51 protein-coding genes, 1 pseudogene and 1 riboswitch (2 of these 53 cut by a window edge) are annotated in these 57,671 nt (G+C 49.0%); of the genes and pseudogenes, 28 read left to right on the top strand and 24 right to left on the bottom strand.

Annotation, left to right across the window (positions count from 1 at the left end):
• Positions 1-1,711: the 5' portion of a S9 family peptidase gene (locus B157_RS0131160; RefSeq protein WP_020607220.1), read on the bottom strand. It extends 422 nt beyond the left edge of the window; the window shows 1,711 of its 2,133 coding nt (coding positions 1-1,711); it begins with the start codon at positions 1,709-1,711; its stop codon lies off the left edge, out of view.
• Between the two features lie 132 nt (positions 1,712-1,843).
• Between B157_RS0131160 and B157_RS0131155 the strand changes: the two genes are divergently transcribed.
• The 6 genes from B157_RS0131155 (at position 1,844) to mraY (ending at position 9,812) form a co-directional block, all read left to right on the top strand.
• Positions 1,844-2,542, top strand: a complete 699-nt coding sequence (locus tag B157_RS0131155) for a DUF3431 domain-containing protein (RefSeq protein WP_020607219.1) — start codon at positions 1,844-1,846, stop codon at positions 2,540-2,542.
• A gap of 265 nt (positions 2,543-2,807) precedes the next feature.
• Positions 2,808-4,316, top strand: coding sequence for a M20/M25/M40 family metallo-hydrolase (locus B157_RS0131150; RefSeq protein WP_026309086.1), 1,509 nt, complete (start codon positions 2,808-2,810; stop codon positions 4,314-4,316).
• An 87-nt stretch (positions 4,317-4,403) separates the two neighbouring features.
• Complete coding sequence (locus tag B157_RS0131145) at positions 4,404-4,820, top strand: FtsL-like putative cell division protein (RefSeq protein ID WP_020607217.1); 417 nt, start codon at positions 4,404-4,406, stop codon at positions 4,818-4,820.
• Positions 4,807-6,942: a penicillin-binding protein gene (locus B157_RS0131140; RefSeq protein ID WP_020607216.1), complete on the top strand. Its 2,136-nt coding sequence runs from the start codon at positions 4,807-4,809 to the stop codon at positions 6,940-6,942. The genes B157_RS0131145 and B157_RS0131140 overlap by 14 nt, the downstream gene beginning before the upstream one ends.
• Positions 6,943-7,025: 83 nt before the next feature.
• Positions 7,026-8,504, top strand: a complete 1,479-nt coding sequence (locus tag B157_RS0131135) for a UDP-N-acetylmuramoyl-L-alanyl-D-glutamate--2,6-diaminopimelate ligase (RefSeq protein ID WP_020607215.1) — start codon at positions 7,026-7,028, stop codon at positions 8,502-8,504.
• Positions 8,505-8,603: 99 nt separating this feature from the next.
• Complete coding sequence (gene mraY / locus B157_RS0131130; protein ID WP_020607214.1) at positions 8,604-9,812, top strand: phospho-N-acetylmuramoyl-pentapeptide-transferase; 1,209 nt, start codon at positions 8,604-8,606, stop codon at positions 9,810-9,812.
• Positions 9,813-9,867: 55 nt separating this feature from the next.
• On the opposite strand, the gene B157_RS36380 is transcribed toward mraY, so the two are convergent.
• The 8 genes and pseudogenes from B157_RS36380 to B157_RS38690 form a co-directional block, all read right to left on the bottom strand.
• On the bottom strand, positions 9,868-10,593 hold the full coding sequence (locus B157_RS36380; protein ID WP_020607213.1) for an SDR family NAD(P)-dependent oxidoreductase: 726 nt from the start codon (positions 10,591-10,593) through the stop codon (positions 9,868-9,870).
• A 75-nt stretch (positions 10,594-10,668) separates the two neighbouring features.
• A pseudogene (locus B157_RS36375) lies at positions 10,669-11,826 on the bottom strand (zinc-dependent alcohol dehydrogenase).
• Positions 11,827-12,084: 258 nt separating this feature from the next.
• Positions 12,085-12,321, bottom strand: coding sequence for a carboxypeptidase regulatory-like domain-containing protein (locus tag B157_RS0131115; protein WP_020607211.1), 237 nt, complete (start codon positions 12,319-12,321; stop codon positions 12,085-12,087).
• 11 nt (positions 12,322-12,332) lie between these two features.
• Positions 12,333-15,260, bottom strand: a complete 2,928-nt coding sequence (locus tag B157_RS0131110; protein WP_020607210.1) for a CHAT domain-containing protein — start codon at positions 15,258-15,260, stop codon at positions 12,333-12,335.
• A gap of 18 nt (positions 15,261-15,278) precedes the next feature.
• Entirely contained in the window at positions 15,279-17,132 is a 1,854-nt protein-coding gene (locus B157_RS0131105; RefSeq protein WP_020607209.1) for a caspase family protein, read from the bottom strand.
• Complete coding sequence (locus B157_RS0131100; RefSeq protein WP_020607208.1) at positions 17,122-17,886, bottom strand: tetratricopeptide repeat protein; 765 nt, start codon at positions 17,884-17,886, stop codon at positions 17,122-17,124. Before B157_RS0131100 ends, B157_RS0131105 begins: the two co-directional genes overlap by 11 nt.
• A 13-nt stretch (positions 17,887-17,899) precedes the next feature.
• Positions 17,900-18,484, bottom strand: a complete 585-nt coding sequence (locus B157_RS0131095; RefSeq protein WP_020607207.1) for an RNA polymerase sigma factor — start codon at positions 18,482-18,484, stop codon at positions 17,900-17,902.
• A gap of 174 nt (positions 18,485-18,658) precedes the next feature.
• Positions 18,659-18,850, bottom strand: a complete 192-nt coding sequence (locus B157_RS38690; RefSeq protein ID WP_157618654.1) for a hypothetical protein — start codon at positions 18,848-18,850, stop codon at positions 18,659-18,661.
• Positions 18,851-19,061: 211 nt separating this feature from the next.
• On the opposite strand from B157_RS38690, the gene B157_RS0131085 reads away from it, so the two are divergent.
• From B157_RS0131085 to tsf, 8 genes are all read left to right on the top strand, one after another.
• Positions 19,062-19,505, top strand: a complete 444-nt coding sequence (locus B157_RS0131085; RefSeq protein ID WP_157618653.1) for a hypothetical protein — start codon at positions 19,062-19,064, stop codon at positions 19,503-19,505.
• Between the two features lie 89 nt (positions 19,506-19,594).
• Positions 19,595-20,533: an outer membrane beta-barrel protein gene (locus B157_RS0131080; RefSeq protein ID WP_020607204.1), complete on the top strand. Its 939-nt coding sequence runs from the start codon at positions 19,595-19,597 to the stop codon at positions 20,531-20,533.
• 188 nt (positions 20,534-20,721) lie between these two features.
• Positions 20,722-21,765, top strand: coding sequence for a M48 family metalloprotease (locus tag B157_RS36370; protein WP_020607203.1), 1,044 nt, complete (start codon positions 20,722-20,724; stop codon positions 21,763-21,765).
• A 223-nt stretch (positions 21,766-21,988) separates the two neighbouring features.
• Positions 21,989-23,704: a PKD domain-containing protein gene (locus B157_RS0131070; protein WP_157618652.1), complete on the top strand. Its 1,716-nt coding sequence runs from the start codon at positions 21,989-21,991 to the stop codon at positions 23,702-23,704.
• Between the two features lie 415 nt (positions 23,705-24,119).
• A complete protein-coding gene (gene rplM, locus B157_RS0131065; protein WP_020607201.1) occupies positions 24,120-24,569 on the top strand; it encodes a 50S ribosomal protein L13 in 450 nt (149 codons plus the stop codon).
• Positions 24,569-24,955 carry a 30S ribosomal protein S9 gene (gene rpsI, locus B157_RS0131060; RefSeq protein WP_018617940.1) on the top strand — a complete coding sequence of 129 codons (387 nt, stop codon included), beginning with the start codon at positions 24,569-24,571 and terminating at the stop codon, positions 24,953-24,955. The genes rplM and rpsI overlap by 1 nt, the downstream gene beginning before the upstream one ends.
• 152 nt (positions 24,956-25,107) lie before the next feature.
• On the top strand, positions 25,108-25,941 hold the full coding sequence (gene rpsB / locus B157_RS0131055) for a 30S ribosomal protein S2 (RefSeq protein WP_020607200.1): 834 nt from the start codon (positions 25,108-25,110) through the stop codon (positions 25,939-25,941).
• A 180-nt stretch (positions 25,942-26,121) separates the two neighbouring features.
• On the top strand, positions 26,122-26,955 hold the full coding sequence (tsf, locus tag B157_RS0131050; RefSeq protein ID WP_020607199.1) for a translation elongation factor Ts: 834 nt from the start codon (positions 26,122-26,124) through the stop codon (positions 26,953-26,955).
• 118 nt (positions 26,956-27,073) lie between these two features.
• On the opposite strand, the gene B157_RS38685 is transcribed toward tsf, so the two are convergent.
• Both B157_RS38685 and metH read right to left on the bottom strand, forming a co-directional pair.
• Complete coding sequence (locus tag B157_RS38685) at positions 27,074-27,241, bottom strand: lmo0937 family membrane protein (protein WP_020607198.1); 168 nt, start codon at positions 27,239-27,241, stop codon at positions 27,074-27,076.
• 160 nt (positions 27,242-27,401) lie between these two features.
• On the bottom strand, positions 27,402-31,193 hold the full coding sequence (gene metH, locus B157_RS0131040; RefSeq protein WP_020607197.1) for a methionine synthase: 3,792 nt from the start codon (positions 31,191-31,193) through the stop codon (positions 27,402-27,404).
• A gap of 107 nt (positions 31,194-31,300) precedes the next feature.
• Positions 31,301-31,408, bottom strand: a riboswitch (SAM riboswitch).
• Between the two features lie 268 nt (positions 31,409-31,676).
• On the opposite strand from metH, the gene B157_RS0131035 reads away from it, so the two are divergent.
• Positions 31,677-32,561 (top strand): Ppx/GppA phosphatase family protein, encoded by an 885-nt coding sequence (locus B157_RS0131035; RefSeq protein WP_020607196.1) that lies wholly within the window; start codon positions 31,677-31,679, stop codon positions 32,559-32,561.
• Positions 32,562-32,594: 33 nt separating this feature from the next.
• Here B157_RS0131035 and B157_RS0131030 read toward each other — a convergent pair whose 3' ends face one another.
• On the bottom strand, positions 32,595-33,374 hold the full coding sequence (locus tag B157_RS0131030) for a hypothetical protein (protein ID WP_020607195.1): 780 nt from the start codon (positions 33,372-33,374) through the stop codon (positions 32,595-32,597).
• 176 nt (positions 33,375-33,550) lie between these two features.
• Between B157_RS0131030 and B157_RS0131025 the strand changes: the two genes are divergently transcribed.
• The 7 genes from B157_RS0131025 (at position 33,551) to pseG (ending at position 40,164) form a co-directional block, all read left to right on the top strand.
• Entirely contained in the window at positions 33,551-34,510 is a 960-nt protein-coding gene (locus B157_RS0131025) for a GNAT family N-acetyltransferase (RefSeq protein ID WP_020607194.1), read from the top strand.
• Positions 34,511-34,582: 72 nt separating this feature from the next.
• Positions 34,583-35,491: a hypothetical protein gene (locus B157_RS0131020; RefSeq protein WP_020607193.1), complete on the top strand. Its 909-nt coding sequence runs from the start codon at positions 34,583-34,585 to the stop codon at positions 35,489-35,491.
• A 60-nt stretch (positions 35,492-35,551) separates the two neighbouring features.
• Positions 35,552-36,568 (top strand): UDP-N-acetylglucosamine 4,6-dehydratase (inverting), encoded by a 1,017-nt coding sequence (pseB, locus tag B157_RS0131015; protein ID WP_026309085.1) that lies wholly within the window; start codon positions 35,552-35,554, stop codon positions 36,566-36,568.
• A 27-nt stretch (positions 36,569-36,595) separates the two neighbouring features.
• Positions 36,596-37,786, top strand: a complete 1,191-nt coding sequence (gene pseC / locus B157_RS0131010) for a UDP-4-amino-4,6-dideoxy-N-acetyl-beta-L-altrosamine transaminase (protein WP_020607191.1) — start codon at positions 36,596-36,598, stop codon at positions 37,784-37,786.
• Positions 37,783-38,469, top strand: coding sequence for a pseudaminic acid cytidylyltransferase (gene pseF, locus B157_RS0131005; protein ID WP_020607190.1), 687 nt, complete (start codon positions 37,783-37,785; stop codon positions 38,467-38,469). Before pseC ends, pseF begins: the two co-directional genes overlap by 4 nt.
• Positions 38,470-38,666: 197 nt before the next feature.
• Positions 38,667-38,948 carry a hypothetical protein gene (locus B157_RS0131000; RefSeq protein WP_157618651.1) on the top strand — a complete coding sequence of 94 codons (282 nt, stop codon included), beginning with the start codon at positions 38,667-38,669 and terminating at the stop codon, positions 38,946-38,948.
• Between the two features lie 184 nt (positions 38,949-39,132).
• Positions 39,133-40,164 (top strand): UDP-2,4-diacetamido-2,4,6-trideoxy-beta-L-altropyranose hydrolase, encoded by a 1,032-nt coding sequence (pseG, locus tag B157_RS0130995; RefSeq protein ID WP_020607188.1) that lies wholly within the window; start codon positions 39,133-39,135, stop codon positions 40,162-40,164.
• A 60-nt stretch (positions 40,165-40,224) separates the two neighbouring features.
• Here the strand turns inward: pseG and B157_RS0130990 are convergent, their stop codons facing one another.
• Genes B157_RS0130990 through bshC form a run of 3 tightly spaced genes read right to left on the bottom strand, consistent with a single transcriptional unit; the run spans position 40,225 to position 43,078 of the window.
• Positions 40,225-40,857: a porin family protein gene (locus tag B157_RS0130990; RefSeq protein ID WP_157618650.1), complete on the bottom strand. Its 633-nt coding sequence runs from the start codon at positions 40,855-40,857 to the stop codon at positions 40,225-40,227.
• A gap of 57 nt (positions 40,858-40,914) precedes the next feature.
• On the bottom strand, positions 40,915-41,511 hold the full coding sequence (locus tag B157_RS0130985; protein ID WP_020607186.1) for a 5-formyltetrahydrofolate cyclo-ligase: 597 nt from the start codon (positions 41,509-41,511) through the stop codon (positions 40,915-40,917).
• A gap of 19 nt (positions 41,512-41,530) precedes the next feature.
• The gene (bshC, locus tag B157_RS0130980; protein WP_020607185.1) at positions 41,531-43,078 is read right to left on the bottom strand and encodes a bacillithiol biosynthesis cysteine-adding enzyme BshC; all 1,548 of its coding nucleotides are present in this window, start codon (positions 43,076-43,078) and stop codon (positions 41,531-41,533) included.
• A 424-nt stretch (positions 43,079-43,502) separates the two neighbouring features.
• Here bshC and B157_RS0130975 point away from each other — a divergent pair, with 424 nt between their 5' ends.
• Positions 43,503-45,158 (top strand): glycosyltransferase family 39 protein, encoded by a 1,656-nt coding sequence (locus tag B157_RS0130975; protein ID WP_041952362.1) that lies wholly within the window; start codon positions 43,503-43,505, stop codon positions 45,156-45,158.
• Between the two features lie 69 nt (positions 45,159-45,227).
• On the opposite strand, the gene rimO is transcribed toward B157_RS0130975, so the two are convergent.
• The 6 genes from rimO to rpmG all read right to left on the bottom strand — a co-directional run bounded on the left by rimO (position 45,228) and on the right by rpmG (position 49,367).
• Positions 45,228-46,535, bottom strand: coding sequence for a 30S ribosomal protein S12 methylthiotransferase RimO (rimO, locus tag B157_RS0130970; RefSeq protein WP_020607183.1), 1,308 nt, complete (start codon positions 46,533-46,535; stop codon positions 45,228-45,230).
• Between the two features lie 75 nt (positions 46,536-46,610).
• Complete coding sequence (locus tag B157_RS0130965) at positions 46,611-47,249, bottom strand: hypothetical protein (RefSeq protein WP_020607182.1); 639 nt, start codon at positions 47,247-47,249, stop codon at positions 46,611-46,613.
• Between the two features lie 4 nt (positions 47,250-47,253).
• A complete protein-coding gene (locus tag B157_RS0130960) occupies positions 47,254-47,715 on the bottom strand; it encodes a hypothetical protein (protein WP_020607181.1) in 462 nt (153 codons plus the stop codon).
• On the bottom strand, positions 47,715-48,680 hold the full coding sequence (ftsY, locus tag B157_RS0130955; protein WP_020607180.1) for a signal recognition particle-docking protein FtsY: 966 nt from the start codon (positions 48,678-48,680) through the stop codon (positions 47,715-47,717). Before ftsY ends, B157_RS0130960 begins: the two co-directional genes overlap by 1 nt.
• Before the next feature lie 254 nt (positions 48,681-48,934).
• Positions 48,935-49,090, bottom strand: a complete 156-nt coding sequence (locus B157_RS37840; RefSeq protein ID WP_012929818.1) for a DUF4295 domain-containing protein — start codon at positions 49,088-49,090, stop codon at positions 48,935-48,937.
• A gap of 91 nt (positions 49,091-49,181) precedes the next feature.
• Complete coding sequence (rpmG, locus tag B157_RS0130945; RefSeq protein ID WP_020607179.1) at positions 49,182-49,367, bottom strand: 50S ribosomal protein L33; 186 nt, start codon at positions 49,365-49,367, stop codon at positions 49,182-49,184.
• 158 nt (positions 49,368-49,525) lie between these two features.
• Here rpmG and B157_RS0130940 point away from each other — a divergent pair, with 158 nt between their 5' ends.
• On the top strand, positions 49,526-50,746 hold the full coding sequence (locus tag B157_RS0130940) for an NADH-quinone oxidoreductase subunit D (protein WP_020607178.1): 1,221 nt from the start codon (positions 49,526-49,528) through the stop codon (positions 50,744-50,746).
• Between the two features lie 34 nt (positions 50,747-50,780).
• Here B157_RS0130940 and hpt read toward each other — a convergent pair whose 3' ends face one another.
• Positions 50,781-51,311 carry a hypoxanthine phosphoribosyltransferase gene (gene hpt, locus B157_RS0130935; protein WP_020607177.1) on the bottom strand — a complete coding sequence of 177 codons (531 nt, stop codon included), beginning with the start codon at positions 51,309-51,311 and terminating at the stop codon, positions 50,781-50,783.
• A 130-nt stretch (positions 51,312-51,441) separates the two neighbouring features.
• Here hpt and B157_RS0130930 point away from each other — a divergent pair, with 130 nt between their 5' ends.
• Positions 51,442-52,656 carry a tetratricopeptide repeat protein gene (locus tag B157_RS0130930; RefSeq protein ID WP_020607176.1) on the top strand — a complete coding sequence of 405 codons (1,215 nt, stop codon included), beginning with the start codon at positions 51,442-51,444 and terminating at the stop codon, positions 52,654-52,656.
• Between the two features lie 56 nt (positions 52,657-52,712).
• Here the strand turns inward: B157_RS0130930 and B157_RS0130925 are convergent, their stop codons facing one another.
• A complete protein-coding gene (locus B157_RS0130925) occupies positions 52,713-53,183 on the bottom strand; it encodes an Lrp/AsnC family transcriptional regulator (protein ID WP_020607175.1) in 471 nt (156 codons plus the stop codon).
• A 695-nt stretch (positions 53,184-53,878) separates the two neighbouring features.
• Here B157_RS0130925 and B157_RS0130920 point away from each other — a divergent pair.
• Positions 53,879-55,582, top strand: a complete 1,704-nt coding sequence (locus B157_RS0130920; RefSeq protein WP_020607174.1) for an AMP-binding protein — start codon at positions 53,879-53,881, stop codon at positions 55,580-55,582.
• A gap of 49 nt (positions 55,583-55,631) precedes the next feature.
• Here the strand turns inward: B157_RS0130920 and B157_RS0130915 are convergent, their stop codons facing one another.
• Positions 55,632-56,087, bottom strand: coding sequence for a LytR/AlgR family response regulator transcription factor (locus B157_RS0130915; protein WP_020607173.1), 456 nt, complete (start codon positions 56,085-56,087; stop codon positions 55,632-55,634).
• Positions 56,088-56,340: 253 nt separating this feature from the next.
• Between B157_RS0130915 and cysM the strand changes: the two genes are divergently transcribed.
• Together cysM and B157_RS0130905 are read left to right on the top strand one after the other, a co-directional pair.
• The gene (gene cysM, locus B157_RS0130910; RefSeq protein WP_020607172.1) at positions 56,341-57,216 is read left to right on the top strand and encodes a cysteine synthase CysM; all 876 of its coding nucleotides are present in this window, start codon (positions 56,341-56,343) and stop codon (positions 57,214-57,216) included.
• A 58-nt stretch (positions 57,217-57,274) separates the two neighbouring features.
• Positions 57,275-57,671: the 5' portion of a quinone-dependent dihydroorotate dehydrogenase gene (locus tag B157_RS0130905; RefSeq protein ID WP_020607171.1), read on the top strand. 653 nt of this gene lie beyond the right edge of the window; only the first 397 of its 1,050 coding nucleotides appear in the window; the start codon lies at positions 57,275-57,277; the stop codon falls past the right edge of the window.

The raw sequence follows: 57,671 nt of genomic DNA, 5'->3' as shown, positions 1-57,671 counted from the left end.
GAGCCTGATTAATAACCGCGCCCATGAGCAGGCCACCCGCACTGCCGCCCATGGCGAACAGTTTGTCGGCACTCGTATACTTGTTTTTAATCAGGTATTCCGATACGTCAACGAAGTCATTGAAGGTGTTTTTCTTCTTTAGCATCTTCCCGTCTTCATACCACCGGCGGCCCATTTCCTGACCACCCCGGATGTGGGCGATGGCGAAGATAAAGCCCCGGTCGAGCAGACTCAGGCGGGTTGAACTGAAGCCGGGGTCCATGGAGTAGCCGTAGGAGCCATACGCGTATTGCAGCAACGGAGCCGCACCATCTTTTTTCGTACCTTTTCGATACACCAGTGAAACGGGTACCTGCACGCCATCACGCGCAGTAGCGTACACCCGCTCCGACACGTAATTATCTTTATCGAAGCCGCCCAGCACGTCCTGCTGTTTTTTCAGCGTTTTCTCCTTCGTGTCCATATTGTAGTCGAAGGTGGAGTTGGGCGTGGTGAGCGATGAATAACTATAACGCAGGATGTTGGTGTTGAAATCAGGATTGTAGGCAATACCAGCCACGTAGGCTGGTTCACCAAAATTGAGGTATTCATCGGCTTTCGTCTTCTGGTTGATAACCCGAATATTCGTCAGGCCCGCTTTGCGTTCGCCCAGAACCAGGTGGTTGACGAACACGTCCATATTAGCCAGATATACATCGGGGCGGTGTGCAATGACCTCTTTCCAGGCGGTTCGGTCGGTGGTTTTACCTTCGGGCACTTCCATGAGCCGGAAGTTTTCGGCTTTCCAGTTGGTGCGGACGTAAAACTTGTCTTTGTAATGGACAATATCATATTCGTGCCCCTTTTCACGGGGTAGGAACGTCACGAACGAACTCGTAGGTTTACTGGCTTCCAGCAGTTGATACTCGGTCGATACGCCGTTATGATCGGAGCTGATTTCGATGTATTTTTTTGATTTGGACCGGCTAAGGCCCATGTAAAACTGATTGTCTTTTTCTTCATACACCAGTACATCGGCTTTGGGGTCGGTACCCAGTACGTGCCGATAAACCTGATAACCCAACAGGGTTTGCGGGTCTTTTTTGACGTAAAAGAGCGTTTTATTATCCGTTGCCCAGGCAAAACTACCCGCTTCGGTATTGGGAATGATTTCGGGGTAAATTTTGCCGGTCTTCAGGTTTTTCACTCGCAGGGAGTACAACCGCCGACTAACGGTATCCTCCGCAAAAATGGCCAGCTCATCATTGTCTGATACTTCATAGCCGCCAAGCTGGTAATAATTATGTCCTTTCGCCAGTTTGTTCCCATCGAACATGATTTCTTCGGCACCTTGCAGCGAGCCTTTTTTGCGACAGTACAGCGGATATTCACCTCCGGTAACATAGCGAGTGTAATAAAAGTAGCCTCCTTCTTTGTACGGAACCGACTCGTCCTGCTGCTTGATACGCCCTTTCATTTCCTCAAACAATTTCGTTTGCAGGTCTTTGACGGGAGCCAGTACCTGTTCGAGGTACGCGTTTTCGGCGTTCAGGTAGCTGATTACCTCCGGGTTCTCGCGTTCGTTGAGGTAGTAGTAATTATCGATCCGTTTGCTGCCGTTGGTGATGAGTTCTTTAGCCTTGATAGCTGCTTTTGGTGCTGATGGAGTTTGTGCCTGAGTCATGCTGTAGAGCGTGAGCGTTGTGAGTATCGTTAAACAAATCAGTTTCATGATGAAGTCCGGCTCGTTTCTTTCCGAAAAATTTCTGTAAAAGTAACCCTTATTTACACGTATCGGTAGTGCAAAAAACGATAGAACTCTACGACCTTTGCCCTCACGCTACCTTGTTTCGTACTTAAAATCATGCCTGAACTCGTCGTTGCTCACTATACCGAAAACCTGAACTGGCTGGGAAACCTGCCCGCCGGATTAGCAATTACGGTTTACACTAAAGGGGTTGATGAACAACATGCTCATAAAACCACGCCCCTACCCAATATAGGCCGCGAAGCACATACGTATCTGCACCACATCATTGACCGGTACGATTCGCTGGCCGAATGGACCATCTTTTGCCAGGGAAAACCCTTCGACCACGCCTATGATTTCAAGAAAACTCTGCGCGAATTTGTGACTGATCCTGACACGATCAGCCCAACGGGTTTCCGCTGGCTCGGTCACTTGATCGATACCGATGATAAACAGGGAAATCGCCTTTTCCGGCCGTGGAGCAAGAACGAAGATGGCAGGGGGCTTGACTTGAACGGATTTCACCTGGCCCTTTTCGGAGCGGATGGACCTGATCAGTACACGTTTGTGCTGGGGGCTCAATTTGCAGTGCAGCGTAGCGTTATTTTACGACAGCCCGTTTCATTTTACGAACGGGCACTGGCAGTAGCTATTGCATTCCCTGACGCAGCCCATTGCTACGAGCGTAGTTGGGACCGGGTTTTCAACGTCGTCGGCATTGACCCGGACTGGCTCGCCGGTCGACAAACGGTTTACCTGAAACCAATGAAACATCAGCAAACCAGGTCGCTTATTTATGACCAGGCAAGGTGACTTAATGGTCCACTCAATCCAATTGACCGGATAGAGCGTAATTGAGTTATTACCGTTAAATAAATCCTGTTTGTATCGACGGATTAGGTTGTACTCTACTAATGTTATACCCCTGTTTGTTACATTCAAAAGGAGTGGCACAATTCCGGGGAAAAGAGTGGCCGAAGCGAACCCTTTTGAGAAATATGCGGTCTTACTGTCTGGTATTCAAAAACAAATACGCTTTTTCGTATCTTTAATCAATAACATCTACCATTACTTATTCATGGCCCGGAGATTCTACGTGCCCCCATTACGGCTCGTTCTGTTCTGTATTGGTACCGCTGGTACGCTAACCGTGCTGACTGGCTATTACCCCGAAAAAGACTCTTTTCGGAAGGTTTTTATCCGTATCGACAAGGAAGTAAGCGAACATAGCCGTGCGTACGAAACGCTGGCTGAAGCCTCAAATCAGGTAGGCCATCGATTAACAGGTAGTCCGAATGGGACTCGTGCCGAAACGTATGCCTTCGATTTATTATCCTCATATGGATATGGCTCTAAAGATGTTCGTTACCAGCCGTTTGAGGTAGAAGCATGGATGCGGGATACGGTTACGTTATCAATCGTACCGGAAAAGAGTGATAATTTCCGGGATGTACCGGTAGTAGCGCTGGCACACTCGCCAACAGAAGCCCACATTCGGGGCGAAATTCTGGATATTGGCAATGGGCTGGAAGGAGATTTTGCAGCCCTTCGGGATAAGATAAAAGGGAAAGTAGCCCTGGTCAATATTGGTTTGGCAGCTCCTACGAAAGGTGCCCGTAATCTGCACCGCTCCGAGAAAACGGCCCTGGCTATCCAATACGGTGCTTCGGGCGTGATTATGGTCAATCTGGTCCCAGGCAATGTGCTACTCACCGGAACGGCTTCGGTAACGGGTCAACTTATTCCTATTCCCTCCGTTTGTATTTCCCTCGAAAGTGGTGAGGCTCTCCGGTCGTGGATGCAGGAAGAACATGGCCGGTTACAGGCCATGATTGATATGACCAATACGAGCCGTAAAATACGCGCCCGTAATGTGATAGCCACCCTCAAAGGCTCTACCTATCCCAACGAAAAAATTATTGTCGGCGGCCATCTAGACTCCTGGGATTTAGCAACCGGAGCTATTGACAACGGCATCGGTTCCTTTGCCGTCATGGATATTGCCCGCACGTTTAAAGCCTTGAAACTGAAACCAAAGCGCACGGTTGAATTCGTTCTTTTCATGGGCGAAGAGCAGGGCCTGTTAGGCTCTAAGGCACTGGTCGACAAATTAAAAAAGACCGGGCAGATTGACCAGGTAAAGTACATGCTGAACCTGGACATGACCAATGACCCAACGGGTTTGAATGCTTTTGGGCATTCCGATATGCTGCCGTTTCTGAACGCCGTTGGCGAAACGATGAAGGCCGTTGAACCAGCCTTTGCCAACGAAATGCGCAATCAGGCTGGATTGCACTCCGACCATCAACCCTTTATGCTACAGGGGGTGCCCGTAGTGGGCATGAACGGTCACCTTGATAAAGAAGTACTCGATTGCTACCACGCCAATTGTGACCGGATAAACCTCGTCAATGCCGAGCAGCTAAAAAACACCGTTCGGTACTCTACCATGCTACTCTACGCCCTCGCCAGTGCTGATGCTATTCCGGCCAAACGGCAAACCGATACCCAGACCCGCGATTATCTGGTAACACAGGGACTCCGTACACCTTTGCAGATTGCCAATGAGTGGCGGTGGAAAGAGTAATTTTTTTTGTTAAAGTTTTACTTTAACAACCGCCGGGCAAAAGGATGTTTTTGTTACTTTGTAATCCTATCACATCCTGCCCCAACAATGGCTAAAAATACATTTCGGAAACCAGAGCGGGTCGTTCCAGAACGGGTTATTAAACGAAAGAGAGAACGCCGGCGATTACGCCTGGCTGCGTGGCTCAACGACCTTATTCCGCTCGATCGGCTTTTTGGTGAAGATAACGCCTGGCCTATTCATCACATCGACCGTATTTTATGGGTCACCTTCCTGCTCATCCTGTACATTGGCCTGAATCATAACGCAGAGCGGTTGTTTCGGCGCATTCTGCGCACCAAAGCGCAGGTTAGCGAACTTCGTTCGCAGGCCACTGTATTACAGGCAGATTTCGATAAAAGCGGCAAGCAATCCGAGATTAGCCGACGCGTAGCCCCGTTGGGCCTTTCTGATAGCCAGACCCCACCCTATAAAATTGTTGTCAAGTCCCATGAAGAGCAATAATAATAATATCAAGCAGGACATTATTCAGCGGGCCGACCACATATTCTATCTGGTAATTATCCTTGCTGTCAGCGTGATGATCCGGCTCGTTTATCTACAATATTTCCATAAGGATGTAAAGGGTAAATTCTGGCGGGAACGCGTCGCGGCTACCCTCATTCAGCGGGATACGATTCGGGCCATGCGGGGAAATATCTACGCCAATGACGGACGGTTGCTGGCTACATCGTTGCCGACCTACGTAGTGGGCATTGACCCCACCGTGGCCAAACCGGCTTACTTCAAAGATAAGGTAGACTCTCTCGCCCAAACGCTCGCCCGGATTTACCGGGACCGTTCCGCCCGGGATTACGCTGGTGTTATCAGGGATGCCCGCAATCACAAACGACGCTACGTTTTGCTAAACCACCGGCGAATCACGTTTCAGGAGCGAAAGATTTTACTCAAAGCCCCGTTCTTTCGGTCAACACCGAAGATAAATGCCCGGGGCGGGGTACTGCGCGCCTACTACGAGCGCTATCACCCGTTCAATCGAATGGCCGAACGCACCATCGGTAATCTCGATGCCAAGACAGGACGTGGTCTGATTGGCCTGGAAGCCTCTTTCCAGCCCGAGCTGGCGGGTAGAAACGCGGTTGGCCTGGTAGAAGTTCTGGCGGGGGGCGTTCGTAAACCTGTTAATGACGGCCCTGATATGAAGCCCGAACCAGGCATGGACCTGTACACAACGATTGATGTCAACTATCAGGATATAGCCGAATCGGCCCTGCACGAAACACTGGAGAAGTACAAGGCGGCCAAAGGCTCCGTTATCGTGATGGAAGTGGCAACCGGCGAAATCCGGGCGATGGCTAACCTCACCCGTACCAAGAGTGGAAACTACGTGGAAAATTTCAATCATGCTCTGGCCGGAAGCAATGACCCTGGCTCGACTTTTAAACTGGCTACGATGATGGCTTTGATGGAAGAGAAAGCTATTTCCCTGAATCAGATGGTTCAGACAGGCACCCACGCTGTTCGGTACAATGGCATTTGGATAACCGATTCCAACGGGGGCGGCTCAGGCTCACTCACCGCTCGTGAGGTCTTCGAGAAATCCTCGAACATAGGCACCCATTTACTGATGCGCAGCTATTTCTACAAACGGCCTGAATTATATTGTCAATACTTGAGCCGGTTTCATCTGACCCAGCCCACCGGTATTCACATGAAAGGTGAAGCAATACCCGTTGTCCGTAATCCCGATATGAAAGGATGGAGCCGGGCATCCATTACCTCCATGTCCTATGGCTACGAAATGCAGCTAACGCCCTTACAGATGCTCACGTTCTACAATGCCGTAGCGAATAACGGCTATTGGGTTCGCCCGTTGCTGGTGAAGCAAATCAAGCTGGCCGACGAACTGGTTGAGGAAAACAAACCGTACGTATCCCCCTCGCCTTTTTGCTCGAAAGAAACCATTCGGAAAGCCCACGAACTACTGAGAGGTGTGGTAGCCCACGGAACGGCTAAACACATCGACAACCCTTATTACGAGATTGCCGGAAAAACGGGTACAGCCCAGAAAATAATTAATGGTCTTTACCAGCCCGGTCGGTATTACACGTCCTTCATTGGGTATTTCCCAGCCAATAAGCCCAAATACAGCATGATTGTCGTTGTGGATAACCCTCATCAGGGAGAAAACGGGGGCAGCCTGTATGCCGGCGCCGTATCGGCCCCCGTATTCAAGGCAGTAGCCGACCGAATCGTGGCGTATGATTTTCGGATGCACGCCCCGATGAAAGCCAGCAATGCACAGCCACAGTCCACAACAAATATGGTAGCGGGCTATGCCGACGATCTGCACACTATTAGTTCAACCTTAAGTATCAAAAGCGAACCGGCTATTGAAGGATGGGTTGAAGCAACACCCGATGGACGCTGGAAGTCGCGCCCAACCCGGCCTGACCAGGTTCCCGATGTGCGGGGTCTCAGCCTGCGCGACGCCCTGTTTCTACTCGAAAATCGTGGCTTTCGGGTGCAGGTAGAAGGAAAGGGTAAAGTAAAGCAGCAATCCATAGATCCGGGAATCGAAATCGCTAAAACAATGGGAAAGCTGATTACGCTGCGGTTGGGGTAAACAGAGGCCGTAAAATTAGGTAGTCCGCTATTCTACCCGTTTTTTTGCAGATGACAAACGAACGGGTAGTTTGTTCCAACTGTATGCTGCTCAAAAATCTTCTTTATAAAATTCCACTGCTGGCTACTTCCGGCAACATGGATGCCGAGATAACCAGTATCACAATGGACTCGCGCCGGGTTGGCCCCGGCTGTTTGTTCATTGCCCTGCGTGGCACCGTTACGGATGGTCATACCTTCATCAGTACGGCGGTGAGCCAGGGCGCATCGGCCATCCTCTGCGAAGAACTACCAGCCAGTATGTTGCCCGGTGTGGCATATGTACGGGTGCAGGACGCTGCCCGAAGCATGGGTCTACTGGCTGATAATTTCTACGAACACCCATCCCGTAAACTCAAGCTGATTGGCATTACGGGCACCAATGGCAAAACATCCGTTGCTACGTTGCTCTTTCGTTTATTTCGGGCACTGGGCTACCGGTGCGGGTTGCTATCGACGGTTCAGAACCAGATTGATGATAAAGTTCTGCCTGCCACGCATACCACACCCGACTCTATTACCATCAATCAACTACTAACCCAAATGCTGGCGCATGGCTGTACGCACGTGTTTATGGAAGTTAGTTCCCATGCCATGGTGCAGGAACGGGTTGCGGGCTTAACGTTTACCGGAGGTATTTTCACGAACATCACCCACGATCATCTTGATTTTCACGGTACGTTCGATAATTACATCGGGGCAAAAAAAAGCTTCTTCGATCAACTCCCCAATACCGCTTTCGCGCTAACCAACGTAGACGATAAACGGGGACTGGTTATGCTCCAGAACACAAATGCCCGCAAGGAAACCTATTCACTCCAGACGCTGGCCAGCTTCAAAGGGAAAGTCCTGGCCGATAGTTTATTCGGCTTGCAGATGCTGGTAGATGACCGGGAAGTGTGGTTTAAATTGATTGGTCGTTTCAATGGGTATAACTTGCTGAGCGCATACGGTGCCGCCCTTTTGCTTGGCGAAGATCCAACCGACGTGTTAACGTTGCTTTCGGGCATTTCTCCCCCACAAGGCCGCTTTGAGCAAATTATATCATCCGATAAAATTGTGGGGATTGTGGACTATGCTCATACGCCTGACGCGCTGCAAAATGTGCTCGAAACAATCAACGAGTTACGGCAGGATAACGATCAGGGCCGCCTGCCGCAAATCATCACGATTGTAGGGTGCGGGGGGAATCGCGATGCAGCCAAACGGCCCATTATGGCTGAAATAGCCTGTCGCTACAGCAACCGCGTCATTCTAACCTCCGACAATCCACGTAACGAAAACCCAATGGCTATTCTGGAACAGATGCAGGCCGGCGTTCCACCCGTCGATGTCAAAAAAACCGTTACCATCGAAGACCGGTATGAAGCCATCCGGCAGGCCGTTTCGTTGGCCCATCCGCACGACATTATTCTGGTGGCTGGTAAAGGACACGAAACCTATCAGGAAATCAGCGGGGTAAAATACGCGTTCGATGACCGGCTTGTGTTACGGGATTCTTTCGCAGAACGCGGAAATCAATAACTTTGGCCCATGTATAATTGTGAATGGACGCATGAATGAATGCGCGAATAATTTTCATGGATTTATTCACTCATTCACGCATTTACTCATTAATAACCTATGCTCTATTACCTATTTCAGTTTCTCGACGAACAATACAACTTTCCCGGAGCCGGGGTTTTTCAATACATTTCGTTTCGGGCCCTGGGTGCCGTTATCACTTCTTTGCTGGTAGCAGCCATATTTGGCCGGCGCATCATTGATAAACTTCGTAACCTGCAAATTGGCGAGTCCATCCGCGACCTGGGGCTGGAAGGACAGATGCAGAAGCGCGGAACGCCCACTATGGGCGGTTTCATTATCCTGGCCTCATTGCTGATTCCGGCTTTACTCTTCGCAAAACTCTCCAATGTGTATGTCATTCTCGCCATTGTATCAACCATCTGGACGGGTTTGATTGGTTTTCTGGACGATTACATTAAGGTTTTCAAGAAGAATAAAGAAGGGTTACAAGGTAAGTTTAAAGTAGTGGGACAAGTTGGGCTGGGCCTGATTGTGGGCTTGACTTTGTATTTCAATGAGTCCGTCAAAATTCGGAAATACGCCCCCCGGATGTTTAGTACGTCAACCGTTCCCGATGTGTATCAGGATATAAAATCCACGCTAACGACGGTGCCATTCATAAAAAACAACGAATTCGATTATAGCTCGCTGTTATTCGGGTTTCTGCCTGACAACTATACATGGGTGGTTTATGTGGCAGTCTGCATTTTCATTATCACGGCAGTTTCCAACGGAGCAAACATTACCGATGGTATTGACGGACTGGCTGCTGGTACATCCGTTATTATTGGGTTGACCATTGGCGTACTGGCCTATCTGTCAGGAAATAAAGTTTTCTCGCAGTACCTCAACATCATGTACATACCGAATGCGGGCGAACTGGTAATTTTCTGTGCGGCTTTCGTCGGAGCCTGCGTCGGTTTTTTGTGGTACAATTCGTATCCGGCCCAGGTATTTATGGGCGACACGGGAAGTCTGATGCTGGGTGGCGTTATTGCCGTTTTATTCCTGGCAATCCGCAAGGAATTAATGATACCCGTTATTTGCGGCATTTTTCTGGCCGAACTGGTATCCGTTATAACACAGGTAAGCTATTTTAAGTATACAAAACGAAAATACGGGGAGGGCAGGCGAATCTTCCTCATGTCTCCCTTACACCACCACTTCCAGAAATTGGGTTACCACGAAGCCAAAATCGTGACCCGCCTATGGATTGTCGGTATCATTTTGGCGGTGCTGGCTCTGGCAACACTAAAGCTACGGTAATACTCACCCCAAGAAGACAGTTAAGACTAACTGCCCTCTTGGGGTGAAATACAGATTACGCTAGTTCCTCTTCTACGGCTGTTCTTGCTTTTTTGTAGGTATCCTTCACGGCATTGCTAACCGTTTCGAGCGTTTTCTTTGCTGATCTCTCAGCATCTTTTGCCTTATGCCAGTAACGGGCGCGGTCGTATGCGCTGCCCGGCTTTAGATCGAAACCATTACGGTTTTTTAAGAACAGCCAGAGACCACCAAGTACCAGGGCGCCCGTTAGCACGGCAATCGTTATCACATTCTTCTGATCCTCTTCGGACTGTTTGGGTGTCATATCCTTGCGTACGTTGGCAGCCAGCAACGGGTCAGGCAATACGTGGGCAATAGCAACGCGGGCTTTGTTCATCCAACCCGCTACTACGTGGTCCTTCCCCTGCATAAGTGCTTCGTATCCTTCTTTGGCCACATCTGCCGGACTTGCTGTTTTTTGTGGGTCGGCTCCTTTTACGTTCCCGGCACCGACGACTTTGAAGAAATTGGTATTGGTTGCGCCTGGCATCAGCACCGTAATGGTTACGTTCTTATCCTTAATCTCATTTCGAATCGCTTCGGAGAAGGATTTGATGAACGCCTTCGTGGCACCATACACCGCCATCATTGGGTTCGGAATCACCGACACTTCGGAACCAAGCATGAGAATTTTACCCTCATTACGACTTACCATGTCGTTCAGGTATAATTTTGTCAGGTCGGTAATGAGAGCGGTTTTTCCATTTTTACGTTCTTCCATTGTTGAGTGATTATTTTCGTTCCACGGAATTGATTGACCGCGCTAAGAGTGTCCAAAACTATACGCCCCCTTTGGTCAGGGTTTTAAAATCACTTTAGTACAATCGTCCTCCTTTTTCTTAAACATCTCATAACCCCGGATAATAGCAGATAGCGGCAGCACATGCGACACAATATCGTCAAGCACAACCTTGCCCTGCACGACCAGATTGAGCAGATAGTCGATGTTTTTATGAACCTGTGACTGGCCCATGCGCATGGTTACACCCTTGTCGAACATCCGACCGATTGGAAAGTTATCGGATGGCGATCCGTATACGCCAACTACCGATACGATCCCTCCGCGCCGAACCGCCTGAAAGCACAGTTCCAGCACCTTGGTTGTCCCTTTCTCCAGGTTGATAACGGCTTTCGCCTTATCCAGTATCGACCGTTCGGCTTCCATACCAACCGCATCAACGCAAAGGTCAGCCCCCCGCCCGTCGGTCATATTACGGATGGCTTCGACTACGTCAACATCATGTGGATTTATCGTTTCTACGTTATTGACCCGCCGGGCCCGTTCGAGTCGATAGGGCAGCGGATCGATAGCAATCACCCGTCCGGCCCCCTGTAGCCAGGCTGATTTCTGCGCCATCAGCCCCACGGGTCCGGAACCGAAAATGGCCACCGTTTCACCACCCCGCAATTCGCCCCATTCAATGGCACTCCAGCCCGTCGGAAAAATATCGGTCAAAAACAGGACCTGCTCATCTTTGAGGGTTTCGGGAACGTGGCGCAAACTATAATCGGCATACGGAACCCGGACGTACTCCGCCTGTCCACCATTGTAACCACCGTACAGATCAGAATAGCCGAACAGGCCTCCACCCTTTTCTGTCAGCAAGCCACCATCAGGGCCGTAATACTCCGGGTTCGAGTTTTCGCAATGCATTTGAAGATTATGTTCGCAGAAGAAGCAATGCCCGCAGGCAATGGTAAAGGGTACCACTACCCGATCTCCTTTCTTTAAATTGGTTACCTCCGAACCGACCTCTTCCACAATACCCATAAACTCGTGGCCCAGCACCTCATTCTGAAACTGGGCCAGAAACCCGTCGTAGATATGCAGATCGGATCCACATATTGCCGTTGACGTAACGCGTAAAATAACATCTCTTGACTATTCAATTGTGGGATCATCCGTTGCTTCGTAACGAATGTCACCCACTTTGTGAAAAACGGCTGCTTTCATAAATAGGTTGAGTTGGTTTTTACATCAGCCAACAGGCCGAACTAAGAGACTAACCATCCGGTTTAGCATTGGCTTTAAAAATCTACCTATAATACAGACTTTATTATCGAAAGGGTTTCTTCAATTGGTCAGCTATCACATACCTAATGGGTTGATCATTCAATAGCACTATTTCTGTTGGGAGATTCCATGAAAGGTTAATTTAGCCCTCTTTGACCCAACTCTCTTTTTAGAGCATAGAGATTGTTCCGTTGATTATCAGATTATTACGGCTTGAGCGACTGCTACTAAATGGGCGTTTACCATAACCCGCCCGGCATTAGCCAGTGTAACGGGGTGGCGAGTGGTTTCGTAACCAATGGCAGTAACCATCACCGTAACGGGACCAGGTTTCAGCATACAGGGAAGCGTATAATTCCCATCGGCATCGGTAGTGGTGCCGATTGCTGTGACGTAACGCCTGCCGGATAAGATATGGAGCAGGTTCTCAAACATGCTTCTCCCCGTTATTCAATGAGTACAAACGCGGCCCATACCGAAGGGGGGTATTTATGCCGCATTTGCTGCTGGGTTTTCTCGTAGGCCAACCGAATGGTTTTGTACCGTTTCCAGTTCTGGTAAAACTGGGCCATCAAATCGCTGGTAGTCTGGTCGGAAACGGGCCACAGGCTGGTGAGCAGATATCCGGATCCAGCCATTTTAAAGGCGCGCTGCAACCCAAACACTCCTTCGCTGCCCCGAATGTCGCCCAGGGCCGTTTCGCAGGCCGAGAGTACCACTAATTTCGTGTTCGACAGGTTCAGATTAGCCACTTCATAGGCAGTCAAAATACCGTCATCTTCGCCGGGTGCGGGTCTGCCGCCCAGCCAAGCCCGGTTAGCCCCGGCCATCAACAGACCCGTTCTGAACAGCGGGTTAGCAATCTGACGAAACGCAGCCCCGCCCTGGTCTGTCAGCGAATCAGTTCGGGAAACAAGCGGGTCAGGAAAGGCGAACCCGTGCGTAGCCACGTGCAGCACCGACGGCGATTTACCGGACTGGGTTTTAAAGTCAGCTTCAGTAGCGACTGAACCCGTTCGTTGCGCGGCTTTCGGACCAATTAACTGCCCAATCTGAGTGACTTCGTGCTGAGTGCCGGGCAAAAACGGCCAGGCACCGGGCGGGTTGGGCGCGGGTACAACACCCGCCGAATCATACTGAATGCCACCGTAGAGTGTGGCACTCGTTATGCTTCTATAGGTATCATCGGCAAGGGTTGGCGTGGTTACCTGCCGGGTGCTGCCTACCTGCCGCAACTGGTAGCGGTCGGCCAGGTACTGGCTTCCTTTACTGGCCGAATAGGGTAAGGCCGCAAACGCCACCTGATGTAACAGACCCGAGGGCGACAGATAAACCGTTTTTGCGTTGGTCAGCAACGTATCGAGGGGTTGCCAGATGAGTTGATAGAGCGAGTCGCCTTTCGTGAGTTGGTCGGTATCGAGTTCGGAGCCGCGCGTAGCGTATAAGGCAGCCCCAACCTGTACGCCTGATTTCCGGGCCAGTAACCGGCGTAGCGGAGTCTCATCCGCCAACAGCGGCACTACCTGCGGGGCGGTATCACCGGGGCGCAGTACGAGAGCCATGTACCGCACCGAATCGATTTGACGCAACCCGTTGTGGTACGGAAAACTGACAAACTCAACGGCGGCTTCGGTGGGTTTGAGATCATCGCGCACGTCCTGCCAGCGTGTCTGTAACGCCCGCTGTGCCGCCCGAAACGGGGCCGACTGCCGGGCAAGGTCTTTCTCCAGCGTTTCAGCACGGGCTTCGAGCGAATCGAGATTTTTGCGTTGGGCAACGGGGAGCGTGTATTGGGAGGCAATGCTGTTCTGGATTGTTCGTAGTGAATCGAACAGAGTTAGCAAGGCCTGATTTCCGGTAGCACGAACGGTCTGTTCTAAGCCGAGATGCTGCGTTAGCAACAGATTTTTTAACTGCAAACTTTGCTCGTAGAGAATGCCCGCAACGCCTGACTGTCCCGAAAAATCGGCCGCAACGGAAAGGTTTTCCCAACTGTCAGGCTGATGTTTAAGCAAGTACTTTTCGCGCTGACGGGTTGACCAGTACGGCAGTTGGCGGATCAATACGTCAGTGTTTAACTGGTTGGCTTCACTCAGTAATACTATAGCTTTTGTAGCCTTGTTTTGAAGCCGATAGCTCATTAACTGCCCGTTCAATACTGCACTGTAACCAAACGAATAGGTACCCAGCACCCGTTCGCTGAGTGATTTGAGAGCCTTATAAATCGAGTCTGCTTCCGTATATTTTTTGCTTCGTGCCAATAATTCCGCCAACTGAATGGAGCAGTCTACATACTGATCCGTCTCAACCCCGATACTCACCTGGCAGGCAGTAATGGCTTCCCGATACAGACTTTCGGCTTCGGGAAATCGCCCGGTCTGTTCGACAACCTCCGCCAGCCCACGCAGGTTGTCGCTGTATCGGATATGGTTTTTGCCGACTAACCCCTCAACGAGCGCCAAATTAACCCTGTAAGCCGAGTCGGCCCGCTGGTACTGCTTTGTGGAAACGTAATTTCCCGACAGCAACCCTAGCGTACTGACATATAGGCCGTCCTGTTGATCGGCTTTGTTCATTCGTGCCAGCAGGTCGTTGGCGAGGACAATAGACTGGTCGTAATCACCCATTCGACTTTTCAAGGCTATGAGGTTGTTGAGCGAGTACCAGTAGTGTACGTTGTCTTTCCCAACGGTTTTTTCGCGAATGCTGAGAGCGGTTTCGAGCAGGGGTTCGGCTTGGATATAATCGTCAATATCAATGTATATCGAAGCCAAATTACCGACGGCTTCAGCATAAGGCTCAGCTTCTTTTCCGTATATTCTCTCTCTGATTACCAATACTTTCTGCATTTCAGTAATGGCCTGTTCATATTGCCCGACTGCTAAGTGTGTCACGGCCAGTAAGGTCAGTGTCTCGGCATATTTCTGGCTCTCTTTTCCATTGAGCCGCTCCCGAATCCTCAGGGCTTTTTCGAGATACGAAAAGGATTCAGGCATTCGATTGAGAGCCGTGTACAATCCACCCAGAATGGTTACGGCATATGAATAATCGTCAATGTCGGGCGTGTTGCTGTGTTCGATGATATAAATGCCCTCTTTCATCAAAGATTCAGCCTGTTTATAGTCGCCCAGTTCCTGCAATAGTTGTCCCGTTGTACTCCGGCTAACCCCATAGTTGGCATGGGTTTTCCCAAATTCTCGTTCGGCTTGTTGCTGGCTCAACAGCGACAACTCATAAGCAGGTCGAATTTGGCCGGTAACGTATAGGGAGTCGATGCGGTCATAAAACTGCTTCCAGGTTTGAGCTAAAACAGAACCCGCGCTGGATAGAAGCGGTAATAAAAAAAACAATTTGGCAGCGTTTTTAAAGGTCATGATGCGGTTGGTTTCTAGTTAATTTTTCACCCAAAATACCACCTCGTCTGTTGCGCCCGTCTGTTCGGACAATGACAACGGCGCGGTCTGTGGCATGCCGCGGGTGGTATAGGTACGCTGGAAAAGTAACTCGTAAGGATGCTGGGCGGGGGCGTTTCCCCGGGTTTGCAGCACCGTTCGCAGGTCGATGGGGTCGGGGGTGAGCAGGATTTTGTAGACCTCAGCTCCGGTTGGTTCTTTCAGGCGAATGCGCCGTTGCAGCGATTGCCCCGGTAGCAGCCGGTAGGCCGTTGCGGGTTCACCGTCGCCGGGTAGGAGTACGTGCAGTGTACCATCGGGCAGGAGGTCAATAACGGTCAGGTACGCGGTTTTCGGGCCAGTATTAGTCAGCGTGAGCAGGGCGCGTTCGTTGGGCGCGGTGCTGAAAACGGGCAAACCCGTTGCGGTCAGGTTTGGCAGCGAGTCGGTTACGACGGTATGGCCCTGTTTAGTTTGCACGGCTACGCGCTGCATGGTGACCCGCACCCCAAAATCAGGGGTAGTTTGGTGGAGTTGCAGCAGCACCGTCCGGGCAAAATACTGGCGGATTCGCTCGGCGCAGTCGGCAAACGACAGGTTCTGCGCCAACGGGTTTGTCTGTTGTGTCGCTGACCAGAGTTGATACCCCCGGTTTCGGCGGTCGATGCGGAGGTCGGGGTGCGTTGCGGCTATCTGCACAAAGGGTAGGTCGGACAATCGCTTCGTCAGGTCGGCATCATTACGCGGCCATGCTACGCGGAGCCGCTCGCCGGTGGTGCTGTACAGCCATGTACTGGCGGCTTTCACCGACCCACAACCGGGCGCAGGAAGGTCTGCATTACCCTCCAGACCGGGGCGTTGATAGGGCGCGAACCGGGCCATGGCTGCGGCCACACGGGTAAACAGGTCCCGGTATGTTACCCTGCTTTCATTGTCCCAAACCTCGCCCACCGCCCGCGTCAGTGGCCCCAGGGATTGCCCCGATGCATCGGTCGTTTCAAAATTTGGGCCACCGTCGGTTGTAGCAGCAAACAATACATACGGAGCCAGCGAGCCAGTCGCGGAGGGCGTTTCGTACCAGTCGGAGCCGGACGCAGCCGCCCGTCTTATTGACCGTCGGGCTGGCTCACCCAGTGGCTCAACTCCCCCCCGAACATGCGATGTCATTTGTTTAATACTGGATTGCATCCCGGCTGGATTGCCCCCGCCGTGCCGACGTTCGACTGGATTGCCCCGGTTCAGGGTCTGCGAATGGCAGGCATCGAACAGCAGCCAAAGCGACCCTGTCGGGCCAAGCGTGGCCCGGATTTGGGTGAAGTGCCGGTTCAGTTCGTCGTCGCGGAGGTAGCCGTCGGGCTGGTTTTGACTGACCGGCGGGGCATCATACGGAACTAGTGCTTCGTCGTACCCATCGGTTTCGTCGCCGTTATCATCGGGTAGTTGGCGGGCATGACCGGCATACAGTACGATCAACTGATTGCCTTGTTGCAGAGTATCGGCCAGGGTTTTTAACGCCCGTTCAATACCCGCTTTGGTAGCCTGCTGGTCGGTGAGGGTATGGATATTTCCGCGTTTTACGCCATGTTTCAGAAGGGTAGCCGTCATCAGGGCTACGTCGTTTTGGGCATTGAGTACTTCCCAGCCGCTGGCTGCGTTATACTGACTGATGCCGATGAGCAGTGCCACTACCTTCGCACACGGCCCCGAATCGGCGGGTAAAACAGACGGACTGTGCTCTGCCCACAGCAGCTGTACTACATCGTTCCCACCCTGAACGCCCGAACCTGGCCGAACGGAACAGGCCAGAAACTGGCTCAGCAGCAATACGAGGAGTAAACATGCTTTAGCGGACATGGTCCAGTTCGGCTAAGCCGCGTTTGGCTTCCTGCTGAAATGGATTATCCGACTGCCGGGCAATAGACTGGAGATGCGGGCGGGCCTCGTCGGGGCGGTTGGCTTTCAGGTATGCTAAGGCCAGATACCACTCGCTCTTCTGAAACGTCAGGTCAGGAATGGCGGGTTTTTGAGCAACGGCCCGTTCCAGCATTCCAATGGCAAGCGGTGCGTTGCCCAACGCCAATTGGGTCAGCCCCCGGTAGTAGTATGTACAAGGGCTTTCTGCGGAAAATTTGTCGAAAGCAGTCGCTGCCTGCGCGTAGTTTCCAGCCCGGTATGCCCGAATGCCAGTCGTTAGTTCGGGACCACAGGATGTAGCATCCCGCGCCGTGGGTTCAGGCTGGTAAAGGGATATAAAGGTTTGTTCGGCCGGAGTGGACGGTTTGGGCAATGAAACCCAATACAGGCCAATACCGGCCAGCAGTAATACGGTTAGTGCGGTGGCTACCCACAAAGACCGCACTCGGCGGATAGGGGGCACTATGGGGGGGCGGTGAGTAAGCAACCCCTGCCGGTCAAGCCGGGTGTGGACCTGCTCCAACTGCTGTTTAAGCGTTACTGACTCGATACCGAACCGGAATTGCCGGTAGTCATCGAGTTCGGCCCGAAGGCTGGTATCGGTGGCCAGCTGCTGTTCCAGCATCATTCGCTGGTCGGTGGGCAGGGCATTATCGATGTAGGCTTCAAACAGGTCAAATTGTTCATAGTTCATGGTTAATGTGTGGTTAGTCGGCCCAATTGGTCAGGCCCATTAGCTGGCGAAGTTTTTTCAGGCAGCGGTACTTCTCTTTCTTAGCTACGTTTTCGTTGGCCCAGCCCAGCAACGAAGCTATTTCGCTCATGGTTTTTTTCTGGATGTAATACAGATTAATCGACTGTCGGCACTTATCGCCCAATTGAGCCAGGCCTTGGCTGACGTTCAGTCTGCGCTGTTCAAAATCCTGTTCCTCCATGTCGGTCTGTTGCGGGTCATCAGAAATGGGGATTGGGGTGTCAGCATCCAGTGCCACATACCGGTTTTTGCTTCGGCGCATCTCGCTCCATTTATTACGGGCGATACCGGTTACGTAGGTCAGTAGCTGAGTTTCCTCACGCCATTCGTAGTGCCCATACCGGAGGTTAAACACCAGTGCAATAATGGCTTCGTGGACTACGATTTTTATATCCTCTCTATTGCCACCCGACGTATACACAAACCCACCTACCCGATGATGCAGGGCTTTGTAAAGGTATTCAAACGCTGAATCGTGTCCAGCCAGTAAGGATTGGTACAAGCCCTGCTGATCAGTTATGTACTGATGTGTTGCCATGACGATAGAAGCTGAATAGCCGAAAAGTAACGCATACCGTGCACATAATCAATTAGTTTTTAATCATACATGATAGAATCAGGTTGGTGGCTTTCGCTCGTTGGCACAAATAGCGGCTTTATAAGGAAGAAGGTGCTTTTAGTTGATTTTAAGCCTCCTCTGAAATCACAAAGACTATCGGGGCTGAATCACGGCATTTTCTATGGGCGTAGCAACGCTGGTTATCTCGTTAAAAAATAAATCAAAAAAAAGCCTGAAAACATGGTTACGTCTGCCCACCTGATTCATAAACCCATTGACTACTGCTTTCTTTCCGCTTATATCCATGCCTGTTTTACTACCCGATTCGGTGTTTGTCGTTACCACGAATCAGCGGTAGCAGAAGATTGCAAAAAACGACATGCTGTACGTACAGGCTGAGAAGTTGGGTGGGCATTCATACGGTTGACAAAACCTGCCGATTGTCCACCAACCTCAGAATAACATAACGTTTCAACCAATTTCAATCACCATAAAACCAGTCCACAATATGAATCACCTTTTTAAGTCTACACCGTTTCATTTCAATTCACTTTTCATGAAAACACGCCACACTAATTCAGTCCGCACGTTGCTGGTAGTATTCACATTCATCCTGCTGGCTTCATCCTGTAGTAAGAAATCCGATCCCGACCCGCTCGATCAGTATGTGGGGACCTGGAACGAGACCATGGTCAATGGCAAAGCCAGCACGGGTGATAAAGTTGCCATCAGTAAATCAGGATCCGTTTTAACGCTAAGCGGTTTTACCGCCAATGATTTTACGGCTACGGTAAGCGGTTCAGGGTTTCAGGCCGACAACAGGAATATCCCCAGTGGCGTACCATTCACATTCAATGACAATAGCCAGGGGCAAATTTATTTGCGGAACCTGACCGGGAGCTTAACGGGTGATAAACTGACACTCACGTTTACGGTCTACGTCGCATCTTCTACTCAGCAGGTAACGGCTGATTTTACGGAAGTTTTTACAAAAAAGTAAACAATTAGTCAGGATGAAGGAGCAAGCGTTTCTACATCCTGACTAACTAAAAACACATCTATTCACCCTGGAAACTATCCCCCATTATCATGCGTAAACACATACTCTTCATTTTGTCAATCAGCTTGCTGACTGCCTTCTCAACCACAGCTCATGCTCAAACTCGTCCACGCCAAACAACCACAAAGCCAGCTCCTAAGCCCCCTACGCCTAAGCCTGACCTGTTAGTTCGGCAAGATGGTACGCAACTGGAAGTGCTGGTCACCGAAATCACGGATAGAGAGATTGTTTACAAACGATTCAACAATCCCAGCGGTCCCCTTTTTCGATCCCAGAAAGCCGATTTTAGTTTTCTCAAGTACGGGAGTAATGATGAAATAGAGCAGTTTACAAAAGTGGTCCAACCCACACCCCCACAACCAGGCCCCGCACCCGTACAGCCTACACAAACTCGCTCCACTTCATATGCTCCTGCCCCTGTCTACCAACCGCGACAATCATCCTCATCAAAGAAGACACGTTTTGGGCTTTTGGCAGGTGGGCAGAGTGCTATAATTAGTTTTGATGGATCGACTGAAGGCACTAAAAGCATTTTTGGTTTTCGGGGGGGCTTACTATTTGACAGATCCTTTAGTAGTGCTGTAAGTCTTCGTACCCAGTTCTTGTATTCATCTAAAGGTGCTAGCTCTATCTCTAGCAATAGAAGCTTAAATGTTAACTATCTCGAAATACCGTTTGATTTTTTATACAAAATTGAAACATCTGGCGCGCAGTTTTTGCTGGGCGGTGGTGGCTATTTTGGTACTCTTTTAAATGCAAAATTTGGGCCCAACGATGCCGCAAAACTTTTCACCAAACAAGATGCCGGGGTACGTGTTTCAGGCTGGGTTGATTTTTCTTCGGGTCTTACATTGAATGCGTTCTACAACGTAGGTTTACTCGATATCAATTCAGGACTAAGCTCAAGGGAGAGATGGAAAAATCAGACGTTCGGCGTTGGGATAGGCTATTTTCTATCCAGAAAGTAGCCTATCCCAACAGGGCAAAATTATTTTTCTATCGCTGTTACCTTGGCTGGCTCGGTGAGCATAAAGATACAGCGGAAGCAGACTACCATTATCAGTACGCGCTCCTGACAAATGTTAGTTGGATTTTTAGCTCCACGTCCGGCTTAAACTGACTACCTGGAATTGTACAGCTTCATTTTTTTATAATCATGAAAAAATCGCTAGCACTACTCCTCATCTTTGGGTTGGTGATTGCCTGCCAGCGAGTACCGATGACGGGCAGAAAGCAGCTTATAATAATCGGCAGCGATCAGATGCTGCCCCTAAGTGCGGGTCAATATAAGGAAGTACTGAATACAAGCCAGGTAGTTCGTAGCGGTCCTGATTACGAGATGATTTCGCGGGTGGGCAATCGGCTGCGAGTGGCGGTGGAAAACTATTTAAACAGCAACAATTATGGCGAGCGCATCAAAGGATATCAGTGGGAATTTAACCTGATTCAAAGCCCACAGCAAAACGCGTGGTGTATGGCGGGTGGTAAAGTGGCATTTTACACGGGCATTCTACCCTATACCCGAAACGAAGCGGGCGTGGCAACGGTAATGGGCCACGAAATCGCACACGCTATTGCTGCTCATAATGAGGAACGCATGAGCGAAACGCTACTTGCCAATGGGCTTTTACAGAGCGGTCAGATACTCATCAATGATTTGTCGCCCCCACAGAAGCGGCAGGCTAACCTGCTGTTATTAGAGGCCGCCGGAATAACATACCAGTTAGGACGGGCACTGCCCCATAGTCGGGCGCAGGAGTCTGAAGCTGACCACCTCGGCCTGATTTTCATGGCACTGGCGGGCTACGATCCACAGCAGGCTGTTGTTTTCTGGCAACGTTTTTCTATGGCAGGTAACGGCCAAAAACCTCCTGAACTTTTGTCCACTCATCCGTCCGATGAACGTAGGATTCGGGATTTGCAAAATCAAATGCCCGAAGCCATGAAGTACTACACTGTTCCGAAAAGTATACCCATTGCTTTGCACCCGGTGAATCGACCGGGGTTTGAAGAACTTGCAGAAACTAATGCGATAGAAAAGAGAGTACAAAACTCAAAAGTCAAGGCTCAAAAGCAATCAATAAATTCTAAAACTTCGGCTAAGAATCAAACGAGGAAGGGTTCATCTCAAGCTACTAATAAAAAAACTACAGCAGCAAAAAATGCACAGTACAAGTCAAATACATCAAAAAGAAAATGATAAAAACTCAAACATACGAAACCATACCCAATAGGGATGTTGTACTGGTCCAGCGCACAAGAGACCTGCTTATTTCTGTCAATTTAATTGACAGATTATTAGTAAACGTATAAAAACTCAAACTACGGATAAACAGTCAACAGCAGTAACTACACTTTTTACGAGAAAGCTCTAGCGGTACGGTTGCGGGCCTTCGCCAAGCTTTCCAATGATATCTACTACTATGAAACCTATCAACACCATGAAGCACATGACCGTTAAGTATCTCCGGGCAACTCAGAGACCAATGCTTCTCTTGCTTTGGCTTACCCTCTCAAGTCTTGCCTTGCTGAGCTGCAAGAAAACTACGGACCCGGACCCGGTACCAATCGTGATTACCGTACCCAGCACGATGGTGAGCGGAACGGTAAACGCCAAAACAATATTGAACGCTTCGGCCACAGGCGGACAAGGTGCACTGACCTATGCCTGGTCCATCAAGGCAGCACCGGCTGGCAGTAACGCCACAATAGTCAACTCCAATACAGTAAACGCCGAACTGACCCCCGATAAGCCCGGTACGTATGGTATTGTCCTGACGGTTACGGATGCGAGTGGTCAGAAAGCAGTCACCGAAATAACGCTTACCGCATCTTTGCCTGGAAAACCACCCGTTATCAGCGTGGTGACGGCTCTGACGGTAGAAACAGGGCAGCAAACCTCCATTGATGCCAGCAAATCCAGTGATCCTGATGGGGATAAACTGACGTATGCCTGGGCAGTTAAAACCAAACCCACAGGTAGTACCGCCGTACTGACCAACGCGCAGACAGCCACTGCCGGGTTTACTGCCGACATTGCCGGTGCCTATGTCCTGAGCCTGACCATTTCTGATGCCGTCTGGCCTGACGTGTCCCAGGATGTAACGGTTACGGCTACCACACCGGCCGTTCGAGTCATCACCGGAAGCTGGACAGCCGCTGACGGTACCAGTGGGGGTACTGATTTTACGCCCCGTAATAAGTTTTATTCATTTGACGTGGCCACGAACAATCAGCCGGTTTCGCTGACACTAACCTCCCCTGATGTCAATGTTGGGTTTAGCCTGTACGACCCGCTGGGCAGTCGGCTTGTTACTCGGGGGACGGGTCGCTCGGTTGTTCTGGACCAGACCGTCAATGCGGGTAAATACAGCGTTATGGTCTCTACGGTTCAACGCTATGATGTTGGCACATTCCGGCTGGTCGGGCGCGGCATGGCCTCTGAGTTTACCCTGCGGCCCGCCGACCGTGTTCAGGCAGCCAACGTTGGCTTTGGCTCAGAAGGTGGGGGCGGAGGCATCGGCAATAGACTTCCCATTTCGCCCAGAAACCACTATTATACCTTTGACGTGACCGAAGACAATACCATCACGGACATCAATGTAGCTTCTCCGGGCCTCAGCACATGGTTGAATTTACGCACTCCCGCTGGTGCTGAGGCTGATTATACCTTTGGCCTATTGCCCGTTGGTACGCCCCGCTATTTTGTGAAGACCCTTAACAAAGGCACTTACGGGCTATATGTTGGCACGGGTACCCGCGACGCCATTGGCACGTATACGCTGGAGATTTCCGGGAAGGTGCAAAACCTGAAGCAGACCACCTATAATTCGGCCATCCAGCCAGACAGTTACATTGGCAAAAACGGGGTTATTACTTATACCCTGACGGTGACGGAAGATAATTCGGCCCTCGACATCAGCCTGCGCTCGCCGGATATTATAGGCAGCGCAGTCCTCATCGATCCGAATGGCACCCAGAAGGACAAATTTACGGTTCCAACCAATTACGACTATCTGCTAAACGTAGTCAATAAAGGTGTTTACAAAATAACGGTTACGCCCGGTTCTGCTACAAGCGGCATTGGAAAGTACACCCTGTCGGTGTATGGCAAGTTCAGCGATTTGAAAAAGCAGTGACGGGTTCTCAGGGATAAGCTAACCACTTCGGGAATATTGCCCGGAATCATAAGGTTCTGCCAATTTACCCTTCCAAACGACTATACAGAAGGCGAAAAAAAACGCGTCCCCGCAACAGTCCGTGCGAGCTATTCATCAGGTTTTACCTCACCACAACCTGTCTTGAGAACCTAACCGGCTTCCGCCGGTTAGGTTCTGGTTTTATAACCTACCTGCAATACAGACTCTATTATCGAAGGGGCTTATTCAATTAATTAGTTTCTCCTCACGTAATGGGTTGATCGTTCAGTAGTTATATTCCTGCTCTACCCTTGCTTTTAAGGGGTACAACGCCTATATTTGCACTCCCGTTTCGAAACGGGCTTATCTTTTTGATAAGTAATCTATTGAAAATAAACCAATTAGTCTCCATAAAGTGAATACGCTCAGTTACAAAACCATCTCGGCCAACAAAGAAACGGCGCAGAAGGAATGGGTTGTGGTTGACGCTCAGGGTGAAGTGCTCGGTCGGCTGGCCAGCCAAATTGCTCACCTGATCCGCGGCAAACACAAGACCAACTTCACCCCGCATGTTGATTGCGGAGATAACGTGATTGTCATCAACGCCGATAAGGTGCGCCTGACGGGTGCCAAGATGACCGACAAAGTTTACGTTCGCCACACGGGTTATCCCGGCGGTCAACGGTTTGCATCGCCCCGGTTGCTGCTCGAGAAACATCCCGAGCGCATCATTGAACATGCAGTGAAAGGTATGTTGCCGAAAAATCGGCTTGGTCGGCGTTTATACACCAACCTGTACGTATATGTCGGTGAGCAACACCCGCACGAGGCACAGCAACCCACCGCAGTTAAATTCAATATATAATGGATCGTATTAATACCATTGGCCGCCGTAAAACTGCTATCTCCCGCATTTATATGTCGGCAGGCAGTGGAGCCATCTCGGTAAACGGGAAAGATTACAAACAATACTTCCCCACCGAAGTTCTGCAAATTATCCTGAACCAGCCCTTTGCTACGGTCAACGGCGTTGGTGGTTACGACGTAAAAGTTAACGTTCGTGGTGGTGGTGTAGCCGGTCAGGCAGAAGCCACCCGCATGGCCATTGCCCGCGCACTGGTCGAGATGAACGCGGAGTTTCGTCCGGCCCTTAAAAAAGAGGGATTCCTGACTCGGGATTCGCGCATGGTAGAACGGAAAAAGCCAGGTCGTAAAAAAGCCCGTCGTCGCTTCCAGTTCAGCAAGCGTTAATCAGTTTGTCGTTTATGTTTTTGTGGTTCGAAAGAACGGACAGGAACAACTTTCGAATTCAAAACTGAATTGTCCAGACTACGCTTAGATGATGCCGATGCGTGGTGCTGCATATTTTTTATTTACTCATTTTATATCGTTCATTTTCAGAAATGGCACAAATCGAATATAAAGACCTATTAGACGCTGGTGTGCACTTTGGCCACCTTACGCGCAAGTGGGATCCCCGGATGGCTCCATATATCTTTATGGAGAAAAACGGTATCCATATTATTGACCTCAACAAAACGGTAGCCGCGCTCGACGAAGCCTGCAATGCACTGAAAGGTATTGTTCGCTCGGGACGGAAGATTATGTTTGTTGCCACCAAAAAGCAGGCGCAGGAAATTGTTTCGGAAGAAGCCCGTCGCCTGAAAATGCCATACGTTACCGACCGGTGGCAGGGTGGTATGCTCACGAACTTCGCTACTATTCGGAAGTCGCTGAAGAAAATGCAAACGCTGGACAAAATGCTGAAAGACGAGGAGACCGTCAAGAGTATTGCCAAGCGGGAGCGTTTGACCCGCAGCCGTGACAAAGAGAAACTGGAGCGTGTACTGGGCGGTATTGCCGATCTTACCCGTTTGCCAGCCGCTTTGTTCATTGTTGACGTGAAGCGTGAACACATTGCGGTATCCGAAGCGCACCGGTTAGGTATCCCTGTATTTGCCATGTGTGATACAAACTCGAATCCAGAGGACGTTGAGTTTGCTATTCCGGCCAATGATGATGCTTACAAGTCTATTTCACTGATTACGCTTGCTATCGGCAAGGCCATCGAAGAAGGCCTTATGGAGCGGAAGCAGGATAAAGATGATCAGCGGATTCAGGAAGAAGAGGAAGCGAAGCGCAAGCAGGATTTAGCACAGGCTAGTGCCGAAGGCGAAACCCAACCATCTTCCGCTCCAGCTCCTACCGCAGTAGTGGAAGATGAGCAGGAAGGATAAAAACAGTCGGTAGATTTGTCAGCTGATTAGCCGACGAGTTGTGGTTGTAGTAACCAGTTCACCGATTGAATACTTGTTGAAATAGCCCGTAGCCAGCCGCTATGGGCTATTCCATTTCAATAAAAGCAATTTAATACTTACTTTTTATTTGGCGTTTAATTCAATAAACACCCTTTTATTATGGCAATTACTGCTGCTGACGTAAACAAACTTCGGCAAGAAACCGGAGCCGGTATGATGGACTGTAAAAAAGCCCTCACCGAAGCGGATGGCGATTTCGAAAAAGCAAAGGAGATTCTGCGGAAGCAGGGTCAGAAAATAGCCAACAAACGGGCTGACAACGCAACGGCCGAAGGTATTGTACTGACACACGTTAGTCAGGATGGCAAAACAGGTAAAGTAATAGCACTAGCCTGCGAAACAGAACCGGTGTCGAAGGTCGCCGATTTCCAGAATCTGGCAATGAACGTAATGAGTACGGCTGTTGCAACGGATGCTACCAGTAAAGAAGGCCTGCTGGCCACACCCCAGGCGGATGGTCGTTCTTTACAGGACCATATTACTGACCTAATGGGTAAGATTGGCGAGAAAGTAGATGTGGCTTCGTTTGAAACCGTTTCGGCCGATAAGGTTGTCTCTTACATCCACTCGAACGGTAAGCTTGGCGTACTGGTAGGTTTGACCAATACCAACGGAACCGACGTTGCAGAAGTTGGTAAAGACATAGCTATGCAGATTGCCGCTATGAAACCCATCGCATTGGATAAAGATGGAGTTGATGCAACGACCGTAGAACGTGAAATCGAGATCGGGAAAGAGCAGGCTCGTCAGGAAGGCAAACCTGAAGCCATGCTGGAGCGGATCGCGATGGGAAAACTTAATAAGTTTTACAAAGACAACACGTTGCTCAACCAGGAGTTTGTGAAAGATACTTCCCTAACAATTTCCCAATTGCTGGAAAAAACCAGCAAAGGACTGACGGTATCGGCTTTTAAGCGGGTAGCTATTGGCTAATTATTCCAACTCAGTAAGCAAACGAAAAAGCCCGGCCAGAAGCCGGGCTTTTTCGTTTGGTAGTTTTTATTCCTGTTTGTATGAACAGGAAATTTCTCTTTCATAATGGATGTAATCACTAAATACCTCTCCCCTGGATCAGGCGAAGGATAACAGCGATTACTGCAATAACCAGCAAAATGTGGATTAGACCGCTACTAGCTATACCAGCACCCAGTACACCCAAGAAGCCCAGTAACCAGATGATGATTAGAATTACTGCGATTGTATACAAAAGATTACCCATTGTTTTGTTTTGTTATAAAGTGAGACTAAGGATTTCTCCAGTATAACTAGTGCTTTTACTAAATGTTTTGGAAGTCGATTGTACGCCTGTAGATTCACAAATAGTATAAAAATACCCGACCAGCCCTTCCAATCACCCCCCTACGATGTAAAGTCCCTTTTTAAACATCATAACTCAATACCGGGCTGAGCCACTTTTCAATTTCTTCCAGCGGCATGTCTTTCCGCTGGGCATAATTCAGTACCTGATCCTTATTAATTTTTCCGACCGGGAAATACCGGGATTCGGGGTGGGAGAAATAGAAACCACTTACCGACGAGGCTGGGTACATCGCGTAACTTTCGGTTAGTTCAATCCCGATTTTAGTAGCGTCCAGTAAATCGAACAAGGTACCCTTCTCGGTATGGTCGGGGCAGGCGGGGTAGCCTGGCGCAGGCCGGATACCCTGGTAATCTTCTTTAATAAGTTGTTCGTTTGTCAGTGTTTCGCTCGTAGCATAGGGCCAGAACTCAGTGCGAACGCGCTCATGCATACGCTCGGCAAAGGCCTCGGCCAGGCGGTCGGCCAGCGCTTTCACCATAATACTGTTGTAGTCATCGTGGTCGCGTTCGTATTTATCCAGTAGCGCTTCGATGCCAATCCCCGCTGTTACGGCAAACCCACCAATATAATCTTCACGACCGCTTTCCAGCGGGGCAATGAAATCCGACAAACAATAGTTAGGCAGGCCAGCCGCTTTTTGGTTCTGCTGCCGCAAGAAGTGTAGCACCGTTTTTGTGTCGTAGATTAGCTCCCCTGCCGAAGCAGCCGCCCGTTGTGACTCTGCCCGGCTAACTTTATATTCAATGTGCTGGTGCGATCCATGCCGTTCGCAGGAGATCGTCTGAACCTGTTCTTCAAACTCATGTAGCAGTACGTCATCGTCGGCGGAGTTGGCCGGGAAAAATCCCACAACTGCCTTGGCTTGTAAGAGTTTATTATCGATAATTTCCTTTAGCAGTTTGTTGGCATCATCAAACAACTGCTGTGCCTCTTTACCCACTACGGCATCGTTGAAAATAGCCGGGTATTTACCGTGCAACTGCCAGGTCTGGAAGAAGGGTGTCCAGTCGATATATTTCGCTAATTCAGCTATATCGTAATCATAGAAATAGCGGTTACCCAGGAATGTCGGTTTTGTTGGTTCAAAAGAACTCCAGTCGATAGGCGCACGATTAGCCCGGGCTTTTTCAATACCGAGGGTATTTTTTTCCTTCTGCCGCTTCGCGTGGTCTTCCCGCATTTTGGCGTACTCCACTTTAATTTCGGTAAAAATCAGGTCACGGGTATCTTCCGATTCGCTCACTAAACGACCAGCCACGGGTACGCTTCGGCTGGCATCCAGTACGTGAATAACAGGCCCTGAATAGTGCGGGTCAATTTTTACGGCGGTATGCACCCGCGAGGTAGTTGCCCCCCCAATCAACAAGGGTATCTTGAACCCCTGGCGTTCCATTTCTTTGGCAACACCCACCATCTCATCGAGCGAAGGGGTAATAAGGCCGCTCAGACCGATGATATCTACGTTGAGCCTGCGGGCTTCGTCCAGAATTTTCTGGGTCGGCACCATCACGCCAAGATCAATAATTTCGTAATTATTGCAACCCAGCACTACGCCCACAATATTTTTACCAATATCGTGTACATCACCCTTAACAGTTGCCAGTAGGATTGTGCCGGCATTGGTGGATGTGTCTCCACCAATGAGTTTTTCTGCTTCAATAAACGGTGTTAGATAGGCAACCGCTTTTTTCATAACCCGAGCCGACTTCACCACCTGCGGCAGGAACATCTTACCCGCGCCAAATAAATCACCGACTACGTTCATACCGTCCATCAACGGACCTTCAATGACGTGCAAAGGCCGCTCAACCTGCTGGCGAATTTCTTCTACATCCTGATCAATATAGTCGGTGATACCCTTTATAAGTGCGTGTTTGAGCCGTTCATGTACGGGCTCGAGCCGCCAGCTTTCATCCTGAACGATAACTTTCCCCTTTGCTTTCACCGTTTCGGCAAAGTCGACCAGACGTTCGGTCGCATCGTCACGCCGGTTTAACAGCACGTCTTCGCAACGCTCCAGTAAATCTTTCGGAATACTATCGTACACTTCCAGCTGACCGGCGTTCACGATACCCATATCCATACCCGCCCGAATGGCGTGGTACAAAAAGGACGAGTGCATCGCTTCCCGTACCACATCATTTCCCCGGAAGCTAAACGATATATTGGATACGCCCCCGCTTACTTTGGCCAGCGGCAGGTTTTGCTTAATCCAGCGCGTAGCATTGATGAAGTCGACGGCGTAGTTATTATGCTCTTCGATACCCGTGGCAACCGTCAGAATATTGGGGTCGAAAATAATATCCTGTGGGGCGAAGTCGACCTTATCGACCAGAATGCGGTAGGCCCGCTCGCAGATTTCAATGCGCCGTTGGTAAGAGTCGGCCTGACCGGTTTCGTCAAACGCCATCACCACCGCAGCAGCTCCATACCGTTTAACCAGTTTCGCACGCTCGATAAACGCTTCTTCACCTTCTTTCAGCGAAATGGAGTTCACGATAGCTTTACCCTGTACGCACTTCAAACCGGCTTCAATAATCTCCCACTTAGAGGAATCGACCATGATTGGAACGCGGGCTATATCAGGTTCAGCCGCAATTAGGTTCAGGAAGGTCGTCATGGCTTCTACCGAATCCAGCATACCTTCATCCATGTTTATATCGATCACCTGCGCCCCGCCTTCTACCTGCCCACGGGCAATGCTGAGGGCTTCGTCGTAATTACCTTCTTTGATAAGGCGGGCAAACTTCTTGGAACCCGTTACGTTAGTTCGTTCGCCTACGTTCAGGAAGTTGGTTTGCTCGGTAATCTTCAACGGTTCCAGCCCGCTCAGTTTCTGATACGGTTCAGGCTCAGGCAGTTGCCGGGGTGGGTATTTGGCGGCTGCCTGCGCAATGGCCCGGATATGGTCGGGCGTAGATCCGCAACAACCACCCACGATATTGACAAAACTGCTCTTGACGAAATCCTCAATTTGCAGGGCCATCATCTCCGGCGTTTCATCGTATTCACCAAACTCATTGGGCAAACCGGCGTTTGGATAAGCCGACGTAAAGAACGGCGACTCTTTAGCCAAGGTCTGAATATAAGGGCGCATCAGTTCGGCCCCTAGCGCACAGTTCAGCCCAATACTCAACAGCGGCAGGTGCGAAACAGAATACAGGAATGCTTCCGTTGTCTGCCCAGACAGGGTCCGGCCACTGGCATCCGTAATGGTACCCGAAATCATGATGGGCCGAACCACCTGCTGCGGATTAAGGTTAAAATACTTGTCGATGGCGAACATGGCCGCCTTGGCGTTGAGCGTATCAAAGATGGTTTCGACCAGCAACAGGTCAGCGCCACCTTCTACCAGACCGCTGACCTGCTCATAATATGCATTGACCAGTTCATCGAATGTGACGGCCCGGTAGGCTGGGTTGTTGACATCAGGCGAAAGGGAGGCTGTCCGGTTCGTTGGCCCCATGGCACCCGCCACGAAACGGGGTTTATCGGGATTGACGCGGGAAACGTCTACGGCCACTTCTTTAGCGATCCGGGCCGATTCATAATTCAATTCGTAGGCCAACGCTTCCATGTGGTAGTCCGCCATAGCAATGGTGGTTCCACTGAAGGTATTGGTTTCGATAATATCGGCTCCCGCTTCGAGGTACTGCCGATGGATAGCCTGAATGATATCCGGTTTGGTAAGCGACAGCAAGTCGTTATTCCCTTTCAAGTCGTGTTCCCAGTCGCGGAAACGCTCACCCCGGTAGTCGTCTTCAGTCAGGTTGTACCGTTGAATCATGGTACCCATCGCCCCATCGAGGACGAGGATGCGTTCGTTCAGAAGTTCGTATATCGTTTTCAAAAGCGAGTGCTGTAAGGCGTGTTTGTTAGAGTGCTTAACAAACAGTATCCTTAAAAAAGTCCAAAATAGAAACGACTTATCAGCAGAAAGCCCCGTGGCGGAAGGCTACCTTATCTGTCCCGCCAATTGGCAGGAGGAAATTGGCACCATTTCCCGGAATGGGTTGGTTGCCAAGACATCGTCGGGTCCGTTCCCTCCGTCTTTCTGGATAAGTATCTGCAAAAATACGCAAAAAAAAGGTACGTCAGGTAGCAGTGTACCCCACTAAATACAATTCCGATGCTACCTTATCACCAGGGAACGCATGCTACCTGATAGCCCTAAAGTCTCTTTTGATATACAGGCGGTTACGTTCGGTATAAAACGATTGCTCATTGGTCTGTTTGAGAGCCAGCAACTTTCGGGCCGTTAGCATGTGGGGCTTCCGGTGACAAAAAACAGTATCTTTGGCCGTTTTTCACTACCCTAACGTATTATCTTATTGTGAAACTGGCAGCTATTGATATCGGTTCGAATGCAGCCCGACTGCAAATTTCGACGGTCCTTCACAACGACAGTCTGGTGAGTTTTAAGCGGGTCGAATACGTACGATTTCCGCTCAGGCTAGGCCACGATGTATTCAACTTCGGTACACTGACACCAGAGAGCGAAGCCCGAACGACCAAATTGATGCAGGTGTACAAGCTGCTCATGGAGTTGCATGAGGTGGAAGATTATATGGCCTGTGCCACCTCGGCCATACGTGAATCTTCAAACGGTCATGAAGTTGCCAAACGGATAGAAGCGCTGACAGGTATTAAAATTAATATTATCGATGGTCGTAAAGAAGCCGAACTCATCAATGATGTAGTGGTTCATGCGCTGGACGATAAGCAGTATTTGCATATCGATGTGGGGGGCGGCAGCACCGAACTGAATCTGTATGAAAACCGGCAGAAAATAAATTCCAAGTCTTTCAAGATTGGGTCAGTGCGTCTTCTGGAAGGAAAAGAGACAAAGGGAGCCTGGAAAAAAATAGAAGACTGGGTGGAGGAAAACGTCGATTCGTCCCGCGAAATTACGGCTGTTGGCACGGGCGGCAACATTAGTAAACTGTTTAATCTGGCCTCCAAAACAGCCGATTCAGAAACGACCCAAACCGAGATTGAACGCATCCGGAATTATATAGCGGGATTCAGTCTGGATGAACGAATCAATAGACTTCGCCTGAATGCCGACCGTGCCGATGTCATTGTTCCGGCAGCAGATATCTACATATCCGTCATGAAATGGGCAGGAGCTGAAAAAATAATCGTACCGGACCTTGGCCTAAAAGATGGCATCATTCAATTGGTATACAGTCAGTTAGGCCGGAGAAAACCCCATTAAAACAGGTTACTACAGGTCGTCGGACTTGCAGTTTTATTTCCTGGATACTATTCTCTGAATAACAAAAGGAATGCATAATCCAGGCACGCAGGAGCAGGACGAGTTCATTAGCATCACCACTTTTTCTACATAACAGCCGGAAGAGTTGTATACCCGGACTCCATACGTGGTGACCGTGCCCGTTCGACTCTGGTTTCTAACGATCAAACCATCATCAGGTATTGGGTAGCTTGTACCGGAAAATATACCATTGTTTGCCAGTTCATACGTATCCTTCGGTTTAAAACCAACTACTGCCACCGAACCGTCGGCAGCAGATACGGTTCCGGTACACGTTGCTTCCACAGCCTTTACGGTAGCCGTTGGGTTGGGTTTAACAGTAACCGTCAGTAACGCAGATGGGCGACAGAAAGCCTCGGCCGGAGTGGGTTTCAGATACCCGTACACGTAGTAGGTTTTACTGGTTGTTCCCGTATTGGGCGGAAAAGAAATCGTTCGCATAGTAGCGATGCCGTTGGATGAGATCAACTCTCCAAGATACACGCCGTTATCTCCCTCATATGGATTGGACTGGGGCGTGTCGAATCGAATCATGCCTATTTTGGTCGGGTAAAAAGCCGTTGTCCTAACCTGTAAACTATCCACTACGTAACCCGTGCAAACCGTTACCGATGTTTGACCCGTATTCGTAATAGCTGGACAACCAGTCTGTGCGTATAAGCTGGTCGACAGGAACTGACAGCAAGCGACCAGGAAACTTGCTTTAAGCAGGATTCGATTTTTTGCGTATCCGGTCTGCGATGGACTTATCATTTCCGTACGTTTTCTGAAAGAAAGAAGGCGTTAGTTTTTGCCAACTACTCATGCCCAATAAGGTTTGATACTGTTTAGCTATGTGTTGACTTGCTGGGCTGTATTCTGACTATAAAGTTACCTTCTCGTTACTTTTCCGTGGGCATCACCATCAATAGTAACAATACCGTTATTGTATGCACCAGTATGAAATGCGACTACAGCATGAACCGTCCAGTGCCCTTATTCCCCCATTCAGTGAGGTCGGTTTTCTGTTTAATACGTATGAACATCTTCAACACCAGCAAAAAGAAGGCGTGTATATACTGTCGGCAGTGAACGCAGTAACTCGGCTCGCCGATGCCCGCTGTGCTTTTTTCGTTCAGTCAGGTAAAGCGGTTAGTCCCGTTGCCGCACCCTTCGGCTCTGTTGAATGCGCATCTGTTTTTCCTGAAGAAACGCTCGGCCTGTTTATCCAAACGCTCATTCAGGCAGTCCGTTCGGCGGGGGCGGCTACACTGCGTCTGGTCAACTGCCCCCTACGGTATGCCCCCGAATTAGCAGAGCGGCTGACTAAACAACTACTCACGCATGGGTTTGTTATCGTCGAAACCCACCAAACTTATTATTTACCCGTTTCCAGTACGCCTTTCGACGTAAATCTTGTTCCGGCAGAACGGCGACGACTTGCCAGGTGCCTTGAAGCGGGCTTCCACGTCGAACAGTGGCAGTCTCCCGATAGAACCGGGGTGATAAATTTTCTGATGAAAATGCGCCGTCAGAAAGGGTATATACTGACCATTTCTCCCGAACGACTGGCGGATTTGTTTCAAACGTTTCCAAATCAGTGTGCTGTTTTTACCGTGATGGATGGGGATGTAATAGCCGCACTAACCGTTGCCGTTCGGGTTCGTCACGATATTCTTTACAATTTCCAGCCTGCATCTAATCCCGATTACGACGCGTTCAGCCCAATGGTGCTATTGACGAAAGGGGTATATGCCTATTGTCAGCAACACCATATCAGGTTACTTGACCTTGGCCTGTCATTGGATGAAAACCGGCAGACTAAACCAGGACTTGCGCGTTTCAAACGAAATCTTGGTGCTCAGGAATCACCCCGGCTGGTTTTCGAGCGGGACTTGTCAGTGCTGTAATCCAGACTAGTCTGATCTGCTATTTTCTTCGTTATTTTGTAGCAGAAAGGCTCTTTGTCAGGAGCTGTTTGCATGATAGAAACTGGTTTTAATTCGGTTAGTCAATTTCTGAGTGAGCTGTTTGCCTCACTACTCTCACTATTAAAAGTGGTGATTCGTGGGCGGTACGCTACCCGACTGCCCGCCCGACAGCAACCCGTTTGCTCCGTTTTAGGTAATGGTCCATCCCTGAAAGAGTCACTGGCAGAGCAGTTAGAATTCATTCGTCAGACGGAAATTGTTTGCGTCAATAACTTTGCTCATGCCGCCGTTTTTGCGCAGCTACGTCCGCAGAACTACATCATCTCTGACCCCAACTATTTTCTTTTTACGGAACAAACCACCGACCGCGATGACATCAGGCAGACGCTGACTATCTTTTTGACGCGTGTCGACTGGCCCATGTTCCTCTATGTGCCCCATTTTGCCAAAGGCTCGTATTTACTCCGAAAAATTGAGCAGGGTAATCCGACCATCAACGTAATTTATTTCAATTACACCGTAGTTCGTGGCTTCCGGTGGCTGGTTTACTGGTTATATGCCAAAGGTCTGGGAATGCCACAGGCACAGACGGTTATCATTGCCGCTCTCACGTTGATGATAAACCGGAAATTTGAGCAGATTTATCTATTCGGGGCGGATACGTCATGGCATGAAGAGATCCGACTGAACGACCAGAATCAATTGCTTATCAAGCAGATACACTTTTACGATAAACCAAAAGACATCACGCATCAGCCCGTGTATTCTGATACACAGCGGCAACGCACATTCTCGATGGCCTCACAGTTTTTATCCCTGCACAAAGTATTTCGGGGCTACGAGGTTCTTCGTGAGTATGCCGACCACCGGGGCGTGAAAATCCTGAATGCCAGCGCGAAGAGTTACATCGATGCTTTTGAACGAACAACCAATACGGCAATACCAAGTGGGCGGTTATAAGTGCGCCTGCCATACAGTGCGTACGGAACCCTTACGATACACGAATTTTATCCTGATTTTATGCTTGACTTAACCAATAAATCCATTCTGATTACGGGCGGTACCGGCTCCTTCGGTAAGAAGTTTGTCGAGATGGTGTACCAGCGCCACCCGAACCTGAAACGCCTGGTTATTTACTCCCGCGACGAATTGAAGCAGTTCGACATGGCTCAGTATTACCCGCAATCAGAATACAAATCCATCCGATTTTTCATTGGCGATGTGCGCGATGCGGAACGGCTCAAGCGGGCGTGCGAGGGCATAGACATCATTATTCATGCAGCCGCGTTGAAGCAGGTACCGGCGGCAGAGTACAACCCGATGGAATGTATCAAAACCAATGTGTTCGGGGCAGAAAACGTAATAAACGCGGCTCTGGATAACGGCGTACAGCGCGTAGTAGCGCTCTCGACCGATAAAGCGGCCGCGCCAATCAACCTGTACGGAGCCACCAAGTTATGTTCCGATAAGCTGTTTGTGGCCGCCAACAACATGAAAGGCCGTCGTGATTTGCGTTTTTCGGTGGTTCGCTATGGGAATGTAATAGGCTCGCGGGGATCGGTTGTACCGTTCTTTCTGGAGAAACGAAAAGAGGGCGTACTACCCATCACGCATGCCGACATGACCCGGTTCAATATATCGCTGGAAGACGGTGTCGAGATGGTGTTCCACGCGCTCGAACACGCCTGGGGGGGTGAAATTTTCGTTCCTAAAATACCCTCCTACCGCATTACCGACGTGGCCGAAGCCATCGGCCCCAACTGCGAGCAGAAAATAGTAGGTATTCGTCCGGGCGAGAAACTACACGAGGAAATGATCACGGAAACCGACTCGCTCAATACCGTTGAGACGGCTAAATATTATGTGATTACCCCCTCAACGCCCACCTGGAGCGTGGATGATTATATGAAAGCATTCGACGGAAAGCCCGTGGAAATGGGCTTCAAATACAATTCCGGCACGAATTCCGACTGGCTCAACGTGGCCCAGCTACGCGATCAGATTCGGGAACATGTCGATGCTGATTTTAGTGTATAAAAAAGCCAGCCTGTCCGTTCTATACTTATGAACCAACCCATTCCCTACGGTCGTCAACACATTACAGACGACGATATTGCGGCTGTGGCAGAGGTACTGCGTGGTCCGTTCCTGACGCAGGGGCCACACATCGGCGCGTTCGAAACGGCGTTTGCCCGATACATCGGCAGCCCCTACGCGGTAGCCGTAGCCAATGGCACGGCGGCTCTGCACCTGTGTTGTATAGCGTTGGGCGTGAAACCGGGTACGCGGGTCATCACGACGCCCATTACCTTTTCCGCATCAGCCAATTGTGTTCGTTACTGCGGGGGCGAAGTCTTCTTTGCGGACATTGACCCCAATACGGCCCTGCTCGATATAAACATGGTGCGGGAGTTACTGGAACAGCATCCCCGGGGTTATTTTTCGGGGATTATCCCCGTTGATTACGCCGGTTACCCGGTCGATTTGACTGCGTTTCGGGCATTGGCCGATGAATATGGACTTTGGCTGCTGGAAGATAGCTGCCACTCGCCGGGTGGCTCATTTCATGGTGGAGATGAGCAGGAACACCGCTGTGGCGATGGCTCATTAGCCGATTTGGCCATTTTCAGTTTTCATCCGGTTAAGCACATCGCAGCTGGCGAAGGCGGTATGATTACAACCAGCAACGAAGCCCTGTATAACCACTTACTCCGGCTCCGCACGCATGGTATCACCAATAAGCCCGGCGATTTGACCGAACTGTATCCGGGCGAACCGGAACGTGGGGGCTGGTACATGGAGCTGCAGGAATTAGGCTATAACTACCGCCTGACCGATATGCAGGCGGCTTTAGGCACAAGTCAATTGAACCGCGCCGATGTTATGCTGGCCCGTCGGCAGGAAATTGCCCAACGCTACGACGAAGCCTTTGCCGGAACCAATGTTATCACCATCATTCCACCCGACAGCGTCAATCATGCGTATCACCTGTATGTGATTCAGGTGGACGACCGAAAAGGGCTGTATGATTTCCTGCGGACGAAAAACATCATGGCGCAGGTGCATTACGTTCCGGTCCATCTGATGCCTTACTACCGGCAATTCGGCTGGAAACCGGGCGATTTCCCCAATGCCGAACGCTACTATGCCCATTGCCTGAGTTTGCCCATGTATCCAACGCTTACGGATGAAGAACAGGACTATGTGATTGAGTCGGTCAGGGAGTGGGCGGCACTCCGCCTAGTGAACGCATGAGCAACGTAGCCATCATACCGGCTCGGGGGGGCAGCAAACGCATTCCCCGCAAAAACAGTCGTCCTTTTCTAGGCAAACCTATTATGGGCTACGCCATCGAAGCCGCGCTGGAATGTGGCCTGTTCAGCGAAGTGATGGTATCGACGGATGATAACGGGATTGCCAACATCGCGCGTACCTATGGAGCATCGGTCCCGTTCATGCGCCAACCTGAAACTGCGGATGATTTCGCGACTACAGCGGATGTGCTCCTTGAAGTGTTAAAGAAATACGAAGCGCAGAAACAGGTTTTCGAGTATGCCTGCTGTCTGTATCCAACGGCCCCGTTCGTTACGCCCGATTTATTGAAACGTGCCTTCACAACGCTGGCGGAGAAACAGTTCGATACCGTATATCCTGTCCAGCCATTCAGTTTCCCTATTCAGAGGGCCGTGCGTTTGCAGGATTCAACGGTGCAGTGGTTCCAGCCTGAGCACGCCCTAACGCGTTCGCAGGATTTGGAGCCAGCCTACCACGATGCCGGACAGTTTTACTTTTTCCGGGTAGATAACTTTCTGAAAAGCGGTGTACTCATCCCCAAAAATTCGGGTGGCATCATCATCTCCGAACTGGCAGCCCATGATATTGACACTGAAGTTGACTGGCAACTGGCGGAGATGAAATTTAAGATGCAAAATGTTTAATCGTCCTTATCGACTATTTACCTTATCCGCCGAATCGAGCTTTAACTAGGTACGGTGAGCTATGACATCTGTCACTTGATTTGCATTTTATCGGTTCAGCTCTCGTTGATATACAGCTCCCCGAAAAAAAATGGATTCACTTTACAACTAAACCCTACAGAAAAGGGTCTACACTGATAACTAAAATGTACTGTTACATGCTACGTATTCTACTTTTCGTCGGATTATTGTTTTTTAGCTTGAGTTGTCATCAAGCAGAATCAGTAGAGCCGGAAGAGAAAGCGGCTATCGTGGCTGTTCAGGATTTTACTACGTGTGCTGGTTGTGGTGGCTGGGTAGTAAAAGTCGATAATACGAGTTTTCGCGCCGACCTCCCGGCTGAATTTACTAAGCCTGATACACCCGTCTGGATTCGGTATCGAATAAAAAGTGAAGTAGCACTTAACTGGATTGATATACTGACAATTCGCGGACGATAAAATTTTTGGTAACCAGATTTACCCGTTTCTGGGTTTAGCCCTTCTATAGACAAACACTTACGTTATTTGGGATACCCCTAGATTAGACTAAATGTAGAGCTGGGAAGCGTCAAATTCTGTTCAGTGCCGATGGCAGATATCAGGAATTGATACCCGTCTGATTTTCTATTAGCGTATCTTCCCTATGAACAAATTTCTTTTCCGCGCCGACGGTAACGCACAGATTGGCCTCGGGCACGTAATGCGTTGTCTGGCTCTGGCCGATATGTTGCAGGGTGATTTTTCGATGCAATTTGCGCTAACGGAACCATCATCCGATGTCAGGGCATTGGTTGAAAAGTCGGGCATAGACGTTGTCGAACTGCCTGAAGTAGACGCTAAAACAGTTTTTTTAGATTGTATTCAGCAAGACACTATTGTGGTGCTGGATGGTTACGCATTCGATGAAGCCTTTCAGCGGGCTGTTCGGGATCGGGCGAAAAAACTGGTTTTTATCGATGACCTGGCAGAGGGGTATCAGGTTGCCGATGTAGTGATCAATCACGCAGGTGGCGTAACGAAAACTAATTACGATGCGGAACCCTATACACAGTTTTATCTCGGCCCGCATTACGCCCTGCTCCGACCTGAATTTCTTCAATCCGGCGGCTTTGGCGAACCACCAATCAATGGCCCTATCTTCGTCAGCTTCGGTGGTGCCGATACAGGCAATGTATCACTAACGGCGCTGCAAGCCATTCAGCAGGTAGATGCGGACGTACCAGTCCACCTCATTTTAGGGCCTTTTCACCCCGGTCGGGCGGCTATCGATGCGTTCCAAAACCAGTTGCCCAATCTGACAGTCCGGCAAAATTTAACGGCGACACAAATGGTGGACGAGTTAGGCCAATGTAGCCTGGCTATTACGGCCTGTAGCACCATCGCCTACGAAGTGTGTGCTATCAATCGCCCGTTGATTACGGTGGTAACGGCTGATAACCAGGCACGGCTGGCGCAGTTTCTGTCGGAAGAAAAGCTGGCACTTTCGGTTAATTTCCCAACCCTGTTAACTCGATTGACGCCCATAATTAGCCTGGAGAACATGCTGAAACTGGCGATTCAGGGGTTCCAGTTTTCGCCTGATACGGTAGCAGAGTCGTTATCCAATCAACGACAATTTTTCGATAGTCGCTCGCCTGAGCGACTTCGGGCCTTGTTTGTCGGCTTGCTGGCTTGAGCCAGTGAGTTACGAAAGGACCAAGTCCCTCTAACCTGTTTCCTGGCAACTTACAAATCCTCATCGTTTCTTCAGCCAATACCCAACGGAAATCCCAAGCGCTGAGTTATGAGTTGCCACAACTCCCGACGACGCTGCCGATGGGTTATTGATGTCCGTAAAACCGGGGGCATAGTAAGTGCCAATAGTAAGACCAGATGCCAATTCGTAATCAATGGAAAGTCGTCCTCCTATGTCGTTTCGCTGAAACTGGTCTGCTGCCGGGCCAAAATCGTCGGTAAACGTTCTAGATTGGCCCTTGCTGGTGATGACAGCTTTGCTGCTCAGGCCATAGGCTATGTATACACCCGCACCAAAACTCAGGTGCCCGGTTCCGGATTCGACCGTATAGACCAGTTGTATCGGTACTTCAATGTAGTTAAGCGATAAAGCCGCATCGAACGTACCCAGCACATTCCTCTTGACACCTTTAGCCGAATAAAGCAGTTGCGGGCGCAGCGATACGCCGGAACTTAAAGGAATTTCTAACATAGCCCCCGCCATAAAACCCGCCTTCGATTTGTTTTGCGTACCTACATCCTCGGGTGTGTGGATAGCCAGCTGAAAACCGGCCGTTGCGCCCACGCGTACCTGCCCGAAGGACGTCATTATCGTGATGAAAACGAGTAGGAATGATTGATAGATTTTGTGCATACGAGTTGGTAGTTAGGCATAAAGGGTAAAGAAAACGGATGCGAAATGAATCGGCAACTAGCAGGCGAACCGATATACCTGCGCAGGTGTAATGCAGGCATCCAGCTGTACATCAGTGGCCTCAATATCGTTGATTGAATCAACCGGCCCGAAAAGCGACAAGCCAATTTTTCGGCTATGGGGTACATCCTCGGCCAGAAACCGGTCGTAATAACCGCCCCCATACCCGACTCGATGCCCCTGTAAATCGAACGCCAGCAGCGGAACGATCACTACCTTCACAAAACGAAGGTCGGTTTGTGGCCTTTCCGGAATAACCGGTTCAGGAATGCCCAGTTTATTTTCAACTAATGGCGTTTCGGGGAAGATTGTGTAGTGAGCCATTTGGCGGGTACCAATGTCCATAACCGGAACACTAATAGTAAGATGGGTAAATTTTGCCCAGAAGCAGGTGATAATGGGCCACGTATCTACCTCATTGTGTCGGCCAATAGATAAGAAGGAATGAACGACCGCTGGCTCATCGGCAAGGGCTTCGTTTTCAAGGTAGTTAAAAAAATGCCCGGTAATCAATTGGCTTCTCCGCTTAACGTCAGCCGGTGTTAACGCCCGGCGCTGAGCCAGAAATTTCTTACGCAACGCTGTTTTTGTCATACCTCAACGGCTGAAAAGTTTACGCCAGACAAAGCTGCATTCGGTAATCAAATGGATCAAAAGCGGCTAGTATTTCCTGTAGAAACGCTAGGTTGTTCAGGTAAAACGTCAGAAAATTCTCGCTTCGCTCCTGCGGTCCTCCGCTGGGGAAGAGTTCGCTTTTCACAGCCATCAACTGCCGGATGCCCACTTCCTGATTTCGTTCTTCGGCACGTCGCATTTTCTTTTCCAGCCGGGCCACGGCATTGGCAAACCGCTTTGTTTCAGCCAGAACGGCCTTTTCCAGCGTGGGGTCAACCATTTGTGCTTTGTGCAGTATAGCGTCCAGTGCCTTATTTACCGTTTTATTCTCATTGTCGAATTTAAGTGAATGCCGGGTGTGGTGTTCTACATATTCGCGTTTGAGGGTACTAATATCCTGGAAAAGCTCTTCGGGAGTAAGCCCCAGTTTCGTAATGCGTTTAGCCGAAACAGATGGCACGTACAGGGCAAAATTGCGAGGCATCAGAATAGGAAACACCGTTTGATAATGGTCAAATACTGGCTTTAACTGTAACCAGTAAGGCACTTCAGACGGGCCACCGATGTAGGCTAAATTGGGCAGAATCGTTTCCTGATACAAAGGGCGTAATACCACGTTCGGGCTGAACCGCTCCGGGTGTTCGTCCAGTACCGTTAGCAATTCATCTTCCGTGAATGTCAACGACGTGTGTAGCACCCGGTACGTACCATTTTCTTTGCGTTCGATACGTTCACGAACCTGGTCATCCAGGTAAAACAGGTTAATGTCACGCGGGGCAATGACGGTCTTGTAGCCTAATTTTTCTAATTTTTCAGTTTGGCTCTGCACCAGCTCACCCGATTTCTGCTGCGTCAGTTCATCCTGCATTACCGGAGAGAAAATTCGTTTTAGGGACGCATCATCGGCATCCAGACAAACTAACCCTTCGGCCCCAAACAGTTCATTGACGTAATAGCGGGTGGCATCAGCCAACGTACTCTGTTTCAGATAAGCTTCCTCAAACAGGAATAATTTTTCGGGAATCTGTTGGAAAAGTGTTTTCAACTCTTGTGGATTCATACGACCAACCGCCCCGCGTTGCTCGGTTTGCCAGGCATACTTGTTGCCAAACAGGGAGAAATGGTTGATTTCGGCGAAGTCATGGTCTTCCGTAGCCATCCAGTAAACGGGTACGAAAGTATAGTCCGGGTAGGTTTCTTTCAGCTTCCGGGCCAGCTTAATGGTCGTAATCAGTTTGTAAATAACGTAGAGTGGACCCGAGAAAATGTTTAGCTGGTGGCCCGTCGTTACCGTAAACGTATTTGGCTGAAGCAGTACCGAAAAATCGGGCTTAGTCTCGATAGCCTGATATTGCCGCTCCAATGCATCCACCAGAACCTGCCGTTTCGATTCGTCAAACTTTTTGTCGGCCAACTGTCCATCGAAAGCGGACACGTCGGGGAAACGGTTGTAAAAAGGCGTTAATTTTTCTTGTTTGTTGATGTAATCGAGAAAAAGAGAGGAAAACTGGCCGGTTTGGGCAAGCGGCAGGTACTGACAGTTCATGCGGTAGGCGGGGGTTTCGTTTACCGGATTCTAACAATGAAAGAACTCGCAAGGTTCGGGTTTGGAACGGTACTTGTTAGTTGACTCGCTATCTTGCAGGACCAATTCAAGCAAATGACGGTTCTATCAGTTCAATTGAGGGTCAGACGCGTTTTACTAAAAACAAACGAGTGCGGATCAGGGTGTCTGACCGCTAATTAATGTCGACAGATAAGTCAACCGAGTGGCCGGAGCTACCGTTTCTTTTTCGTTAGAGACACGTGGTTATCCATACGGGAGATGGATTATGGCAAACGACTGTAGCGTAAAGAGCTTCCAGCTTATTTACACGTTAACCTATGCTTATTTGCACACTAATGGATTTTTTAACTTTTGGCGGTCCTACTACAATTGTATTCGGTCTACTACTAAAAAATAAGCCGAAATGAATCGACCAACTAATAAGCATTATTACCAATCAACGAATATATCCAGAAAAGAATGGTTGATAATTGGCTTACTTTACCTGGTTGCTACAGCCATAAATATCGATAAAGCCTATCACATCGATGATACGTTTCATCTGGAGGCCATCAATTGGATAAAAAATCATCCATTCCGACCCATGTCCGGCTTAATTAACTGGAATGAAAGTAAACAACCGATGTATGCGGAAAATCAACCGCCTTTATACTTTTATTTACTAGCGCCCGTTAGTGCATTTTTTGGGAATGGGGAGATTATCCTGCACCTTTTCCAATCCATTTTTACCTTTTTTTCATTAGTTGGTTTCTATAAAATAACGCAGCTGTTAAAGCTAAAAAAAGGTTTACTGCTAACTGCTTTTTTCGCATTTTGTCCGGCTTTTCTGATAAATCAGAATTTAATGCTCGATGTCCCTTTACTATGCTTTAACCTTTGGTTCCTATATTATTTGCTGAAACAGCCGGTTCAATCCGAAACAAAACGCTACTGGACAGTTGGCCTGATTCTTGGCTTCAGCCTGTTAATTAAATACAGCAGTATCCCTTTACTGGTCGTTTTACTAATTACGTTACTTTGGCGCAAACAATACCATTTGTTGTACGTACTGATTATACCAATTGGTATGTTGGGACTTTGGTCGTGGTGGAATTACGTTGAATTTTCGGACATCCATTTACTGAACAGGCCGCGCAGAGCGTTCAGTTTCTCGGTATTCAGCAGCAACTTAATCGCTTATATTACGTGTCTGGGTGCCATTTCTACTTTCTCACTGGCCCTTGTTGCCGGTTATTTTTCGAGGTACAGACTCATTACGCTGCTAACACCTTCAGCGGCCTTCTTCTTTGCCCTTTTAACAGTGGCAACTGCCAGAAAGAGATTATATCTGTTGACCGCCAATGATATTTTAGCCGTATTCTTTCTACTAAACGGTTTAATTATTATTGGCCTGGTGCTAACGAGTATATGGAAGAAAAGTACCGTGTTGAGTCAGATTACCGATACAGATTTGATACTGTTGACGTGGATAGTGGCAATGAGTGGCTTTATTATTTTTCTGGCCCCCTTCGTTGCCAGCCGGCACGTCTTATTAATCATCCCTCCGGTATTGTTTTTAGGCGGCCGCTGGCTGGCTCCTATATCCACCCTCAACGCATCGCAAGCCCTCCTGGTAGCCATTGTTGTTTGCCTGACTCTGGCAGTATCTGACTGGCGATTTGCCAATTTCTACCGTCAGAAAGCAACCGAAGCAGCCACGATGCTGTCAGGGCAAAAACGAGTCTGGACAGTCGGCCACTGGGGCTGGCAGTGGTACGCGAAGCAGCAGGGGTTCCGGGAAGTTCAGGCTGACTCCGTCAAACTTCAGCAGGGCGATTACCTGCTAAAACCCACCGGCATTGCCAGTCAGAAAATTCCCGCCGATATTTTGCTCAAGCCCGTTCATTACCTGACGGAACCGTTTAGCTGGCTAACTTTTTTGTCAACGAATTATTATAACAGCTTTTACGGGCGGGGTATCAGTTGGGCGTACTCCCTTTTCCCAACCGACACCATAAAAGTGTACCGGGTTATGAATGTATCCATAGCCGATAGCCTATCGGCTAAAACCAGACCTTGACACTGCTGACGGGTGGATACGATGCTACCTCCCGGCAAATTCCGGTGATTTACAATTCCGGCGACTACCTTACACAACCTCTCCGTATAAATCGAACTCCTCGGCCCGGTCGATGCGAACATGGGCAAAATCGCCAATGCGTACATAGGTTGACGCCGGAACTAACACCTCATTATCAACTTCGGGAGAGTCACCCTCGGTACGACCGATGAAGTAGCCGCCTTCTTTCCGGTCGAACAGGACTTTGTAGGTTTTACCCACCTTCTGCTGGTTCAACTCCTGCGAAATACCCTGCTGCAACTCCATCAGTACATCAGCGCGTTCCTGTTTAGTATCAGCATCGATGTTGTCAGGCATCGAGAAGGAATGCGTATTATCTTCATGCGAGTAGGTAAAAGCTCCCATCCGGTCGAAGCGCATCCGCTCTACGAAATCATACGTTTCCTGAAACATTGCCTCGGTTTCGCCGGGATGGCCTACAATGAGCGTCGTACGGAGTGTGATGTCCGGTATTTTTTCCCGTATTGTCTCAATCAGGCTTTCGGTCTTCTCGCGGGTTATACCCCGACGCATAAGTTTCAATAACTCCGTCGAACCGGTTTGCAGGGGCATGTCCAGGTACTTGCAAACATTGGGGCGGTCGCACATCACATCCAGCACGTCTAGTGGAAAACCCGACGGATACGCGTACTGTAACCGAATCCAGTCAATACCTTCTACATCAGCCAGGCGGTTGATGAGTTCAGACAAGTTCCGTTTTTTGTACAGGTCCAACCCGTAATAGGTCAGGTCCTGAGCAATCAAAATCAGCTCTTTCGTGCCACGCCGGGCCAGTGATTTGGCTTCCATCACCAGCTCATCCATCGACCTCGATACGTGTCCTCCGCGCATCAGTGGAATGGCACAGAACGAGCAGGGGCGGTCGCAGCCTTCGGCAATTTTAAGGTAAGCAAAATGGGAAGGCGTGGTGAGTAACCGTTCACCTACGAGTTCGTGCTTATAGTCGGCGCGGAGGGTTTTAAGCAACCGGGGTAGTTCGTTGGTACCAAACCAGGCATCGACCGTTGGCATCTCCACCTCCAGTTCGTCCTTGTACCGGTGCGACAGGCAACCCGTTACGTACACTTTATCGACCACACCCGCATCTTTGGCGTCTACATAACGTAGAATGGTATTGATAGACTCTTCCTTCGCGTTGTCGATGAAGCCGCAGGTGTTAATCACGACGATATTGGCATCATCCTTTTTCGATTCATGCGTTACGGCCATGCCATTGCCCTTGAGTTGCGTAAACAGCACCTCCGAATCGACCAGATTCTTCGAGCATCCCAGCGTAACGATATTGATTTTATTAGTACGTACTCCTTTGGTTTTCAAAACAGATATAAGTTTCAGCGCATTAGTAATAGCTAACGCATGTTTTACGCATCAAAGTTCGGGGAGGGCCTGCGTTTAGGACAGGTTCATCTTTTTAACCCAGGGAATTTCCTGCCGAACCAAGGTAATTGGTACTGCCGGAAAGTATTTTTCCAGAAACTCGTAATGGCTGAAGTTACTGAACAAAATGGCGTTCAGCAGCGTAACCTGGCCATCTGCTTCGTAAAAAAGAAAGTAGCTATAGCCAGCAAATAAACGACTACCATTAGCCACGTACTGCTCTACACGCACTAATGTGTCAGGGGTTAAAATGCGGTGCCAAGTCGGCGCATCAATGCTAATACCTGGATTCTCTGGACAAAAAGTCACCCGTACCCCTCGGGTAATATGCCAGTATTGCCAGTCTAAATAGATACAAAAACCAAACATACCAGCAGAAACCAGAAAAAAGGGGGCAAAAACAACGACTACAGGCTCTTGCTGAATGCCCACCCGAATCATCAGAATAGTAAGCCCTAACATCATTACCGTCAGTAGACCATTCATAATCCTTGAGAACGTACCAAAGTATTCCTTCACCGTCACCTCATACGTACGTTCAACCATTAAAGGTGATTCTTCGCCAACGGTTTCCTTCGTGAAGCGCAGCATACGAACGATAAACCAGACGAAAGGTACGCCTACACTAACCAGCAGTATAAAGAACGTTTCCACAGCCTTAGAACACCGCCTGGTGTGTTATTTCTACGGAGACAGTTTCCTGCTTGCCTTTTTTGACGGTTACCGGAAAAATATTGTTCTGCGCGTCGAACAGGTTCGCGTATAAACCCTTTGGCTCCCGCACTACGATGGAGTATCGACCGGCAGGCAGGCTTACGCAAAATTTACCCGCCTTATCGGATTTAACCGTTTCCACCGGTTTTGCCTCTCTAACGGATTTAATAAAACCATTATCCCCGGCCTCTATCTGGCTCATGTTCAGAAGTGGGAAGATGAGTATTTCGCGCTCAACGGGATGGCCTTTCGACGGGGGCGAATCGGGACTGGGCATGTGGTTTCCCCGCTTCTCCAGCACCGTGCCACAAATACCCTGTGTGTTGCCGGAACGGGAGGTTTTCTGAGCGCAGGCGGTTGTAGACAGCGCCAAAATCAACAGCAAAATAACAGAAGAATTACGCATCACTTCTTGAAAAACGAATCCACAAACTCCATCTTGTTGAACGTTTGCAGGTCGTCAATCTTTTCGCCAACACCGATGTACTTAACCGGAATCTTGAATTGGTCCGAAATACCAATCACGACCCCCCCTTTGGCAGTTCCGTCCAGTTTTGTGATGGCCAATGCCGTCACTTCGGTAGCTTTCGTAAACTCCGTTGCCTGAATAAACGCGTTCTGCCCGGTTGAGCCATCCAGCACCAGTAAGACTTCATGGGGCGCATCGGGCGTAAACTTCTGCATTACCCGTTTTATCTTGGTCAGCTCATTCATCAGGTTGACTTTGGTATGCAGTCGGCCTGCGGTATCAATAATGACAACATCGGCCCCAATTTCAGTTGCTTTCTTTACGGCATCAAAAGCAACAGCCGATGGGTCAGTATTCATCCCGTGCGAAATAACCGGTACCCCTACCCGATTACCCCACAAAATAAGCTGATCAACGGCAGCGGCCCGGAAGGTATCACCTGCTCCCAGTACCACTTTTTTACCCCGCTTGTGAAATTGGGCAGCCAGTTTGCCAATGGTTGTAGTCTTACCTACACCGTTGACCCCCACAACCATAATAACGTACGGTTTTTTACCGGCAGGAAGGTCGAAGTCATCCCGATCCGGCTGGTTTCCCTCCGTATTCGTTTCAGAGAGCAGACCCGCAATTTCCTCCCGTAGAATCCGATCCAGTTCGTCGGTGCTCACATACTTGTCGCGGGCAACGCGCTCTTCAACCCGACGGATGATTTTGACCGTTGTTTCTACCCCTACATCCGATGAAATCAAGATATTTTCGACTTCATCGAGTACGTCTTCATCAACAGTCGATTTGCCTACTACGGCCCGGCCCAGCTTAGAGAAAAAACTATCTTTTGTCCTCTCCAGCCCTTTATCGAGGGTTTCTTTCTTTTCTTTTGAGAATAAGCCGAATAAAGCCATGTGAATAGGTAATGAGTTAGTGAGTTAATCAGTCAGACAGTCGGTGAGTGAATTGGTCGGTCAGAAAGTCGGTTCAACAGACGAATAGCGAAAACTGTCTGACTAACACATTAACTAACGGACTGACCAACTATCTGTCTGCACTAACTGCTTTTCAACAAAAAAAGTCCCACAAAAGAATGTGGGACAAACGTCTTTATGCATGAAACCAGCCGTCAAAACACGGCTCGCTGGTACAATTGATTTTGAAAAGACTAGCTTTTCAGTGCGGCCTGAACCTCATCAACTGGCACCATTTCTTCTTTGAACGTATAAGCGCCAGTTTTAGGCGACTTAACGGCTTTAATGATTTTGGCGAATGCCTTGCCGTTGTCCTTTGTTTTCAGGGTCGCAACTACCTTTTTTGCCATGATTTTGTCGGTTTATGGTATTCGTTTTACCGTATTCGGTTCACGTTGCCGTAGCATTACCCGTAAACCAGTATACTGAAAAACCGAAAACCTATTTAATTTCTTTATGCAGCGTTACTTTCTTAAGGAACGGATTGTATTTTTTCCGTTCGATACGAGCCGGCGTGTTTTTCCGGTTTTTTGTCGTGATATACCGGGACATGCCGGGAACACCGCTGTTTTTCTGTTCGGTGCATTCCAGAATAACCTGGATTCTATTGGCGCCTTTCTTTGCCATCGTTACAGTCTGTTTTCTCGATAAGGACCGCAAAGGTACAAAATACGGTTGGATTAGCCAATAGCTTTATCAGAAAAACTAATGATTCGTAGTAGATTAGGCGACAAAACCATTGCAATTTTGCATTCGGATTGGCTTTTTCGACATTTGACCCAGCAATGACTACGCAAAAAATTCAATACGAATACGCTCCCGGCCATTTTCGTGCTTCGGAACCGGGTATTTATAGCCCTGGCGACCTGGGCGAGGGTGAGATGATCCTGAATATGGGACCGCAACATCCGTCCACCCACGGTGTACTACGTTTCGAGGTGGTTACCGATGGCGAAATCATTGTTGATGTAGTGCCACACCTGGGCTACCTGCACCGTTGTTTCGAGAAGCACGCTCAGTCACTCCCCTTTAATCAAACGATCCCTTTTGTTGACCGGCTCGACTATCTGGCTGCTATGAATGGCGAACACGCCTATGTCATGGGGGTAGAACGGATGCTGGGCATCGAAAACGATATCCCGAAGCGAACCGAATATATCCGGGTATTAGTGGCAGAACTCAACCGGATTGCCGCCCACTTTTTGGGGATTGGCACGTACGCACTCGACATTGGAGCCTATACCCCTTTTTTATGGCTCATGCGCGACCGGGAGCATATACAGCGACTATTGGAGTGGGTAAGTGGTGCCCGGATGCTCTACAATTATATCTGGGTTGGCGGATTATTTTATGACCTTCCGGTAGGTTTTGAGGCACGGTGCCTCGAATTCATCCAGTATCTAAAACCCAAGATGACTGAGTTACAGCAACTGGTCATTGAAAATGATATATTCATAAAACGCACGGCAAATGTGGGGGTGCTGCCCTTGTCCGTTGCTATCAATTACGGTTGTACCGGTCCCATGCTACGCGGCTCTGGTCTGCGATACGACTTACGCCGGGTTGACCACTACTCTGTTTACCCCGAAATTGACTTCGACATTCCTATTGGTGAAGGACAGATGGGAACCGTTGGTGATTGCTGGGACCGGAACAACGTGCGCGTTCAGGAGTGCCACCAATCCATACGAATCGTTGAACAGTGTCTTGATCAGCTGTTGGGTAATTACCGACGTACACCGGACTATGACCCTCAGGCAACTGTTCCGAAGAAGATACGGCCCAAAGCCATGGATTTTTACGCCCGTGCCGAAAGTGCTAAGGGTGAACTCGGATTTTTCTTCCGTACCGACGGCAAATCGGATGTACCAGTGCGGTGTAAGGCACGGTCCTGCTCTTTCCACAACCTGTCGGTCATCAGCGAAATTAGCCGGGGAGCCATGCTGGCCGATCTAGTGGCGATTATCGGATCAATTGATGTGGTAATGGGTGAGGTGGATCGCTGAGCAGCCTGTGTTTCATTCAATGAATCTGATCGCTTTATGATTCTAGTACGAGAATATCTTTGATGTTTCTTCCCAAACCATCATAGTCAAGACCATAGCCCAGCACAAAACGATTTTCAATTTCAAACCCTACGTAGGGCAAATCAAGCGGTTTTTTCAGTGCTTCTGGCTTAAATAACAAGGTAGTTATAGCCAGAGAAGTAGGTTTCTGAGCCTGAAGCTGACTGCATACTTCACTAATTGTAAGCCCCGTATCAACGATATCTTCAACCACAATCAGGTCTCGGCCGGTAATCGTATCGTTCAGGCCCAGAATCTGTTTGATCTGGCCGCTCGACTCGGTAGCGGCATAGGAAGCCACCCGGATAAACGTAATCTCGCACGGAATAGTCAGGTGTTTGACTAATTCTGCGGCAAATATGAATGCGCCGTTCAGTACAACAACAATTAACGGCTGCTTATGGGCATAATCCTCGTTGATCTGAATAGCCAGTTCCTGAATACGGGCCTGAATGACCTCAGCACTAATAAACGGGACAAACGTTTTATCTTTAATGGTTACCATAACGATGTTGGCAGAATCTCAAAGGTACGCTGATGCGCTGGAACCGGGAAAAAAATTGCCGGAAAAATAAATGTCGGTAAACGGACTGCCCTTCGTTTACGTTGATATACTGATAAAGCTATTTTAACGAATGAACAAAATATTGTTGACGGTATGCCTGTTGGGAATGGCTGTTTTAGCCAAAGCCCAGCTCTATGACCCGTCGGCTTTCGATAAGAAATATGATGGCCTGCTCAAGCACCCCGGCGTTCAGATTGAGTCGGCAGAGGCCATCAATCAGATGTATAATTATAAGTTTTACGAAGCCGACAAAGAATTTCGGTGGTTGCGGCTGCGCTATCCGAACCATCCCATGCCCTACTTTTTAATGGGCCTGGCAGAATGGTGGAAAATTGTTCCGAATACGGACGTAACTGATTACGACGACCGGTGCATTGCACTCATGGATACGACCATTACGCTGGCCGAAAAACTGTATGATGAGAGCGAAAATAAATTGGAGCCTTCCTTTTTTCTGGCAGCCGCCTATGCATTCAAAGGACGGTTGTACTCCGAACGGAAGAAATGGACAAAGGCAACCTTTGCCGGAAAAAACGCCCTCAAATATTTTCAGAAATGTAAAGGCAATTCTGAATTTAACCCTGAGTTACTTTTTGGCGATGGCATGTATAATTACTACGCCCAGTGGATTCCCGAGAATTACCCTTTGCTGAAGCCCATTTTGATGCTTTTTCCGAAAGGAAATAAGGCTACGGGTATCAAGGAACTGGAAAAAACGGCAAATACAGCTTTCTATACCCGTGTGGAGGCCCGCTACTTTCTGGTTCAGATTTACAGTATGGAGAATCAGTATGACAAAGCATACGAGATGTCTAAGTACATGACGGAGCAATATCCAGATAATCCTTTTTTTGAGCGCTACTATGCCCGGTCTGCATTCGTAACGGGTCGTTTACCCGAAGCAGAACGCATCTCCAAAGATATTCTGGATAAGATTGAGCGTGGACAAACTGGCTATGAAGGGGTCAGTGGCCGAACGGCAGCCTATATTCTGGCTTATACGAACCAGCTGTTTTACAAGAACCGGGTAGAAGCAAAAACCTATTATCAAAAAGCGATAGACTTTGCCAAACAGACGAACTCCATGAATACGGGTTATTATTTATCGTCCGTACTGGGACTGGCAAAGATAGCGACGGAAGAAAAAAATTACGACCTGGCCCAAACCTACTTCAACGAAGTAATTGATAAGGGCGAGCGAAAGTCCAGCCAGTATAAGGAAGCAAAAAAAGCGATTGACGACGCGAAGAAGGCGCGACGAGAGGAGCGAAGAAAACGGGTATAATCAGTTATCAGTTAGTTAGTAACAAACCAACTGATAACCAATAACCCACCAACCGATCAGGGAATGGGTAATACTTTGCTTTCCTTGAAGGTAGACATGATAACCATCGTCTGCGTACTGGCCACCTCGTCAATTTCATTGATAACATCCAGCATCAGCGCTTGATACGAAGAGATGTCTTTTGCAATCACTTTCAGCAAAAAATCCCCGGAACCAGTGATATGGTGGCACTCAATAATTTCCGGGATTTCATGGACTTTCTCCACGAAAGACATGGTTGTGTCTTTCTTATGACCAACTAGCGTAACCATTACAAAGGTTGTAACTCCCAGCCCGATTTTATCCCGGCTAAGCTGCGCATGGTAGCTTTGAATAATACCCGACGTTTCCAGTTTTTTAACCCGTTCTAGTGTGGGGGCGGGCGAAAGGCCTATTTCCTTAGAAAGTTGTGCATTGGTAATTTTAGCGTTGGCTTGCAGAATTTCTAAAACATTGCGATCTATCTGATCTAATTTTTGACTCGACATAAAACAGTCAGTTGAAACATAGTTACAAAACGGCACAAATCTACCATCTTTTCTAATAGAAAATTCTTAAAATATATTGATTTTTTACAAAAACCCAAAGAAATCCGATCAAAAACCTTTTAAATCGGCACAAAATTAAGCAAAACCAACCATATGCCAAATACGCTTCATATTACCAAATATTGTGCCTATTAATTCCTGTTTCAACTATATCGGTAAAATTGTCAGACAGAGGTAACGGTTATCCGCTTACATTACCGCCTGAAATAGGGCCTTTTAAGCCATTATTTCCGATATAAAACCATTGGATAAATTATCAGTTCGGTAGCCAAAAAATCAAAAAACGCCGGACACATCTCTGTTCCGGCGTTTATGCACTCTTATCTTAACTTAAACGCGTTAGGGCGTCTAAATAAGGACGTGTTTACCAGAGTAATGTTGCAGTATAATATCACTCTTATATGAGAGGTGAAATATGTTGACAAGCGGTCAAGGCACTCACTAGTAGCTATGTACAAAGCTTTCTACAGCCCTTTCAGGAAAGCTTTGACATACATCCATGAAAAAATTGAACAATTTCATTATTTTTGTTGCATACGTCAATAGTCTAAAAAAACAGCCAGCACCTTGTAGTTTTTGGTACTATATAGCGACCAAAGTGCAGCGTTCCCTGCTCTTAAATGAATAACATCCATATGAATACAGAATCAGCCCTAAATACATATCCCTGGCGACGGTTTTACCCGAAGGGAGTTCCTTACGAGATCAACCCGGACGCTTATTCATCGCTGGCTGCTTTACTGGAAGAGGGTTGCCGTCGATTTACTGACTGCCCCGCCTATGCATGCATGGGTAAGCAGATTACGTTCGGAGAATTAGACAAATTGTCGGCACAGTTTGCTTCTTTTCTGCAAAACGATCTGGGCCTTCGAAAAGGGGACCGACTAGCTATCCAGATGCCTAATACGTTGCAATATCCGGTAGCCATGTTTGGGGCTTTGCGGGCGGGACTGGCTGTGGTCAATACGAATCCACTGTACACGCCCCGCGAAATGCAGCATCAGTTTAAAGACTCCGGTGCCAAAGCCATTGTGATTCTGGCCAATTTTGCCAGTCATCTGGAAAAAATTATTGATCGTACCGACATCCAGCATGTGGTAGTTACCGAACTGGGTGATTTGCTGGGATTTCCGAAGAAGCAGCTGGTCAATGTAGTTGTCAGATATGTAAAAAAACTGGTTCCTGCTTACAAAATCCCCGATGCCATTTCGTTCACTGACGCCTTAAGGCGGGGAAGTACCCAACCGTTCAGGTCGGTAGAGATTAGCAATACCGATCTTGCTTTTGTGCAGTATACGGGTGGCACAACGGGCGTTTCGAAGGGAGCCATGCTGACTCACCGGAACATTATAGCCAATGTAGAAGGACAGGATTGTTGGATGAAACCCAGTGGTATTCCCAATGGTGAAGGCATCATTGTAGCAGCACTTCCTCTCTACCATGTGTATGCCCTGACGACGAATGCGCTGGCGGCCCTGAAAAGTGGCACGATGAACCTGCTCATCACTAACCCGCGCGATCTGAACACATTTATAGACGACCTGAAAAAATACAAAATTACGGCCTTTACCGGTGTCAATACGCTTTATAATGGTCTGCTCAATCACCCACGAATCGGCGAGGTAGATTTCAGCCATCTAAAAGTAACATCGGCCGGTGGTATGGCATTGCAAACATCAGTGGCCGAACGATGGACTAAATTAACCGGCAATACTCCCTGCGAAGGATACGGGCTTACCGAAACGTCGCCTGTTCTGTGTTCCAATCCCATCGACGGGGGCGTGCGGGTAGGTACGATTGGTATTCCCTGGCCCAGCACCGACATGAAAATTATTCGGGATGATGGAACCGATGCGGCTGTTGGCGAAGCCGGTGAAATTGTAGCGCGGGGACCACAGGTATTTAAAGGGTATTACAATCGTCCCGAAGAAACCGCCAATTCAATGATGGGCGACTGGATTAAAACCGGTGATATTGGCGTGATGAGTGAAGACGGTTTTTTTAAGATTGTCGACCGAAAAAAGGATATGATTCTGGTATCCGGCTTCAACGTCTATCCGAACGAAGTGGAAGATGTTGTGGCACAATGCCCCGGCGTGCTAGAAGTGGCCTGTATTGGCATCCCTAACGAAAAATCGACCGAGGTAGTCAAGATTTTTGTGGTCCGCAAAGACCCCGCCCTCACGGCTGAAACAATCAAGGAGTTTTGCCGCGAAAATCTAACAGCCTATAAAGTGCCGCGCGAAATCGAATTTCGCGACGAATTGCCAAAATCAAACGTGGGTAAAATCCTGCGTCGACCTCTGCGGGATGAGGAGCTGGCAAAATTGAAAAAATAGCTTTTTGTTAATTACCGGTTCCTGATATACACCAGGAACCGGTAAAGATTCAGGCCACAACCTGACTGGAGGCAAAAGGGTTCGCACTAAGGAGGAGCAACTCCTCCTGAAATCCGCGAACTTGTTTCATAAATAAACTAACCTTCCGGCGCGACACCTCAACCCGGTCTCCATTAACCAGACTCACACTCAGTTGCTGATTTTCTGGGTGGAGAGCCTCCAGATAGAGCAGGTTGATGATGTTTTTTTTGTGCGGCCGCACGAACACTTTATCAGACAAGCGTTCTTCCAGTTTTTTCAATGTGAGGGATACCATCAAATGGCTGCCATCAGAAAAGTGGAATAAGGTGTAATTCCCTTCTCCTTCCAATCGTACAATACGGTGCATGGGCATTTTACGGCGGCTCCCTAAAAAAGGAAGGGTCATATCGGGAAGGGCAAATTGACCGGCGAGCTGCTCAACATGGACGGGCGTGAGCGATTGGGTAAGCAGGACTGCTCTCATGGTATGCTTGAATTAAAGGTGTGAATTAAACAGTAGGTATGTTGCTATACCTTTCTGTGTCAGCAAGTTTACGCAAAATTTCGCATCTGACAACTTGCTACCGCAAAAAAAATTAATCGTACTGTGATAAGGGCCCCAGGCTCCTGGTAACCCCGTATTCAGGAAGCTGATTTTGTTTAGAAAAAGGGGGCTGGCGAACTTATTTGGCGGCTTTAACCTTGACAATCCAACAACAAGTCTCCAATAAATCAGCATGGCAACCCTGCTCGATTTAGTCGGTAATACACCCCTGGTTGAATTGAACCGGCTAAATCCCAATCCAAACGTAACGCTGTACGGTAAGCTCGAAGGAAACAATCCTGGTGGTAGTGTAAAAGACCGGGCCGCAGCCAGTATGATTCAGGGCGCCCTGGCAAGGGGTGAACTGAAACCCGGCATGAAACTGATTGAAGCAACCAGCGGTAACACAGGCATTGCGCTGGCGATGATTGCCCGGTTATACGACATTGCCATTGAATTGGTGCTGCCCGAAAACTCAACCCATGAGCGCGTTCTGACGATGGAAGCCTTCGGGGCTAAAGTTACCCTGACAGAAACCATCGAAAAAGCCCGTGATTATGCGGATGAGCAGGTAGAAAAAGGTGGTTTTCTGATGCTAAACCAGTTTGCCAACCCGGATAACTACCTGGCTCACTACCGAACAACAGGCCCCGAAATATGGCGCGATACAGCTGGCCAAGTAACCCACTTTGTATCGTCGATGGGTACTACGGGGACCATCATGGGCACTTCAAGGTATTTGAAGGAACAAAATCCCAACGTTCAGATTGTGGGCTGCCAACCAACCGATGGTTCTTCTATTCCGGGCATTAGAAAGTGGCCTGTTGAGTACCTGCCAAAGATTTATGAGCCTCAGCGCGTCGACCGGGTTATGGAAGTATCTGCCGAGGAGGCAACCATGATGACCCGTAAGCTGGCCAGTGTTGAAGGGGTTTTTGCCGGTATGAGTAGCGGAGGATCCGTACACGCGGCAGTTCAGTTAGCGCAGGAACTAACCGAACCCGCTGTTATTGTCTGTATCATCTGCGACCGGGGCGACCGGTATTTATCCTCTGACCTGTTCGGTTAGGCTTTTCTCTACCGTACAAAGTCGATAGAACACGCAAGACTTGCGTACTTTTGCCCGTATGTACAAGCGCATTGTTCTGCCCATTTTGTTTCGTTTTGATGCGGAAACCATTCACCATACGGTTACGACAGTACTCAAACTGGCCCTCTCCATTCCGGGCGTTTCTACCCTTTGCCAAAAACTCTATGTTGTAAACGACCCACGACTGGCCCGAACCGTGTTCGGTCTTACGTTTCCCAATCCAGTTGGCATGGCGGCAGGGTTCGATAAAAACGCTGAACTTGTCAGTGAGTTGAGCGATTTAGGGTTTGGGTTTGTCGAAATTGGTACCGTTACGCCACGCCCGCAACCCGGCAATCCACGTCCAAGGCTGTTTCGGCTCAAAGCCGATGGCGGTCTTATCAACCGAATGGGGTTTAACAACAAGGGGGTTAGCGTGGCCACGGCAAAGCTTC

The organism is Spirosoma spitsbergense DSM 19989 (assembly GCF_000374085.1).
In the GTDB taxonomy this organism is placed as follows: Bacteria; Bacteroidota; Bacteroidia; order Cytophagales; family Spirosomataceae; genus Spirosoma; species Spirosoma spitsbergense.
This window is presented reverse-complemented; position numbering and strand designations above follow the sequence as displayed.

What these genes read in the sequence shown, in the direction of transcription:
- B157_RS0131150 (WP_026309086.1), top strand. Translation starts at nt 2,808, where the DNA reads ATGGCCCGGAGATTCTACGTGCCCCCATTACGGCTCGTTCTGTTCTGT.
- tsf (WP_020607199.1), top strand. Translation starts at nt 26,122, where the DNA reads ATGGCAATTACTGCTGCTGACGTAAACAAACTTCGGCAAGAAACCGGA.
- rpsB (WP_020607200.1), top strand. Translation starts at nt 25,108, where the DNA reads ATGGCACAAATCGAATATAAAGACCTATTAGACGCTGGTGTGCACTTT.
- B157_RS0131145 (WP_020607217.1), top strand. Translation starts at nt 4,404, where the DNA reads ATGGCTAAAAATACATTTCGGAAACCAGAGCGGGTCGTTCCAGAACGG.
- B157_RS0131095 (WP_020607207.1), bottom strand. Translation starts at nt 18,484, where the DNA reads ATGGCAACACATCAGTACATAACTGATCAGCAGGGCTTGTACCAATCC.
- B157_RS0131000 (WP_157618651.1), top strand. Translation starts at nt 38,667, where the DNA reads ATGCTACGTATTCTACTTTTCGTCGGATTATTGTTTTTTAGCTTGAGT.
- pseC (WP_020607191.1), top strand. Translation starts at nt 36,596, where the DNA reads ATGAACCAACCCATTCCCTACGGTCGTCAACACATTACAGACGACGAT.
- B157_RS37840 (WP_012929818.1), bottom strand. Translation starts at nt 49,090, where the DNA reads ATGGCAAAAAAGGTAGTTGCGACCCTGAAAACAAAGGACAACGGCAAG.
- mraY (WP_020607214.1), top strand. Translation starts at nt 8,604, where the DNA reads ATGCTCTATTACCTATTTCAGTTTCTCGACGAACAATACAACTTTCCC.
- B157_RS0130915 (WP_020607173.1), bottom strand. Translation starts at nt 56,087, where the DNA reads ATGAGAGCAGTCCTGCTTACCCAATCGCTCACGCCCGTCCATGTTGAG.
- B157_RS0130940 (WP_020607178.1), top strand. Translation starts at nt 49,526, where the DNA reads ATGACTACGCAAAAAATTCAATACGAATACGCTCCCGGCCATTTTCGT.
- B157_RS0131030 (WP_020607195.1), bottom strand. Translation starts at nt 33,374, where the DNA reads ATGATAAGTCCATCGCAGACCGGATACGCAAAAAATCGAATCCTGCTT.
- pseF (WP_020607190.1), top strand. Translation starts at nt 37,783, where the DNA reads ATGAGCAACGTAGCCATCATACCGGCTCGGGGGGGCAGCAAACGCATT.
- rpmG (WP_020607179.1), bottom strand. Translation starts at nt 49,367, where the DNA reads ATGGCAAAGAAAGGCGCCAATAGAATCCAGGTTATTCTGGAATGCACC.
- B157_RS36370 (WP_020607203.1), top strand. Translation starts at nt 20,722, where the DNA reads ATGAAAAAATCGCTAGCACTACTCCTCATCTTTGGGTTGGTGATTGCC.
- pseB (WP_026309085.1), top strand. Translation starts at nt 35,552, where the DNA reads ATGCTTGACTTAACCAATAAATCCATTCTGATTACGGGCGGTACCGGC.
- B157_RS0131085 (WP_157618653.1), top strand. Translation starts at nt 19,062, where the DNA reads ATGAAAACACGCCACACTAATTCAGTCCGCACGTTGCTGGTAGTATTC.
- B157_RS0131140 (WP_020607216.1), top strand. Translation starts at nt 4,807, where the DNA reads ATGAAGAGCAATAATAATAATATCAAGCAGGACATTATTCAGCGGGCC.
- B157_RS0130990 (WP_157618650.1), bottom strand. Translation starts at nt 40,857, where the DNA reads ATGCACAAAATCTATCAATCATTCCTACTCGTTTTCATCACGATAATG.
- B157_RS0130925 (WP_020607175.1), bottom strand. Translation starts at nt 53,183, where the DNA reads ATGTCGAGTCAAAAATTAGATCAGATAGATCGCAATGTTTTAGAAATT.
- B157_RS0131020 (WP_020607193.1), top strand. Translation starts at nt 34,583, where the DNA reads ATGATAGAAACTGGTTTTAATTCGGTTAGTCAATTTCTGAGTGAGCTG.
- B157_RS0131135 (WP_020607215.1), top strand. Translation starts at nt 7,026, where the DNA reads ATGCTGCTCAAAAATCTTCTTTATAAAATTCCACTGCTGGCTACTTCC.
- B157_RS38685 (WP_020607198.1), bottom strand. Translation starts at nt 27,241, where the DNA reads ATGGGTAATCTTTTGTATACAATCGCAGTAATTCTAATCATCATCTGG.
- B157_RS0131115 (WP_020607211.1), bottom strand. Translation starts at nt 12,321, where the DNA reads ATGTTTGAGAACCTGCTCCATATCTTATCCGGCAGGCGTTACGTCACA.
- B157_RS0131080 (WP_020607204.1), top strand. Translation starts at nt 19,595, where the DNA reads ATGCGTAAACACATACTCTTCATTTTGTCAATCAGCTTGCTGACTGCC.
- B157_RS36380 (WP_020607213.1), bottom strand. Translation starts at nt 10,593, where the DNA reads ATGGAAGAACGTAAAAATGGAAAAACCGCTCTCATTACCGACCTGACA.
- B157_RS0130960 (WP_020607181.1), bottom strand. Translation starts at nt 47,715, where the DNA reads ATGCGTAATTCTTCTGTTATTTTGCTGTTGATTTTGGCGCTGTCTACA.
- B157_RS0130985 (WP_020607186.1), bottom strand. Translation starts at nt 41,511, where the DNA reads ATGACAAAAACAGCGTTGCGTAAGAAATTTCTGGCTCAGCGCCGGGCG.
- rpsI (WP_018617940.1), top strand. Translation starts at nt 24,569, where the DNA reads ATGGATCGTATTAATACCATTGGCCGCCGTAAAACTGCTATCTCCCGC.
- ftsY (WP_020607180.1), bottom strand. Translation starts at nt 48,680, where the DNA reads ATGGCTTTATTCGGCTTATTCTCAAAAGAAAAGAAAGAAACCCTCGAT.
- B157_RS0130930 (WP_020607176.1), top strand. Translation starts at nt 51,442, where the DNA reads ATGAACAAAATATTGTTGACGGTATGCCTGTTGGGAATGGCTGTTTTA.
- B157_RS0131070 (WP_157618652.1), top strand. Translation starts at nt 21,989, where the DNA reads ATGAAACCTATCAACACCATGAAGCACATGACCGTTAAGTATCTCCGG.
- pseG (WP_020607188.1), top strand. Translation starts at nt 39,133, where the DNA reads ATGAACAAATTTCTTTTCCGCGCCGACGGTAACGCACAGATTGGCCTC.
- hpt (WP_020607177.1), bottom strand. Translation starts at nt 51,311, where the DNA reads ATGGTAACCATTAAAGATAAAACGTTTGTCCCGTTTATTAGTGCTGAG.
- B157_RS0130920 (WP_020607174.1), top strand. Translation starts at nt 53,879, where the DNA reads ATGAATACAGAATCAGCCCTAAATACATATCCCTGGCGACGGTTTTAC.
- cysM (WP_020607172.1), top strand. Translation starts at nt 56,341, where the DNA reads ATGGCAACCCTGCTCGATTTAGTCGGTAATACACCCCTGGTTGAATTG.
- B157_RS0131100 (WP_020607208.1), bottom strand. Translation starts at nt 17,886, where the DNA reads ATGAACTATGAACAATTTGACCTGTTTGAAGCCTACATCGATAATGCC.
- B157_RS0130975 (WP_041952362.1), top strand. Translation starts at nt 43,503, where the DNA reads ATGAATCGACCAACTAATAAGCATTATTACCAATCAACGAATATATCC.
- B157_RS0131105 (WP_020607209.1), bottom strand. Translation starts at nt 17,132, where the DNA reads ATGTCCGCTAAAGCATGTTTACTCCTCGTATTGCTGCTGAGCCAGTTT.
- B157_RS0131155 (WP_020607219.1), top strand. Translation starts at nt 1,844, where the DNA reads ATGCCTGAACTCGTCGTTGCTCACTATACCGAAAACCTGAACTGGCTG.
- B157_RS0131110 (WP_020607210.1), bottom strand. Translation starts at nt 15,260, where the DNA reads ATGACCTTTAAAAACGCTGCCAAATTGTTTTTTTTATTACCGCTTCTA.
- B157_RS0131025 (WP_020607194.1), top strand. Translation starts at nt 33,551, where the DNA reads ATGCACCAGTATGAAATGCGACTACAGCATGAACCGTCCAGTGCCCTT.
- bshC (WP_020607185.1), bottom strand. Translation starts at nt 43,078, where the DNA reads ATGAACTGTCAGTACCTGCCGCTTGCCCAAACCGGCCAGTTTTCCTCT.